The organism is Alteromonas gracilis, from assembly GCF_002993325.1.
GTDB lineage: Bacteria > Pseudomonadota > Gammaproteobacteria > Enterobacterales > Alteromonadaceae > Alteromonas > Alteromonas gracilis.
The window spans coordinates 115,344-173,014 of the sequence record NZ_PVNO01000027.1 but is presented as its reverse complement, the minus strand read 5'-3'; the positions used below and the strand labels follow the sequence as shown (position 1 = coordinate 173,014).

The following is a 57,671-nucleotide window of genomic DNA, read 5'->3' as shown; positions in this document are numbered from 1 at the left end:
AACGCTACGCGCTTCTACAACGTAAAGTGTGTAACGTTTAACGACAAAAACTATAAGAAGAGTAATAACATCAACCCAACGTGAATACTGCAAGGGTAATCGCATATCTTACGTCCAAAACAAGCGCTTTACCGTATACTCGTAGAATAAATAAAATCGTATGTAGCGCAGTGTTTTACCAAGAGAAAATCATGCGCATTGAAGAGGTAATTTTGACGACACCGCTACCAACCGTATCAACGAAGCAAGTCTTACAGTGGATTGGCTCTCATTTACTTCATTACAAACCGCGAGTTATTGGCGCAGTCATTGCGCTTTTTACTGCTGCTATTGCTTGGCTTTTACTCGGTCAGGGCATTAAGTACGCCATCGACAGTGGTTTTATTGAAAATGCTGCCGACACCTTAAACAAGGCGACGGTACTTGTATTAGGAATTACCCTTTTGGCCTGCTTGGCTACTTACGCTCGATTTTATTTAATGACGTGGCTTGGGGAGCGTGTAAGTGCAGACATTAGAAATCAGGTTTATGCGCATCTGCTGTCTCTCCCCCCTTCGTTTTTCGCAGAACTTAGAACAGGCGAAGTCATTTCTCGATTCACCAGCGATACCACAATTATTCAAACTGTAGTGGGTATGAGTCTGTCAATGACGCTGCGTTCCGTTGTAACGTTTGTTGGCGCATTAGTGTTGATGACCCTATCAAGCCCTTTATTAACCTTCTGCGTGATCGTTGCTGTGCCCGCCGTTTTAGTGCCTATAAAAGTGCTAGCGCCGCAAGTGCGTCGCTATGCGAAAGAAAGTCAAGATAGGGTGGCAGATTTGGGCGCACGTATAGATGAAAGCCTACACGAAATAATGACAGTGCAGGCCTACACTGCTGAGAATGCTGAGCGAATGCACTTTTCAAGAAAAGTCGAGCTTGCCATGGACGTAGCCAAAAAGCGTATTCATTATAGGTCGCTACTTATTGGCTGTATTATGTGCATTAGTATGACAGCGATAATCTTCATCGCTTGGGTCGGTGCTAGACAAGTACTTGACGGCACCATGACGGTTGGCGAACTGTCAGCGTTTCTATTTTATGCCGTGATGGCCGGCGGCAGTGTAGCTACTATTAGCGAAGTTATTGGTGAAGTGCAGCGTGGCGTAGGCGCGAGTGAGCGTTTGTACGAGTTATTAAACACTGAACCCGCTATAAAATCTGCGTTTGCAGGAGCGAAGCTTGGTTCTAGGCCATTTTCACCTTTTAATTCAAAATCAAAAGATACTAACTACAACACGCCAATTTCAAAAGCAGCACCTCAAATACAAATAGAAAATGTCAGCTTTGCTTATCCCAACAGCAAGCCTTTATTCAATAATTTAAATATTGACATAAAAGCCGGTGAGCGCCTTGCGCTAGTGGGAGCAAGTGGAGCCGGTAAAACCACGCTGTTTCAATTACTAATGCGTTTTTACGACCCAAGCGCAGGGCAAATTTTATTTAACGGCGCGCCAATCAACAAAATGCCTGTAGACGTTCTACGACAGCACATTGCTGTTGTCACACAAGAACCTGTGGTGTTCGCTGACACCGTTTTAGAAAACATTCGTTACGGCAGCCCCAATGCCAGTGATGAAGCGGTTATAAACGCCGCTAAAAAAGCGTTCGCCCACGAGTTTATAGATAATTTAGATGCGCGCTATCAGACTCAGTTAGGTGAAAGAGGCGTAAAACTTTCTGGCGGACAAAAACAACGCATTGCCATTGCCCGCGCCATTTTAGCAGACAGACCTATCTTACTTCTTGATGAAGCGACAAGTGCGCTTGACGCAATGAGTGAACGTATGGTTCAGCAAGCCATAGACAGGTTGATGGTAGGCAAAACTAGCATTGTCATTGCACATAGACTCGCTACCGTACAGCATGCAGACCGCATAATTGTGATGGACAAAGGAAACGTCGTGGGAAGTGGAGATCATGCTTCATTGATGAAAAGCGATACCTTGTATAGGGAATACGCTGAACTGCAATTGCTTAGCTGAACCGCCTATGGTGCTATACGGTACAAATATGAGGTTAACCAAAAGTCTAATAATTAGGCAATTTGGAAAGACAACAACAAAGAACTTGCAGTAAAAAAGATAACGAAGAACCGCAAGTTCGATAACGCTACGGGTTTAAAATGAAAAATTCAGTATATGGTGCACTAAAGACATGGACAGGTCTTTGTGCTCTTTTTCTTATTGCGATACCGGTTGCTAACGCTCAATTTATGGGCGACAGACAAGCGAAACTTGTCGTCACCAAGCCTATCGAATTTATGAACGAGACGCGAAAAGTAGAGGCCGTTGGTAGCGCTGAGGCCGTGCGCTCCATCATCCTGTACCCGGCCGTTTCTGACGAAGTCACAGAAATCAATTTTGTCCCCGGCCAATCGGTTGAGAAAGGTAAGGTACTTGTTCGTCTTGATGACAGACGCCAACAAACGGCGCTCAAACGCGCTAGGCTGAATCTAGAAGATGCACAGCGCACGGTAGAAAGACTGGCTTCTAGCTACAAGCAAGGCGCGGTACCTATCAGTGAATTAGACTTAGCTCGCACACAGCGGGACCTTGCCGAAGTTGCATTAGAAGAAGCCCAAGCAGATTTGGACGACAGGCATATTATTGCCCCATTTGACGGTGTTGTGGGGATAACTGATGTTGAGGTGGGCGATCGAATAAACGAGCAAACGGTTATCACTACGCTAGATAACCGAAGCAAGCTTTTCATTAACTTCAAAGCCCCTGAAGCCGCATTGTCAGTGCTACTCAATGCTCCTAATGTCACGTTAGAGCCATGGAGCGATAAAGAAACGCTCGTAAGAGCTGAAATAGCGCAGGTTGATTCGCGTATTAACGAAGCAGACCGTACCCTTCGAGCACGAGCACTGCTTGATAATTCATCAGATCAATTCCGTCCAGGTATGAGCTTTCGAGTTAATTTGAGTATTGAAGGCGACCGTTTTGCCGCTATTCCAGAAGCTGCACTGCTTTGGGGGGCTACTGGCGCTTACATATGGCTTGCTGAAGACGGAAAAGCCAAGCGGGTTGATGTGAGCGTTCATCAAAGACTTAGAGGTACCATTCTAGTATCTGGCGAGCTCAAAGAAGGCGACAAACTGATAGCAGAAGGTGTACAACGTTTGCGTACTGGTCAGGAAATTACAACTGAACTGGCCGGAGGGCCTCAAGGTGAGTGATCCTAATCTAGCTTCTTCTGTTAACGATTTACCCTCTTTATCAATACGACGTCCTGTTCTTATTGTTGTATTGAACTTACTTATCGCTATTGCTGGCCTTGCCGCACTAAGTGGCCTTGAAGTTCGTGAACTTCCTGACGTGGACACGCCCCGGGTTACTGTAACCGCCCAATTTCCTGGCGCGTCACCAGAAACAGTTGATGCCGAAGTAACAGGTCGCCTGGAAGGTGCGGTTGCCCGGGTAAGTGGCGTAAAAGATATTTATGCGCAAAGCGAAGAAAATTCAGCACGGGTTCGCGTAGAGTTTCGTCCTGGTGTTAATTTGGAAGATGCCGCGAACGAAGTACGTGAATCGGTAAGCCGTGTACAAAGACAGCTTCCTGATGACGTTGAACAAGTGGCGATTATTCGCGCAGACAGCGACGCACAAGCGGTAGTGAGCTTGGCTATATCAAGCGATACGCTGGATATGGAAACCCTCACCGAACGGGTTGATACCGATGTCGCACCATTATTTTTAAGCATTCCCGGCGTTGCCGACGTAACTTTGAATGGCGATAGAGAGCGCGTACTGCGTGTTTCAGTTGACCCACTACGTCTCACTAGCTTTGGTTTATCAATGAGTGACATTGCTGATGCGTTGTCACTGGCGCCCTTTGATGTGCCCGCAGGAAGCATACAGTCCGCAGAACAAGCATTAATCGTTCGCGCTGACGCCACCTCTGTCTCAGCTGAAGACGTGGGCAATATTGTGGTCACCGGTGATATACGAATTAACGACGTAGCCAGTGTCTTTTTCGGCCCTGCTGACACCACCAGCGTGGTCCGCCTAGACGGTACACCTGTTATTGGCGTAGGCGTTATCCGTCAAGCCAGCTCAAATACCATCGAAATTTCGGACGAAGTGCTAGCGATGGTAAAAGATCTCGACAAGCGCTTTACTGATATGAATATTGTAGTCACCGCTGACGATGCAGAATTTATTCGAGATTCTGTTAAAGAGGTAGTGATATCACTGAGCCTTACTGTGGCGCTTGTGGTAGTTACGCTTCTGGTGTTTATAGGCTCATGGCGCGCAACCATAGTACCAGCACTGTCTATACCTGTATCGCTGGCAGGAGCCCTTGCTATTATCTGGGGTATGGGCTTTTCCATTAATATCCTTACCCTTCTTGCGCTTGTACTGGCAACGGGCATGATAGTTGATGATGCGATCGTGGTTTCTGAGAATATTCAGCGACGTCGCAGCATGGGGCTTGGCGCTCGTGCTGCTGCCGTGGTTGGCACAAGAGAAGTGTTTTTTGCCGTGGTCGCCACAACAGCAGTACTTGCCTCCGTATTTATTCCTATTGCATTTTTACCCTCTACCGCAGGGCGATTATTTAGAGAATTCGGTGGCGTGCTCGCTGGCGCGGTAGTTATCTCATCTTTTGTCGCACTGTCTCTAGTCCCCGCATTAACTGCTCGGTTAAAAGTAAAACCAGCCAGTAAAGATGGTCTGTTTAGTAAAACCTTTGGCAAATTTGGGCATGCTTGTTTGCGTCTTTATCAAGCCTCGCTACTCAAAGCACTAAAGTATGGCTGGGTTGTGGGGATTTTGAGCTTAGCAGCAGGCGGTGGTGCATATATTTTAGCGCAAAATATCGATAATGAGCTTCTGCCTAGTGAAGACAGGGGCACTATTCGCATCTTTGCCCGAGGTCCGGACGGGGCTGGCCTAAACTTCATGGACAGGCAAGCAGAGAAAATGGAAGAGCTACTCATGCCTTATGTGGAAAACGGCACGATAGACTCTATTTACACTGTTGTGGGTTCTTGGGATCCAAACATTGTTTTCATCACTGCGCCACTTAAGCATTGGGATGAACGAGACAAATCCCTTCAGGATGTGGTGAACGAAATCCGTCCAAAACTTCAGCAAATCCCGGGAGCACCAGGCAATGCCTTTGGCGGAAATAGCTTAAACCTTCGTGGACAAGGCGGCGGGCTTGAAATAGCGCTTACCGGTGATACCTATGAAAACATCTTTAGTGCTGCACAACGCTTTTCCCGCCAGCTTGAAGAAACGCTACCTGAGCTTGGCAGGCCTCGTATAAGCTACGACCCCACGCAGCCACAAATGCGTGTAAATATCGACAGACGCCGCGCTGAAGAGCTAGGGGTGCCACTTACTGATATTGCAAGCACCCTTCGCGCTGCGGTTAATGGCGATGATATTGCTGATTTAAACGTGGGCGATCAAGCCATTCCAATTATGCTGCAAACCAATAACCGCAGTACGCTTGACCCTTCCGAACTTACCAGTCTGTATGTAAAAAGTAATGACGGTAACCTGGTTCCTCTTTCCAGTGTTGCATTTATAAGCGAAGAAGGTGTGGCTGCTGAGTTAGAGCGACAGGCGCAAAGACGAGCGATAAAAATTGAAATGGAACTTCCTGAGGATGTAGCGCTTAGCGACGTTGTTGAAAAAATTCGAGCGCTTGGTCTTGATACTCTTCCAGATGGTATAGGACTAGTATTTTTAGGCGAGGCGCAGACTTTTGAAGAAACCTCTAAACAAGTCGCGCTTACCTACATATTGGCATTTGTTATCGTTCTGTTGGTACTTGCCGCGCAGTTTGAGAGCGTAAATAGCGCAGTTGTGGTAATGCTTACCGTTCCTTTTGGAATAGCAGCGGCTGTGTATGCCCTATTTTTAACGGGCACAAGCGTTAATATATACTCGCAGATAGGCCTAGTGATGCTGATTGGTCTGCTAGCCAAAAACGCAATTCTTCTTATTGAGTTTGCCGACCAGCTTCGTGACAAAGGATACGATGTTTACGATGCGATTGTTGAGGCCGGTAAAGTGCGTTTACGTCCTATTATGATGACACTGGTGTCGACCATTCTCGGTGGTCTACCGCTTATACTCTCTACTGGTGCAGGTGCAGAAGCCCGCAACGCGATAGGATGGGTGGTATTCGGTGGTTTAGGAATCGCCGTAGTATTTACCCTGTATCTAACCCCTGTACTTTACTTAGCCTTAGCTCGTTTTACCAAACCTCGTGCAGATGAAAGTGCAAAATTAGAGAAAGAAATGGAAGATGCTCAGACACATAGCGCCTAGACTGTGAGTGTTTGAGTGTTTGAGTGTTTTAGAAAGAGAAAACCTAAACTATTATCCTGTATGTAAAAGACGCGCTCGCCAATTTGCATTCAGGTGATAGTTTAGGTTAGCTATGTAAGCAATTGCTCACTCGCTTTTACAGAACGCTGTGGCCTCACCTTTTCCGATAAATGCAATTACCTGGTCTATTACCTTTTCGAAATAAGGGTTATAGGTTAGCCTTGCGTAAACGTGAGGCTTTTCTTCTTCTGTTGGTTCATATCCCCAAGGCCCAAACCAAACCTCCTCCCCTGCTATACAGCGTGATTCTTTTTCGTCGCTCTGACCGTTGTCACAAATTCGGAAATCACTTTGCGTGCCGTATAGTGAATTGTTAGCAGAAAACAGCGTACTCATGTGCGATGCTGCGCTAATGCGCTGCTCTGGTAACGTCATAGTTTGAACAATACGCATATTTGAAGGTATGTCAGGCTCATTTTCTCCCTGCCACACTAAACACTTTTTCGGGTGGGTGAAGTTGTCCTTAAATTGCTGAGCAATGGTTAGCGTATCAACAACGCTGTCTTTTTCTGCAACTACCATGAAAACTGGCAAATTCAATTTACTTGGTTTGCTTTCTGATGCAGAAAACAAATCTTGAAGCGTATTAACGCTTTCTTGGTAGGCTGCAAAGCCCGGCATAGCGGTGGAATTATATCGACTTGGATTGTCTTCCTCTTCAACATTAGGCCACGGAAACAGTGAGTCAACGTAAGGCGCTAGACGAGAGACGAAAAAGCGAGATTTGTACGCGGGTGAGAAATGGACGAGCCCTTTTATGTCAAGTTGGTCGGCCATTGTAAAACTAGCAATAGTGGTTAAGTTTGCTCCTGTTGAAAAGCCACCAAGGTAAAGATTATCAACGTCTTGAGAAAACAGCATAATGTGATGATTTGTTTCCTTTTGCCATTGCTGATAGCTGACATTTAGCATGTCTCCAGGTTTAGAGCCATGACCCGGCAATAAGATAGTTCTAACATGGACCCCCTCCCGACACAAAGCACTGGCGATATCTCGAAAGAAAAATGGAGAATCACCCAATCCATGAACAAGTAGAAGCCCTGTCTCGGTGTACTGGGAGCCGCATTCAAACGGCATATTCGTGGTTACTTCTTTTGCTTTATCATCAGAAATAAACGTTCTATGTTGATAAAGGTAAGCTTCAACTTCTTCTAAGTATGCGCTAAAAGGCTGTATCCCAACAGGAAACTGTTTTTCGCTGGCACTAAATTGAGAACTGTGTGACGAATGACAGCCGCTTGACATAAAAAGCGGCAGAGAAGCGGCACATGTAAATGCCGCTTTGACTACAAGATTTGACATTATTTATAGGTCTATTTTCGATACGCTGAATTATTGTAGGGTATCTTTTCCTGAAACTAGCGCCTTAGCCAATAATTTATGGGTAAGAAGCGAGAGCAGTTCCGTTTCTTCTTCACTACGCTCCCCATCTACACCGGTTATCGCCATCGCAACTTCTAATGTTTTTTCAGCATCAAATGACAGATCATTCTTTAAACTACGTAAGAAGGTAACAGCATCGCCGGTGTCGATCGCCTTTCGCGTTTGATAGATAGTGTCGTTCAAGAAAGCTTCGCGGCAAATTGGGCTCTGCCAATCGAGCGATTCTACCATTGAGCTAAGATAATCCTGTTCAGACAGCGTTACCATACCGTCAACTTGATAAAGTAATACTGATAATTTGATTAGGGCCTGATTAAAGCTTTGTTGTTCTGATAATTGCATAACACTCTTCCTCTTCGTACTGTACGCGGCAGTACCACAACATGTACTGCATCCTGCAGTAGCGATAGTTTTGCGTTTACTTCACTGACATTTTGTATTCCGCACAAGGGCAGCGCGGCAACGAATCACTGCATGAATAACGTAGACCAATGAATTGACGGTAATGTTACGCAGCAATGAAGCTTTTAGTTCATCATGTTAAATAAGTGTAAACGCTAAATGTATTATAGGTGCTTTTCAACAGGTTCCAAGTATCGTGCGTGGCAAAAAAGTAAGAATTTTTTGACGGTAATAGCAATATAGAAACTTGGGGCTGAAAATATTAGTGAAGGTCCATCTAGGACCTGTTAATAGTAGAAACGCTTGAAAAAATGGACGCCCAGCAGACGTTAAAATATATTGCTAGGCGCTTTTTATATTGACGTTTTGCTGGCGCTATCTTAGCCCTAGTGTGATGTCATTGATATAAAAGTTTCCCGTATAAACCGCATCATTTTGACCATGAGGCTCTAACGCGAAAAATTGCTTGTCTTCATTGGTTAGCGATTGATAGCCACCAATTACCTGATAAATCCACACTTCAGGGTCGAAGTCTAAAGCATGCTCTTTATAGTAATGTAGCGCTGTCTTAGGCTGACCTGAGTCAATGACCTCACAGAAATATTCTTCCACTGCCTGTTGTAGCGGATCTTTTTCTAACGACAATGTCGATTGTTCCGTGACATCAATATCGACCGGTTTAGTTTCTTCGTGCTTGGACTGACGTTTGTGAATGTGAGTCAACGAACCGACTATATGCTGATAGTCTGCTTCATGCTCTACATTGTTAACGTCAGGAGCAGCATTTGAAATAATAGAGTCTGACTGATTGAACAACACCGGGACGTTAGTCAGATTAGCATAGTTGCCCGGTGCGAAGTCAGGCTGCTGCTCCATGTGCAGCAAAAAACCTTTGAGTAACCGAGTACGGCCTTGGAACTCTCTAAATCTGCCTAGCAAATCAAGCAAGCGAGCTTGTACTACCGATAATTCCTGCGCAGCTTTTGCAAAACGCTGCTGCAGCGACACCACCAACAGATGACGAAGCTCTCGATTAGAGCCCGCCAACTCACTTAATTCATCGAAACGAAAACACTCAAGTTGTGCCAATAAGTCTGTGACCTGCCCTTGTGCCAGTTCATTTTCACGAATTTTTGCCTCAACCGAAGACACATAGCCGAATTCATTGTTAATGCGGCCAAACATGACACGCACACTATTGCTCAATGATTCTGAAAGCTGATAAACATGCTCGGTCAAATCGCCCATATGGGCGGCGGCTTCGTTATATTTACCGTAATGAAGTGCCTCTTTGTAATGCTCGGTTAAGGTTTTAAGGCTTGCCAACGACGCACCAATATTGGCATTAATGGTACGGTTGCGTTCGTCTTGCAAACTGCCTTCTAAAAGGGTTCTTACCGCACTTTTTAAACGCAGTTCACTTTGGGCCTCCGGGCGCCATAACACACCTAACTGAACTAGCTGTTCTAATATCTTAGGGCTGTGGTCACGCTCTTTCACCGAACCATTAATATACGCCTGCATAATAAGGTCGCTGTGACGACCCAGTGCGTTTAATAGTTTAGTGCCTGCCTGAATTAACACCTGGCTCATATCAAGCTACCTTGCGAAATAGCGGCCTCCGCCTGCTCAGATAAACTCAATGCTTCCGTTTCATCAATAAAGCGAAGCATCTCGTACAAGTGTTCAATTTTACCCGTGCCTAAATAAATCTGTTTATCTGGGTTTGGCTTTATCAAATAGCCCATTTCGGTTAAGCGCTTAAATACCTGCTTGAGCTGGCCGTCTAAATTCACACTGGTAGAGCCGAACATACGGTAACGCGATATCTTCTCTAGCTGTTCAGCGTAGGCGGGTGTATCTTCGATAGTCGTTTGCAGTTCGTTTAAGCGAATGGCGCTGCCCATGGTAATTGGCATATCAGATTCGTTCGCTTGCTGAACCAACAGCAACCATTCCACCAAAGGTACTAAGTTCGACGCTGTATCTTGAAACTGCTGGGTAAGCACTTTACGCTCGTTCTCTCCAATGGTGAGAAAACTGGCGAAGAAAACGTCACCTTCGGCGGTGGTCGATAATGTACGGTTTAATAGCGCCAAATGCGGTTCTAACTGTGCTGCATTGTCTCTTGATTTAAGAAAACGCCACGCCTCTTCATCGGTCACCTGACAAATAAACGCGCCTTGTAAAAGTGCGCTTAGTACACGGCCTTGTTCTGTCATCATGCTGATGTCTCCTCACCTGCTACTTCACCGTTCTTTTCTGCTGCTTTTTTTAATTTTATGCGCGCCCCTATAGAGCTTGCTTTTGGCTGAACCACCTGCAGTTGGCGGGTCACCTTATCTATCAAGTAGCGGTTTTCAAACAGCGTCAGTACTTCCGATTCTGGGTTAGGGAACGCGCCGACAACACTAATGTTGTTGTTTTGACATGCTTCAAAGATTTTCTTCACGTTGTTTTGGTGAAGTGTACCTAATTCATCAATAGGCCAGTGCACTGTGGCATCGGCATCACCGCGCAGAAGACGGGTGAAAGCGAGTAAAAACTTACACAAGATAAGGTATGCCATACCGTGGCTTGATGATTCATTAAGCTGACGGTCGGTACGAATGACGAGGTCACTTTTACCTTCACGTAGGTGTAACTCAATATCAAGTAGCTTGCTAATGCCGCCCGTAAGCGCCGCACGACCAAGAATATCAAGAACACGGCGCATACTTTGACCGTATTCTTCCTCTGGTAACTCGTTAGCCCCCTCTTCCATCCAGTGCTCATAGAGCTTTCTGAATTGCTCAAGCTCAGGCCAGAATTCAAGCTCGCTGATACGTGAACGAATTTTAACAGCCGAGTCTGATACACCATCAAGAGAAAGATCGCCGTCAACCTCTTGGGTAATACGACGGCTTTGCGACACAATGCGTTTGTCGATATCGGCAAGTACAAAGTAGTATTGCGAAAGATCGGCACCGAAGATGCGCCCTTGCTCACGCAACCCCTGCAGCTTCTGAGGAACAATAACATTTAGAAGCTGGGCTAAGTGCGACACCATACGACGGTGATCAAAGCTCTTCACGCCGTGGGCGTTAATTGTGGCGCATTCCTCTCGAGCGCGCTCCCATGTGTCTGATAAACCTGTACCGGCTTGCGCGGCAATGAGCTGATCAAACCTTTCTACGTATGCACGAATATCGCTGAGCAAGTTCTCTCTTTCTTGAAGCTGGCTTTGTACTTCCGATATTCGCTGACCGATGCTGACGTCATCATGCTTGATCTCTGCGGTTTCGTCACCGGCGTGTAACGTAAGTTTAGCTAGGGATTTGCTTAAACTTTTAACCTGCTCAAGATGATCGCTGGCGGTTTTAAGCGTTGCTTCTAGTTGCGCATGCTGTTCTTGAAGCTGTTCTCTTGCCGTCTTGTAGGTTGCCTGCTTACTCGCCAAGCTTCGTTCCGATTCACCGAGTAACTTGCGCGCTTTAGATAAGCCTTCCTGCCATACAACCTTTTGTTTAGTGAATACATTGGAATACCAGCGCTCATAGTCGGCCACTTTATGACGATGGGTTTCAGTGCGCGTGATATCTTCTTTTAGCTTATTGATTTGCTTTTTAAGCTGACCTATTTCGTCAACGTCTACACCGCGATTGCTTAACTCACTTTCCAGCCAGTCTTGCATATCCTTACGGTCTTGCGCCGCGCTCTCTTTCGCTTTGCGCATATCGTTATCGGCTTGAGAAATCCTAGCTTCGCTATCAGCGATAAGCTGTTGCCAATGGAACTTATGCTCGGTTTCCGCTTCGCGCTGCTGATCTTTTATCTCATCTCGACTCAGCTCAAACTGTGCCTTTGCTTGCTTTTGCGCTTGCTGATTGGCTTCAAGCTTAGTTTTTGCTTTTTGCTTACGTGCAGATAAGGCCTGCTGATATTCACTAAGTACTGTGTCTCGGTCTTGCTGTGCACGTTTGCGCGTCGCTTCTGCGCTTTTTACTGTGTTATCTTTTTGCGTAACCACGAGTTCTGCGTTGCGCACGTCTTCGTTTGCTTTTGCAAGACGCTGCTCACATTCGTTTTGTGCTGCGTGTGCCGCAGCCTGACGCACTTCTGCTTCGTGTAACTGCTGCTTAAGCGCTTGCTCGGTAAAGGCATAATCAGGTGTATCAAGTTCAGTGAGCGCTAATTTAACGCCATTAAATGTGTCGCTAACGCCCACCGAATCTGTCGCCAAAGAAGGCGCCAAATCGGTACGTTCTAATAGTTCTGGTCGAATTATCTTTCCAAGCGACAATTCCCAGTCGTCAACATTAGCGCGCAGGAATTCAAGTAGCGACCCTTCGCCGGGATATAAAAGCGCATTAATTTTACCAACCGCTTTTTCTTCTTGCTGAAAGGCAGTACGCGCCTTATCTAACGCGTTTGAACATTCTTTGCGAAACTCTACCGACTTGCTATGGGCCTGCTGAGCTTGTCTCAATTCACCGCGGGCCGCATCTTCATTAATCGATGCTTCTTTTATGGCCGCATCAAGAATATCTAACTGGGATTGCTCAAATTCGTTGTAGCCTGCGTTGCTTAGTGAAGCCTTAAGCTCAGCTTCTGCGACTTTCAGCTCATTTAAACTAGTTTGGTAATCATTCTGTAGTGCACTGAGCTGACCATTATAATCGTCTTGAATACGGCTCAACGCTTCACGCTCGTTTTGCTGCTGCTGCGCTTTATTCTCAGCGGCCTCTTGGCGTGCGGCTGACATTTCTTCTAGGGTAATTGACAGCTTTTCACCTAGCTCAGCTAAGCGCTTGTTGTACGCAGACTCTATATCTTGGTGCTTTTCTGTAAGCAAAACATAGCGACTATCGGCCATGGCCTTTTCATTTTGCCACTGGGCTAAATTTGCCACATCTTCTTTGAGCTGTTCAATATTTTCGTCTTGCCACTTATCGAATTCACGCTCTACTGTATCTAATTCACTCGTGAACTTTTCAACATCGGCGCGGGCAGACGAAATAACCTGGTTTAAGTGATCGCGAGTATCGCCCCACTCGCTGTCCGTTTGTTTGCGCTGGAAGCTATTCTCATCCAGTTCATTCTTTGTTGTTTCAACACGTGCAGCCAAGTAAGTTTTATCAAGTTCAAAACTATGTTTTAAGTTAGCGAGTACTTGCTCTGTGCTCGTAAGCGCCATGTCAGCTTGCTCGAGTTTAGAAAACTCAGGGCGAATTTTGTCGAATTGTTTTATTAAGTGACACTCTTTAATCCAGTCATCAACGCGATGACGACTTAGGCCCGAAGTAGGTGGCGTAACGCCATCCTCTTCTAAGATAGCGGCAATCATGGCTTTGATGGTTTCCATCTTGCCTTCTTTCGAGTGAACCGCTTTAGCCAGCTTCTCGATATGGCGCATATGCTTGGAAGGTTCGCACAGACTAAAAATTTTCGCATAGCCTAGTAGTTCGCGGGCGTTGTTGCTTTGGTTTAACACACCGTGATCGTTTTGAATAATTGCGCGGAAGTCTTTGGTATTCAGCAAACTGGTGACCAAAATGTTGTTACGCTTCATGGCGCGGGCAAGCTCGGCACTGCTTACACTGGCGTGTTTTCCATTCTTTTGCTCTATCAAATAGTCGCTGATTTCAAATGGCTTACCAATTAAACGGTAGTTTACGCCTGTACCGTTTGAGCTTAACACTGCTTGGCACAGGTCACCTTCAGCACGTGTGTATTCGTAGATAATAAAGCTTGATAAACGAGGTAAATACCAACGCTCGAAACTGTCTCGCGTTGCCGGTACCACGCGACTTGGGTATTCACCGTAAAACACGGGAATAAGTCGCTGAAGCGTAGTTTTACCTGACGCATTGGTACCACAAATATTGGTGTGTCCATCAAGCTTTAGCTCGACCACGCCAGGTAAATGCGTGTCGATTAGAATAATACGTTTTAAGCCTGCCATAGTGTTCCTGTATCAAAAACTCTGCCGTGTGACTGTTCACACAACATAAAACTGTGCTTAACAAAGGTTTAAGAAAATTGCCTACCTTCACATCCAAGCACGCGCGCACGATGAAGCCCGTCAGTGTATTATGAATTAGCTAGCTTGCACAGACGCCCGACGATTTGTTGGTTATAAAGCGTGCTATTGCGGGTTGGTTTTTGCTTCTTTCTTCATGTTGATACTTGGACGCTCTCAATTTAGTAACGTTACATTTCAAACTTATGGGACGTTTACCGCTCTGCTGCGGAAAGAGATAAATTACGCCAGCAAGAAGAGCGGGTAAAGTTTGCGGATTTGTTATGAGAAAAAGTACGCTTTAGATTTGTACTAAGAGGGATCTAAAACCGACTTTACTGGCTTTAAGAAGGCTACTATACAACCTAAGAATGATAGTTATGTAGTAGTTACATAGCTAAATAAAAATGGCGGTACGCCATAGTAAAATGTTCGTACCACCATGATTAAGGTGACAAGTTGCGGTCAACTTACCAATGTAAGGGAGCCATTGAACCAGCTCCTTTACGATTTACTTTTTATTTCACCGGCAATCTTACTTCACTGAAAGCACGCTAACCGACTCGGGCGCTGGATACATCATGCTAAAAGTCGGTGCAATATCACCCGATGCTGAATTTAGAATATTATCAAAGCGAAGGATCATACCGTTTGACTTTTCAGCAACATAGACGTGACCGTTGCTTAACATTAAGTCCACTGGATTACCCAACATTGAATTCAGACCGGCTATATTCACCGATACGTCAGTTAAGCCATCCGCACGACCTGCGCCAGATATGACATAAAGCTTACCATCAGTGGCGTCGGCAGCACTACCCACATCAGAGATTACAAGGCTGTCGCTTTGACTATCATAGTCAATACCGTGAATGTTAGTCGGAGCAGCAAAAGCTGCACCGCCACTTGCAGGCACAATGAGTCTATCTTCGCCAGTTATTACGGTTTCACCGCTCTCCATTCTTCTAACAACTTCTTCAAATACTGCAACCGAACCGTTTGTTAGTGCGAGATACGCGCTGTCAGTAGCCGGGTCATAATCCACATCCCAAGGACGAGCCCCATTAGCGGCTTCAAGGGTTAATAGCGGCGCCACGTTGCCAGAAGCACACGGTGAAAAGACGCGCACAGCTGGTGTGGTTTCATTAACATCAGCGACAAATACTACACCTGCATCTGAGGCAATATCTAGCCCTTTAGGTGCAATCAGACCGGTTTCGCTGCCTGCGATCATATGGTCGAAGCTATCGCTATACTCCATCCCGTCTCGCATGGTTTTAAGACGGTTAACTATAAGCAGACCACCTGTTGATGTATCTACGTTATCAAAGGTAATAACACCATCGCCATTTGCCGTAAAGGAAGCACTTTCAATACTCATACCCGCATCAAAGGTACTTAACTCACTAGATAGCACTGCGCTGTATTGTGCGACCTGTCCTGTCGTTGCGCTCTCACTCGACGGATTGCTAGATACAGATAGTCCCATGATTGGCATGGTAGTTATGCCATCATCTGACGCGTCTTCCATCGTTTCTCGTTCTTTGAATTCGGCTATCGATTCTGGTTTTACAGACGGCGTAGATAACGTAGGTTCAATGTCGCCGCTCTCGCCATTGAAAATATTTGAGAAAACCAAAATGGCATCATTTGATTTTTCCGCCACACGAAGATCAGATCCCGTAAGAATAATATCCACCGGGTTACCAAGCTGAGTCGACGCTCCGCCAATTACTCTCGTTGGTACCACTGTCCCATCTGCAGAAGAAACATTGTCCAACACAAAAATTTGACCATCATCTGCAACTGCAGCATCACCTACATCAGACAACACCATGCGATTAGACATAGGCTCGTAAGCAATACCGTGCAGATTTATGGATATTTGATTGCCGTCTGCATCAGAAGGCACCACTGAGCGCATTACCGTAGGCGCAAAACCCGAGCCAGCGACATTGTCATATACTGCCAATGTACCATCAGTCAGTGCTACAAATAATCTGTCGTTTTGCTCATCATAGGCTAGGTCCCATGGTTTTGCGGATACCATTATCTCAGCAACAGGTGCCACGTCTCCCGCTGCCTGACCACCGAAAACACTGACCTTTTGGCCATTGAAATCAGCAACCATCACTAAGCCAGCATCTTCAGCAAAAGCGATTCCTTTGGGGTTAACTAAGCCTGTTGAAGTACCGGTTATTTCCTTGCCAGTACTCATCATATAATTCGTCTGAGTATCAAAATTACACAGCGTTCTCAATAAAGGTAAATCACTGTCACCAGCTTGAACCAGCGCGCCGCCTTCAGTAAACACAATACCTTCATTTGCACCTGTTGTTACGGTACTAAGTGAGTTGGCATTTTGATCGACGACTGTCACCGTGTTGCGATTGGCATCGCCATTGTTGGCAACCAAAAAGGTGCCAGCTGCGAAACCCGGAGCGCCATCTTGACCTGGTGCGCCGTCTTGACCGGGTGAGCCATCTGCGCCATTTAAACCGTCAGCGCCGTCATCACCATCACAGGCACTAAGTGCAAAAACCATAGCGGTAGCTAATAGCGATAATTTTAATTTTTGTTGTGATGTTTTATTAAGTTCCATCATCATCTCCATACTTGTTGTTTAGCGAAGAGACGTTGCTTATCGGCAGCGGGTGCAATAGATAGTGCTCACGTCCTGTTCAGTAAGCCAAACGAGCCAACAGAGAAACTGGATGCAAAAAAATAAAAAAACCTCAATGCATTGCTGCAGTTGAGGTTTTTAAACATCTTAAAATGAAGAGGGAGCCCTTTACCGTGGCGGGAAGCCACCGCCTCCGCCGAAGCCGCCACCGCCGAATCCACCAGGTCCTCCAGGACCACCAAAACCGCCACCGCCCGGAGGCATCATGCCTTTCATCTGGCGCATCATTTTCTTCATACCGCCGCCAGACATTTTTTTCATCATCTTTTGCATTTGAGTAAACTGCTTAAGTAAGCGGTTCACATCTTGAATTTGGGTGCCAGAGCCAGCGGCTATACGACGCTTACGAGAACCTTTGATAATTTCGGGACGTGCTCGCTCAGCAGGTGTCATTGAATTAATGATGGCTTCCATTTGATTGAACTGCTTGTCATTTGCCTGATCTTTTATCTTGTCAGACATACCGCCCATGCCGGGTAGCTTATCAAGCATCCCCATCATGCCGCCCATGTTTTTCATTTGCTCAAGCTGATCTTTAAAGTCTTGAAGGTCAAAACCTTTACCTTTTTGTACCTTCTTGGCCAGCTTTTCGGCTTTAGACTTATCGACTTTACGCTCAACCTCTTCGATAAGGCTAAGTACATCACCCATGCCCAAGATACGAGATGCGATGCGCTCAGGATGGAACGGTTCTAACGCATCGACCTTTTCACCCATACCGATAAACTTGATGGGTTTACCCGTAATATGACGAACTGATAATGCTGCACCACCGCGTGCGTCACCATCTGCTTTAGTAAGGATTACACCGGTAAGCGGAAGTGCATCATTAAAGGCTTTTGCCGTATTTGCAGCATCTTGACCTGTCATGGCGTCAACCACAAACAAGGTTTCAATTGGCTTAACCGCAGCGTGAAGCTCTTTAATCTCGTCCATCATATCGTTGTCAACATGCAGACGACCTGCGGTATCTACAAGCAATACATCAAAGAAGTTCTTCTTTGCTTCGCTTATCGCGTCGTTAACAATATCAATGGGCTTTTGCAAAATGGTCGAAGGGTGAAAAGCTACGTTCACTTCACTTGCAAGCGTTTCTAACTGCTTAATAGCGGCCGGACGATATATATCGGCGCTCACCACCATAACTTTCTTTTTCTCACGCTCAGTCAAATACTTGGCAAGTTTACCTACAGAGGTAGTCTTACCCGCCCCTTGCAAGCCGGCCATAAGCACAACGGCAGGAGGTTGCGTGGCAAGGTTAAGCTTTTCGTTAGCCTCCCCCATCACGGACTCTAGTTCAGACTGAACTATCTTGATAAACACTTGGCCGGGCTTTAAGCTTTTGGTAACTTCGGTACCAACAGCACGCTCTTTTACTTGAGCAACAAACGCTTTCACCACGGGGAGCGCGACGTCGGCCTCAAGCAGTGCCATACGCACTTCACGCAGCGTTTCTTTAATATTGTCTTCTGTTAGACGCCCCTTACCACTGACATTTCGTAATGTCTGGCCTAAGCGTTCTGATAAATTCTCAAACATAGTATGAAACTTCTTTTTATTTCAGACGTAATGCCCACATTGTATCGTAAAAGGGAATATGAACGTACCCACAATTGCGGTTAAATTTTCAAACATTTGTATCGACTATATACTCTTGGACAAAGTGGGAGTGAAATAAACAAAATCAAGGAGATGGTTGAATTTACTTGCAAGTTGCAGTATCAATACCGACTCAGTCGGTGAACTCGTCACCAACGCATTACAGGAAGCACCATGAACACCCTTTTCGCCATATCCGCTGCTCTACTTTATGCTCTCGCCGCTGCAGTGCTTATTGGCAAGTTTGTCCATCAAGATGGCCCTAACAAACGACTTGGATTGTCACTCGCGAGCGTAGGCGCAATCGCACATATTGCGTTTCTGATTAACGTTATCATTGTTGCTCCCGGACAAGACATGAGTGTCACTAATGTACTGTCGTTGGTTTCATGGATCATAACTGTATCTATGCTGGTTTTTGCTCGTGCTATTCCTAATTTGATTTTACTTCCCGTTGTTTTTGGTTTTGCGAGCCTTACTGTATTAGCGTCAAAGTTTATTCCAGTATCCTACATTATGCATATAGAGCTTCAGCCAGGTCTGGTCATCCACATCAGCTTATCTCTGTTCGCTTATTGCACCTTGGTCATCGCATTTCTATACGCTCTACAAATGTCCTACATAACCTATCGGTTAAAACAAAAAGGCGCCGCGCTGCTTCACTCTTCGCTTCCTCCATTGATGCTGGTTGAAAACATTCTATTTAAGCTTTTATTAGCGGGCACATCTCTTTTAACGGTTTCCCTTATTAGTGGTTTTGTTTTTTTAGATGACATGTTTAATAAAACCTATGCCCACAAAACCGTTTTATCTGGGGCGGCACTTGTGGTTTTTCTTATACTCTTAATAGGTCAAAAAGTACGGGGATGGCGTGGACGCCAGGTCATCGTTATGACTGTAGTTGGGGTTTCTCTTTTATCGCTCGCTTACTTTGGCAGTAAACTGGTCCGCGAGTTTCTTCTGTAAATTCATACGCTTTATATGCATTTCAACCAGTCCATCACTAATTAAATTTGTAAATTGCTAGCGCCGATGCCTTTTGTTTTCTGCACATTTAAGGAAATATCAACAATTTCCCCTTGAAACCAAGGCATCAAATCAATACATTTGAACCCTAAGATTAGACAGGAACCCATTAATTGGACGACATATCAACGAGTACGCTGTTTATCGCGCTCGGCGTACTCATATTATTATCTGCGTATTTTTCTAGTTCAGAAACTGGCATGATGTCGATAAATCGCTATCGGCTCAAGCACTTGCAAGGCGAAGGTAATCGCTCTGCGATACGAGTTGCGAAGCTTCTCGACCGACCAGACCGCTTAATAGGTCTTATCCTTATCGGCAATAACTTAGTTAACATTGCTGCATCTTCACTGGCAACAATCCTATGTATCCGACTATTTGGTGATTATTGGGGCTTATTTGCAGCCACTTTTGGCTTAACTTTGGTTCTGCTCATTTTTGCGGAAGTGACGCCTAAAACACTGGCGGCGCTTTACCCAGAGAAAGTCGCCTTCCCTAGTTCTATTATCCTGCTCCCTCTGCTGAAACTGCTATATCCCTTCGTCGCCGCAATCAATGGAATTACCAACGGTATTCTTGCGCTTCTCAGAATTAGCCCTGCAAGTGGTAGCGATGACTCGCTTAGCAGAGAAGAATTAAGAACCGTGGTTTTCGAAGCGGGTGCAATGATACCCAAGCGGCACCAAGATATGCTGGTTAGTATCCTTGACCTAGAGAGCGTTACCGCTGAAGACATTATGGTGCCGCGAGCAGAAATTTTTGCCATAGACATTAATGATGACTGGAAAAAAATCCAAAAAGCGTTAACCCATGCGCAGCACACTCGCGTTCTGTTATACCGCGATAGTGTTGACGATGCGGTGGGCTTTGTTCATGTGCGAGACGCACTGCGCCTGCTATCGAAAGATCAGTTTACCAAATCAAGTTTGCTTCGTGCGGTTCGTGAAATTTATTTCACACCTGAGTCAACGCCGCTTCACACGTTGATGTATAAGTTTCAGGCAGAAAAAGAGCGCATCGCTCTTGTCGTCGATGAGTACGGCGATATTATGGGGTTGGTTACGTTAGAAGATATTCTAGAAGAAATCATCGGTGACTTTACAACGAGTATGGTTCCCGACCACAGTAAAGAAGCTCATGTGCAGCAAGATGGCTCCGTTTTAGTAGATGGAAGTGCTAACGTTCGTGAGTTGAACCGAGAGATGAACTGGAATTTACCCACTGAAGGTCCTAAAACATTGAATGGACTATTACTTGAATATCTTGAGGATATTCCTGAAAACAAGGTGAGTGTAAGATTAGCTGGCTATCCGTTGGAAATTGTAGACATATCAGAGAGCATGATAAAAACGGTTAGGGTTATGCCTGAATATTACATTGCGCCTAAAGAATCTGGTAATGACCACTAGCGCACTTCACTAAGGTCACTACCCTTTTGCTTCCTCAGCTAGGCGCTGCGCTCGATTTGCTAGTGCCCTAGCTTTCGCTGCAGCAACTTTATCTGATAGCACAGATAATTTGGCAATAATATCCTGCGTCTCCTCATCTTCACGTAAATCCGCCTCCGCCATATGCGACTGCAATGAACGCTTAAGGAGCTCAGGAATAGATTTGCTGTCCATTTCCCAACCCTTCAATAGAATAAACTTTGACACTCTCAAAGATACTATCGACCGGATGAAAAGAACCTTAACTATTATTTGAGCAATTCCTCTCATTTAACATGGAGGCTCGCAAATATAGATTATACCAATCCGCATAGATAAGTATTATAAGCCCTGATAATGGGTGACCAAGGTGCCTTTATGTTCACGCAGCGAATATTTTATTACGGCAATTGAAGCTGTTGAGAATAGGCTGGTCGTGTAAGAATCGCAAAGCTCGTCAACTAAATAGCTCACTAAAGGCATATGACTTACCACCAACAGCTTTTTAATGGGCTTTTTCGAGTTAACTGCAGCGTGCAGAAGTGCGTCAATATAATCACTGACGAGTCGAGGAGAACCGTCTGGAACAATGTCCTCATTGCTCTCTACTTTGTCTGCAATGATATCTAGCGATACCATATCGTGTGTTTGTTTAGCCCTGCGATAGGGACTAACAAGCGCAAGGTCTACAACACCTTTCTCACAATATTGATCTCTTAGCCATAAAGCTGCTGATTTCGCCTGCTCTCTCCCTAAAGGAGTAAGCTGCCTACTTTTATCATCGAGTCTGGGTGCTTCCGCTTCACCGTGACGCATAATGAAAAGATAAATGTCGTCGTTGCTACTTTGACCTGACATAACATTGCGCATAGTATTAATGAAAGTATGCGTAAGATATCAGAGACCTGATAGGACGCCTAGCGCTAAACGGCGAATAGTGAGAATATTCGTACATTATTTAACGTTTTTTAAAGTTCTACTTAACAGATGCTCCAGCAGTGAGGTGCTCTTGACTAATAACGAGACAATGTGAATAACATCATAAACTTAGAGAACGCACATCACTTTACCTTGCCCAATGGATTGGGTGTTATGTTATGCCATACGCCAGAAGCGAATGAATCGTTTATATCTATGGCTGTCAGAGCTGGTCATTTTTACGACCCCGACGACTGTCAGGGCTTAGCTCATCTTCTTGAACATATGCTGTTTATGGGTAGTCGTCACCTACCCAAGCCAAACGCCATCAATGGCTTTGTTGAGCAACACGGAGGGACAATAAATGCGTGGACAGGCACGGAATACGCTAATTACCACTACAGCTGCAGCGGCGACGCAATAGCGCAAACACTGCCCGCCTTTGCAGACATGCTTAGACAGCCGTTGTTTGAAGAAGACGCGCTTACCAATGAAATTAAGAATATTCATGCTGAGTTTGAGTTTAAAAAGAAAGATGATTTACGTCGGCTCTACCAGATACATAAAGAAACCTGCAACCCTGAACACCCTTTTGCTAAGTTTTCAGTAGGAAACAGCGATACGTTTTCTAAGCATGACTGCGCCGAATTAAAACGACGCTTAAAAGCGCTTCATCAAACATTATACTGCGCTCGAAATATGCGACTTTGTGTGGCAAGCCCAATGCCCATTCCTCAGCTTGAAGCACTCATATCACAATGCTTTGGTTCGTTAATCCAAGGTGAGTTAGCTAACGATCGCTGGCCACCACTTTACACAGAAAACGAATTGGGCATTCAAATAAACATCAACCCGTTACAATCAGCCAGAAGGATGATTGTTACGTTTGCACTCCCTGCTCTGCAAAACGACTACGTCACTAAACCCCTTAATTATATAAGCCACCTCATTGGTGATGAAGGCGAAGGCAGCTTACTGGCCTATTTAAAAGAGCAAGATTGGGCGTTAAACCTTATCGCTGGCTCTGGGATTGAAGGTGATAGCTTCAAAGATTTCAATGTTAGCTTTCAACTCACCCAAGAAGGCCTTGAAAACAAGGCATTGGTGTTAGAAGCACTGTTTAGTTACATAGAGTTAATAAAAAAAGCGGCATCGGAAGAGTGGCGTTTTCATGAGAAATCGCAGTTAAACGCCCTCGCTCTGGAATATGAGGAAAACGTAAAACCACTTGGACTGGTTATTGAATATGCTCAGCATCAATTTATTTTTGACCAGCATGAACTCAATCTGCTTCGCTCTACCATTGGAAGCTATGACGAGGGTATTTTAGAAAACGCGTTATCTTATTTTACGCCCGACAATATTCGCCTTAAGATAATTGCTAAAGGTGTCAAAACTACCAAAACCTGTGCATTTTACGAGGCCGAATATGGGATAGAGCAAATTGACCAGAATTTGCTGCGCTCCCTCGCCTCTCCAAAGCCGAATCCAGCGCTCGCTCTACCTCCGCCGAACCCTTACTTAGCTAGCGAATATAAACTGATATTACCCGAGTTTGGCTTTAACATTCCAAATAAACTATTAGACGAAGGTGACTTCCGCTTCTGGTTTGCGCAAGACCAGCAATTCCATAGTCCTAAAGGCGATATCTATGTCTCGTTTGACACAAGCTACTTTTCAGATTCGTTGCTATCAGTGGCGGCAAAACGCATTTGGCTAGGCGCCTTGAACGACCATCTTCAAGCAAAATACTATCGTGCGGAAATTGCAGGGCTACACTATCGAATTTATGGGCATCAAGCTGGCTTTACACTGCACACTCGTGGCTTTACTAATCAACAAACGCTGCTGGCAAGTCAACTGCTCGACGCGGTTGTGAATTTTATTCCCGATGAAAAAGCGTTTGAACATCATAAAGCTCTGCAAATCCAAAGCTTACATAATTCTTTGCTCAATAAACCAACCAACCGTTTATTTTCTCGCTTAAGTGTACTGATTCAGAGAAATACGCAGGCGCCCGTTGAGTTATTAGACGTCATTGATGATATTTCATACGAGCAGATGCTTAGTTGTCGAGCCCAGGCTTTCAAGCAATATTTTATCGAAGCGTTCATGCACGGGAACTGGACTAGTGACGAAGCAAAACACTTTTCTTCGAGTCTGCAGGAACAGTGTAGTGACAGAGGCGGTGCTCCACTCTCCCGTGCAGTATCTAAACTGCCGGTGGGCGGCGCCCTCTATCATGAGGTAGTCTGTAATCACGATGACTCTGCCGTAGTGCTCTACTTACAAGCACCATCTCCCAGCTTGACCGACACGGCACTGTGTATGGTGCTAGAGCAGATGTTGGCAGCGCCTTTCTTTAACGCCTTAAGAACTGAGAAGCAGTTAGGGTATATCGTTGGTACCGGTTATGTTCCACATAATCAGCACCCAGGAATGGCGTTTTATATTCAAAGCCCACAGTGTGAACCCAAAGTTCTGTTAGAGGCTATGACCACCTTTCTGTTCCAGCAGTTAAATGAAATTGAATTCTATCGCTTTTACTGGCCCACAATTCAGCAGAACCTCATTAAACAATTGGAAGAACGAGATCTTACTCTGTCAATGAAGTCGCAACGTTTGTGGGTGAGTTTAGGAACGCAGGACTTAGGCTTCAATCGCAACACCAAACTTGCCGAACGGGTAAAAGCACTCAGTTTTGAAGAAATTCAAGAATTTGCTCAGCAACTGGCCAAAAGAGAACGGTGTGGTGAGCTTGTACTATTCTCACGAGGAAAGTTCGACGCGTTACCTACAAATGAAAAACGAACAATCAACGGTATTTCTCAATTTAAACAAGAAATCCCTTATTATTGAATAGTCAATTTTTTGCAGCTATCTGTCGAGAACTGCACGGAAATTAAGACTTAATCGATTCATTTCTTTAAGTTGCTCAATAAGTAATCCACCGCCATGGTTATTTCCAAAAAGTCCTTGTAGCGACCACGTTAATTCGGCATATTTATTATTCTGGTTGTTAGGGATGCTGCCAGGAAAAAATAATAAATAATAAATGGCGTATGCCAAAGGTGTGTAGGTGCGCTCAACCCTAATATATTCAATAGTGCTTTTGATGTTGGCTTTGCCCGGAATATTCATTCCCTGTGCGAAGGCGATAGAAGTTTCTGATCTTCATTTTACAGAATTAAATAAAAAACATGGCTTGTCTGACACCGCTGTTTTAGACATTGTAGAAGATGATATGGGCTTTATTTGGCTAGCCACGTCAAATGGCCTCAATCGCTATTCAGGTTACGATGTAAAGCAGTATCACCCTTCTGATGTCGACCCTAACTCCCTGCCTTCAGGCTATATTCAAACGCTATTTGTCGATTCAAAGGGCAAATTGTGGGTTGGAACTCACTCAGGTTTAGCGCTTTATCAGCCAGAGACAGACAACTTTAAAGTCTTTAATAAAGATAACTCGGTTATAAAAACAGATTTTATCACTGCCATTTCAGAATCAAAAAATGGCGATTTATTATTTGCAGATAAAAAGTTTCTTTATCGCTATTCGAAACAGACCTCACGGATAAGCGTTCTCACTCAAGTTTTTAAAGAAGAAAGCTTTATAAAAGTGATCTTTGAAGAGGCCAATCGTATTTGGGTTGGGTCAAACCAATTCGGTGCCTCCCTAATAGATACTGAAACGCTAGAAGTTCACAGCGCAAGCAAAGTTAACCCCTGGGGGGTTTCTTTAGATATACGCGCGCTTCACGATATCGCTGTTATTAGCGGTAATTATTGGTTAGCAACAAATGAAGGCCTTATCGTTCTAGCCTCTAACGGTCGCATTTTAAAGCGAATTCAAAGCAATGATTTAGGTGTTAAAGAAGAAATTAACGCGCTTTCAATCTCTGTAGTGGATAAAGATATATGGGTGGGTACATATATTGGGTTGTTTTTACTGTCTGATGCGACTGAGAGAACTATATCTAGTGATTTCCACCCCGATTTTCTGCATTTAAACGCAGATACTTACAGCGCAACGGGCATTCCTTCTGCGATCGTAATGAGAGTTATTAAAGATCGTACAGGGGTGGTATGGGCCGCAACCTTTCATCGCGGCGCTTTCAAGTATCACCCAGAGTATGCCAGTGTCCATTTTCAACCAGTCTATAATTCAGAACGACATAGCGACGATAATTTTTCTACCCTGTGGGGATTTGCAGAGAGCAGCGACAAGACTCTTTACTTAGTTTCTCAACAAAAAGGGCTAGGAAAAATATCTCGGGAAACGGGCAACGTTACATTTTTTGAATTTTTTAAAGAAATGGACCCTGCCGTACAATACTGGGACATTGAAATCGATGATCAGGATAATATTTGGATCGCCTCATCTGCCGGTTTACTCGTGCTCAAAGACAATAGAGAAGGCTTAGTGCTAATGCATGAGCATTTCAAAGGTTCATTCATAGACTATATCTTCAAAAGTGAATCAGCTATCTGGCTGCAGGTACCAGATGGCCATGTTTTTTCTGTAAACACTAATTCTAGTTCAGGCCAGATTCAAAACAACGAAGTAATAGAAACGTTAGTTACTGAACAAACCAAAAATGTTTTGGCGATTTATCAAGATGATAATAATAACATTTGGTTTAGAGCTGGTGAAAAGTTGGTTATTTACTCAGTTAAAGATGGGAAAGTCATCAAAGTTCTGGACTCGTCCAACGGCATAAACTCTTTGGTTTATGGCGTACACGAAACTCCATCTGGTTTATGGTTAACTACGCGCTCCGATGGCGTTATCCAATTAGATAAAAAAAGCTTTGCCGTGCTCAACAAACAAAAAAGAGATAATCAAAGTGGTTTTATAACTTCAACGGTAGCTGTAGGAAACAGCATTTGGTACTCTGATGCAAAAGGCGTTCACAAGGTTCACTTACCTACACTAAGAGAGGCGGATAGCATTCCCAACGCACAGTTGGAGTTTAATTCTCTTGGCGAAGGCGCCGTAATTGCAACTTCTGACAAAGCGATTTATTTTGGTGGCAATAAAGGCTTTGTGAAAATTTCGAAGCAAGCAATGATTGCGAGTGACCAAATTAAGCAAACGCTCACTCCGCAACTCTATCAAGTGAGCGTGTTTGGCTCATTGGCAAAGGCGAGGCACCAGCAAGTTGAAAACGAAGATATTTCAAGTTATCTGTCACTAAAAGAAAAAATCACTCACGAAGAACAGATAGCGCTTAAGCATGATGAATCGCGCTTTAGCATATCGTTTGGTTTAGTTAATCCAGTTTATCCGGACCAAGTGAGTTATCGCTACAAGCTGACTGGTTTTGAGAATGATTGGATTTATGTAGACAAAGAGCGGAACGCTCAGTTCAACAATATTTCCTTCGGCGATTATACGTTCTCAGTACAGGCCAAAGAACCAGGAAAATCTTGGTCTGAAAGTAGAGACTTACAGATAACTATTGAGCGCCCCCCTTGGCTTCACTCGGTGGCGCTTGTTTTCTACTGCTTAATAGCCTTCGCTACTTTTGCTTTTATTATTCGTCAATACCAAATTAGAAAAGCCAATCAACTTGCCATCAAAGAGTCCGAAGAACGCTTAAAGCTGACACTGTGGAGCTCAGGCGATGAACTATGGGACTGGGACGTATATCGAGGACAAGTATACCGTGCTAATACATGGGGCACCTTAGATTTTCCTCAAGATGATATACGCACCACCGGCGCCTATGATGCTAACATTCACCCTAACGACATTAACCGGGTTAAAAGCGCGTTGAGGGCGCATCTTGAAGGCAATAGCGATTTTTATGAACTCGCATATCGCGCAAAAACTTTCAAAAATCAATGGATTTGGATATTAGACCGCGGAAAAGTGGTAGAGCGTGATCACAACGAGCAGCCTGTGCGGATGACCGGAACACTCAAAAATATCCATCACCTTAAAGAAGCGGAAGAACAACTTAACTTGTTCAAACGCTCTATTGAAAATATCTCTGAAGGTGTATTTATTACCAATACACAATTTAAGTTTATTAGCGTAAATAATGCTTACTGTAGCTATACGGGTGAAACCCGTGAGCAAGCCCTCGCCAGCTACATGCATTTTCACTTATACCCCGATGCGTTTACCGAAGAGATCAAAAAAACACTCAAAGCTAAAGGCAACTGGTCAGGTGAGGTAGAAAGCGTTCGGGTAACCGGCGAGCGCTATGAAATGGAGCTTAATATTGACGCCGTTCATGACGAAGACGGCAAAATAAGCCATTTTGTGGGTGTATTTAGCGATATCACATCGCGTAAAAATACTGAAAAAGAGCTATTGAAGCTTGCCAATATCGACCCGCTTACAGAGCTGCCTAACCGCTCTTTCTTCCAGGCGAGCCATCAAAACCTAGTGCGAAAATCCGCTCAACATAGCTTGCTGTGTTTAGACATGGATAATTTTAAAAAGATCAATGATTCCCTTGGCCATCAAACGGGCGATATTTTAATAAAACAAATTGCGAAACGATTGCAACGAATTACAGGAAAGAACGCAACTTGCTATCGCTTAGGTGGTGATGAATTCAGTATTTTAATGGAAGATAATGCCGATATTCATACCGTTACTCACTTTGCGCAAAGCTTGCTTGATACTTTGTCCCGCCCTTTCATAATCAACAAACAAGAGTTTGTACTAGGCGCGAGTATTGGTATTGCCTTTTATCCTGATGACGGTGAATCGCCACAAGAAATGCTTAAAAATGCAGATACAGCCATGTATTTTGCCAAAAATAATGGCGGCAACAGCTATCAGTTTTTCAGTGGTGAAATGAATCAAAATGCCGTTAGGCAACTGCAAATTGAAAACCTTATTCGCCAAGGGATTAAAGACGACCTGTTCACTGTGTATTACCAACCCAAAGTGGATATTGCATCTGGCAAATTAGTTAGTATGGAAGCGTTGGTGCGGTTTGAACATCCGCAAAAGGGTATTGTTAGTCCGGGGCAATTTATCCCGTTGGCCGAGCAAACAGGTCAGATTATTGAAATTGGTGAGCAGGTGCTGCGTAAAGCCTGCGCCGATACTAAACGCTGGGTTAATCAGGGTTTATTCAGTGGCCGTGTAGCCGTCAATATATCGGCTAAACAGTTCGAGTTGCCAGACTTAGACGACAGAATAAACAAAATTTTAAGCGATGTGGGCTTATCACCTCTGCACCTAGAGTGCGAGATTACCGAAGGCACGCTGATGGAAAGCCCTGAAAATGGCCTTCAAATGATGACTCGCCTGCGAGAAAGAGGCATTCATTTAGCGCTTGATGATTTTGGTACCGGTTACTCATCATTAGCGTATTTAAAGCGGTTCCCGCTCAATACCTTAAAAATTGATAAAGCATTTATTGATGATATCGCAAAAAGCAATGTAGACCGTCACATGGCCGCTGCCATCATCAATATTGCACATAATTTAGGCTTAAAAGTCGTTGCGGAAGGTGTTGAGGAAGAAGCGCAACTCGATATTTTGCGTCGATATGATTGTGAAATGCTGCAAGGTTTCTTATATAGCCGTCCGCTAAACGCTGAGCGCTTTGAAAAACTGCTAACAGAAAATCAAAAGCTCCACACGCTTTTAAACAATACCCAGTACTAACGACAGCCGTTGGTTTATAGGCCCTCTGTTCAAGGGGGCGTCAAATTTCCTTTTTCAACTACGTTTTTTGCAGCAAGAGGCAAAAAACCTCCTCTAAACCCTTCGTATATTAGACTTTAGTGCCATATTTATGGCGCTGGCGACTCTAACAACTCACCCCCATTGAATCAAAAAAATAAAATACTGATTTATAAGGATTATTTTTCAAATTGAAAAAGTGGCACGCAATTAGCAAATACTAATATGTCGATAAAAATATAAAACAATCGGCTTTGTTTGTTCGTTCAAAAAAATCAGAGGAAATTAACATGTTAAAAGAGTACGCAGTTGCACTAGTACTTTCTACCGCCACCCCAGTTGCTGCCGACAAACAAGAAGGCGCTAAACAGGCTCCTGAGTCACAAAAGGAAACCATTACTCAGCCAGAGTACATCAGACCTAAGACAGGTGCCGGCCATGGCGTAGGCTTCTAATTTGAAGTTAAAACGATTTTCAAAAAAAGAGAGTATTTACTCTCTTTTTTTATACCTGTTTCTTGATAAAAAGCTTTTTTTAACGAAATTATCTACTGGGTCTATGCAGCGATATAAAGGTTATTAAACCCAACCGCGTTGCGCCAATGTACATGACGAGAAATAGAGAACATAGGCAACAACACAGGGCCTAGTAGAAAACCTGCAATAGCCCATTTTTTCGCGTTCATTCCCCACTTAAATGCCTCGACGTAAAAGTATAGTGAAAAGATTACGCTTACTACCACCAGTGAAATCACATCGCCCCCATAATTCGACAAAACACAATGACAAAGACTCAATTAGTCAAATATTTGCAATAAGCTGCTGATAAATAGCGACAAGAAATTGACACGTGCATTTTTTAAACGGGCAGAGTTTACCCAATTTCGAACAATAAACCAGCAGAAATAAGCATTAGATATAAAAAAACCGGGCAAAGCCCGGTTTTTTAACATTTTATAAACTTAATCGTAAAACTTCTGATCGTTTTCAGCCATTTTCACTAACACATCAGCAGGTGTGAATTTGTCACCAACAGCGGTAGCGTAATGATTAAGACGAGCAACCACATGTTTAATACCAAGGGTATCCATATAGCGGAATGGGCCGCCCAGAAATGGAGGGAAGCCAATACCGAAAATAGCGCCTATGTCGCCGTCACGAGCATTGCGGATAACACCTTCATCCAAACAACGCGCCGCTTCGTTAAGCATCATTAAAACGCAGCGCTCTGCCACTTCTTTTTCGCTTAACTTAGTAGAGGGTGACAGCCCCAGTAGTTCGTAGATTGATTCATCCACTTCTTTTCCAGGCTTTTTACCTTCATAAGAATAAAACCCTTTCTGGTTTTTCTTACCCTTTCTGCCATCAGCAAGTACTTTATCGAAAGCACTTGGCGCAGTGAAACGCTCTCCGAACGCCTCTACAAGGAATGGGATAATCTTAGTACCAACATCAATACCCACTTCGTCAAGAAGCTTCACCGGACCTACTGGGAAGCCAAACTTGACCAAAGATTTATCGATATGCTCAATTGGCTCACCGTCAAGAATGAGGTTTGCTGCTTCATTCATGTAAGGCGCTAAGATGCGGTTAACGTAAAAGCCTGCGCCGTCTTTAACAACCACCGGCGTTTTGCCTTGCTTCTTGGCAAACTCAACCGTAGACGAAATAACTTGATCAGAGGTTTTTTCGTGAGCAATAACTTCCGCTAACGGCATTTTGTCTACTGGCGAGAAGTAATGCAGGCCGATCACGTTCTCAGGGCGAGCTGCTTTCGCGGCAATTTGTGTAATTGGAATAGACGATGTATTCGACGCAAAGATTGTGCTTTCTTTACAGTTCTCTTCAATATCCGCCACCATCTTTTGCTTGAGCTCTAAATCTTCGAATACCGCTTCAACTACGATGTCGGTATCTTGATAGCCGCTATAGTCAAGCGTACCGGTGAGAAGCGCTAACTGCTTCTGCATTTCGCTATTACGCATGAAACGCTTCTTCACCTTTTTGTTCAAGATGTCATAGCTGTACTTCATTGCGTTAGCGATGCCCTCAGCACGCACGTCTTTAATACGCACGGGAACACCAGCTTTCGTCGACGTTACATAGGCGATACCACCGCCCATCAAGCCGCCACCTAGCACACCAACTTTCTTCATTTTTTCAGGTTTAACGCCCTCAACGCCATTTTCTTTCTTCATTTCAGTAGTCGCGAAGAAAATTTGACGAAGCTGGAACGATTCAGGCGTCATGACAAGCTTTCCAAAGGCTTCAGCTTCCGCTTTAAGCCCCGCTTTCATGCCTTCATTCATGCCTGTTTCAATAACATCGATAATATAGCCTGGTGCGGGATAGTTGCCCTTGGTCTTTGCAAACGTTGCTTCACGGGCTTTTTTGAACATCATGTTGCGGCCAGCGCCGGTTTTTTCCAACATTTTGTCCATTACGCTCTTTTGAGGCGCGTCGCGCTCAGGTTTGCGTTTAAGCGCAAACTGTTCTGCTACTTTTAGCAATACAGTCTGTGGTACAACTTCATCAACAATACCGTATTTTTTTGCTTGCTTCGCTCGCGCCGGAGAGCCTGTCAGCATCATTTTCATTGCTTGCTGAATACCGATTAAGCGAGGAAGGCGCTGTGTGCCGCCACTACCCGGTAGTAATCCAAGCTGAACTTCAGGTAAACCTACCTGAGTATTCGGAGAATCGGTACATACGCGATAGTGACATGCAAGCGCGAGCTCTAAACCACCACCTAACGCAGGGCCGTGAATAGCCGCTACGAATGTCGCCTTCATATTCTCAATTCTATCGAAAATGGCTTGACCGCCAGAGGCAATAGTTGTGGCATCTTCAGCGGTTTTACAGGCGGCTAGCATGGTAATGTCAGCGCCAGCTACAAATGAACTTGGCTTACCGCTCGTTAGCACAACACCTTTAATGCTGCTGTCTCGCTCAATGTCGTCAAGCATGGCTGAAATTTCATCGCCAAACTCTGCTTTAAGCGTATTCATGGATTCACCAGGTACATCCATGCTTAGAATTGCGACGCCATTATCCTGCTTGGTAAGCGTAAATGCGCCTGAGGTTGGCTGAACTTCATTTGTCATTTCTTGTTCCTGACTCATCTTATTCTGTCTCCACAATCATAGCCGCACCAAGACCACCCGCAGCACATGCAGTTAATAAACCTGTACCACCGCCACGGCGGTTTAACTCGTTAAGCATTTGCGTGATCATACGTGTACCAGTTGCAGCGAACGGGTGACCGTAGGCAATTGAACTACCCATTACGTTGAATTTGTCCATGTCAATTTCGCCAGTCGCTTTGTCGCGACCTAGTTTCTCTTTGGCGAACTTGTCACTTGCAAACATCTTAACGTTCGCTAACGTTTGTGCTGCAAATGCCTCGTGCATCTCGATAAGCGTTAGATCATTTAGGGTCATGCCTGCACGATCTAGAGCGATTGGTGTAGCATAAGAAGGCCCCATTAGCATGTCTTCCCACACATCGATTGCTGAAAACGCGTAGCTCTTAATGTAGCCCAACGGCGTATAACCGAGTTCTTTTGCGCGGCTCTCTGTCATCATCAATACCGCTGAAGCACCATCGGTAAGTGGTGTGGCGTTTGCCGCTGTAACAGAGCCATACTTTTTATCAAACACTGGACGAAGTTTCGCGTAACCTTCAAGTTTTGAATCGAAACGCACGTTGTTGTCGCGCTCAAGGGCACCTTTATATGGTTCAGCATAAGCAGTCATGACTTCGCTAGACAGTTTACCTGCTTCCCAACTTTCAGCTGCAAGACTGTGTGAGCGATGTGCGAGTTTGTCTTGTTCTTCTCGAGAAATTTGATGCGTTTTCGCCATCTGCTCTGCCGTTTGTCCCATCGACAACCCCGTAGAGTACTCGGCTACTGCTGGTGGAACCGGCGCTAAATCTTTCAGGCTCAAACGTTTGAAAATATTCAGCTTTTGACCAAGAGTTTTGGTTTTTTGTAAGTCAACTAACGCACGCGCAAGGTTTTTTGATACACCTATAGGTGAGACTGACGTTGAGTCTGCGCCACCGGCTATACCCACTTGAACCGTGCCAGCCATCATACTTTCAGCAATATTTACCGTTGATTGGAAACTGGTCGCACAAGCCCGTGATACGCTGTAAGCATCAGTGTGAACATTCATACCGGTACCAAGTACAATTTCACGTGCGATATTTGGGGCTTCAGGCATTTGAACAACTTGACCATAAACAACCTGGTCAACCCATTCCTTCTGAACACCGTGACGCACGAGCAGTTCGTTCACAACCATTTTGCCTAAATCTACAGCCGGCACGCCGTGAAAATATGTCGCCATTTTAGCAAACGGAGTACGCAACCCCGCGACAATGGCGATGCGATCACCCTCTCGGGTAGTAACTGATTGTTTTGTAGCCATAATGCACCTAAATTGATGACCTACTCTAAAATTAGCGTTTTGCCTTTCAAGTGGTCTGACCTGTAATAGTTACGATTTTTACAAACTATGAACAAAATAGCAAATAATGCGGATAGAAGAACAAAATAAATGCCCCAAAGTTATTACCACGACTGATGCCATGGTTAAAGACAGCCCGTTGCTTACAAGCATAACCAAATATCGTGTTATTAATACCGTTAAACGACTTGAAGAAAGATACAATGAACCTTATATGGAAATGAAAGTCTGTTTTGTGTCATTGTGACGTAAACCTAAGGTTTAAATAATCTAGTCATGACATAAGCGATCACTTTAAAGTCATCTGTTTACGTCGCCGTCGCATTGACACATCCCAATAACGAGAACTCAAACGGAAATTTTTGCATTATGGCAGCAGCGCAATTTCAACAGTTACACGCTTACTTAGACCAACAAATCATTGGTCAACACGCGTTAACAAAAAGCCTTCTTATCGCTCTTTTGGCCGACGGTCACTTGCTTGTTGAGGGACCTCCAGGACTTGCGAAAACTCGCGCAATCAATGCACTTGCTAACGGTATTGACGGTGATTTTCACCGTGTGCAGTTCACCCCTGATCTACTACCAGCAGATTTAACCGGTACGGACATCTATCGACCTGAGACGGGTGAATTTGTATTCCAGAAAGGCCCGCTCTTTCACAATTTAGTGTTGGCCGATGAAATAAACCGTGCCCCAGCAAAAGTGCAGTCGGCGCTATTAGAGGCCATGGCCGAACGCCAAATTACGGTAGGGAGCAAAACCTATCCTTTGCCACCACTATTTTTAGTTATGGCAACGCAAAATCCACTAGAGCAAGAAGGGACTTATCCTCTGCCAGAGGCCCAATTAGATCGTTTTTTAATGCATGTTGATATTGATTATCCAGGCGCGGAAACAGAAATAGAAATTCTGCGTTTAACACGCGGTGAAGCCCTGTCAGAGCCACCGGTAACACCACCTACACTTACACAAGACGATATTTTTACGGCCCGTAAAGAAGCCTTATCGCTTTATATGGCTCCTGAATTAGAACAGTATTTAGTTCAGCTTATTATGGCGACCCGCCAACCAGCAAACTTCGATGCTGATTTAGGCCAGTGGATTGCCATGGGAACAAGCCCCCGCGCCACCATTAGTCTAGACCGATGCGCGCGCGCTCACGCATGGCTGAGCGGCAGAGATTTTGTTGGGCCAGATGACATTCAGGCTGTTGTACATAATGTTCTTCGCCACCGCATTATTTTGTCTTATCAAGCTGAAGCCGAAGGTGTAACAATCAACGATGTGCTAGATAAGATTGTCGCTACCGTCGCAGTTCCATAAGTCATGGAAAATGTGAAGTCGCAGCTAATTAAGCTGCAAAGCAACGGCGTCACCCTGTCAACAGCAGAGCTTCTTCGCTATCAGCAGTTGTCTAAACTCTTTAGTTTAGCGCCCAAACGCATGCCTCAAGCCAAGCTTGCGGGAAGCTACCTTACTAAACACAAGGGGCGCGGAATGGAATTTGACGAGGCGCGACATTACCAACCTGGCGATGATATTCGCGCCATTGATTGGCGCGTGACCGCGCGGACGGGGAAGACACACACTAAGGTGTATCGCGAAGAGCGAGAACGCCCTGTGTTTTTGTTTTGCGATTACCTACCCTCAATGGCCTTCGGAACGCAATTGTTAACGAAAGCAGTCCAAGCCGCTCATGTGTCTTCTTTAATTAGTTGGTCTGCTGCCGCTCGCGGAGATAAAGTTGGTGCGTTAGTTTTTAATCAGCAGCAGCATAAAGAAATCAAACCTCTCACGCGTAAAAAGGCCGTACTGCACGTATGCCATGAACTCATGTCCCTTCATGAGCAAAGCACGCAATATATGCCAGATAAAGCTCGTGATGAAAAAGCTTTTGCCGATGCTTGCGCTCGCGCTAGACGCTTAGCCAGACCAGGAAGCCTAGTTTACTTAGTGTCTGACTTTCAGCATCTTGGCACTCAAGCTATTCAGCACTTAAGCCATATAACAAGGCATTGTGAAGTTAGAGCCATAGTGGTTAACGACCCCATAGAGCACGCTTTACCAAAAACATCGTCGCTTCAAACGGTAAGCGTTTCAGACGGGAAAAATCAGCAGCGCTGGGTATTAGGCGACAGTAAAGAGCAAGATCAATACAAACAATGGCGCGACGAACACAACCGTACAATTTATGAAATGCTAAGGAAAAATAATATCGCTCGTTTCAGTGTCTCAGCCGGGCTTCCCTTAGATGATCAGCTTCAAAGTATGCAACAAGAAAAACGATTGGAGCTGAATTGATGCAAAACAGCAATATTCCGTTAAACGTTACACAAACTATGCAGTTACCTAATCAGCAACCTTTACAAATGCAGCAGCAGGACCCACTCGCTCAGCTTCGAGATATCCACGTTCCTAACGACGTCAGTGCTTGGCCGCTAGATTGGGGGTGGTGGTTACTTATTGTTTTAGTTGTCATTACAATTTTCGGCCTTTACAAAACGCTTTCAGCTTACCTGCGCCATAACAAGCCGCGAAAGCAAGCTTTAGCACTGCTTGAGTCCGTTTCAGCACAACAGAATAATTGGCCCGTAGCGCTTAATTCCATATTGAAGCGCGCAGCGATGAGCTACTACCCTACTCAACAAGTAGCTGGTTTATATGGTAAACAGTGGCAAGCGTTTCTAACCTCAGCGCTGAAGAAACGTGATAAAAACCTTGAGAGCGATTTAGCATTATTGGTTAGCAATATTTATCACGCCAACCCAAATTCCAATGATTTTGATACATGTAAAAACGCGGTAAAAGGCTGGCTGTCTAAAGCTCGCTTTCCCAAGAACAAATTAACGTTTGACGTGCCTGGCAATGAAGAATTCGAAGGCAGTAATACGCAAGCCACCTTAAAAAGCGCATCAGCAAACAACAATCAAGCAAAGGAGCCTCATCATGCTTAATTTTGCTTGGTGGTGGGTATTTTTTGCGCTCCCCTTGCCTATTATTGTGCGCCTGCTTTCTAAAAAAGCGCAAGACATGCCGATGGCTGCGCTGCGGGTTCCCAGTTTGCGGCCTGGCGAAGTGTCAGAGCAAACTCAATTAAGGCAAACCAAAATACCGCTTGTAGTAAGTAGTTTAATATGGCTACTGCTTGTGACTGCCGCAGCCCGCCCTCAATGGTTGGGCGAGCCCGTGAGCATTCCTAACGAAGGAAGGGAAATGATGCTAGCCGTCGACTTGTCAGGCAGTATGAAAATTGATGATATGCAGCTTCAAGGCAGGCAAGTAAATCGACTAACCATGACAAAATCTGTGGTTTACGATTTCATTCAGCGTCGCGTGGGCGATAGGCTTGGTCTTATTTTATTTGCTGATACCGCATACGTTCAAGCGCCACTAACTTACGACAGAGACACGGTATCTACACTTCTTAGTGAAGCTGTTATTGGTTTAGTTGGAGAGCAAACCGCAATAGGTGACGCCATAGGTTTAGCGGTGAAACGTTTTGATGAGCGTGAAGAGTCAAACAACGTACTGATCCTTCTTACCGACGGACAGAATACAGCAGGTAACATAACGCCAGAGCAAGCCAAAGAGCTCGCTATTAGCAAAGGGGTTAAGGTATACACCATAGGTGTAGGCGCCGACAAAATGCTAATTCAGAGTTTCTTCGGCAGTCGCCAAATAAACCCTTCGCAAGAGCTTGACGAGGGAATGTTGACCGACATCGCAACTTCAACAGGAGGGCAATATTTCAGGGCAAGAAATGCGCAAGAGCTACAGTCCATATACCAACAGCTTGACGCACTTGAGCCAATTGAAGGTGAAACCCGCAAAATGCGACCATTAAGCGCACTTTTTTACTATCCTCTTGCGGCAGCATTACTCCTATCTGCACTATGGGCATTTTTGACCCTGGCTATTTCGTCATATCGCTGGATAAAACAAAAGCAAAACCAGTTTTCCGCGCATGGTCCAGAGTCCACTAAGGAGACGAAATAATGGAACTCGACTTCTTAAATCAATTTCATTTTTTACGCCCCGAGTGGTTTATCGCATTGATTCCCCTAATGTTGCTGGTGATATTAATAAGAAAAACCACGGCTAAGCAATCGGGATGGCAATCGGTGATCCCCTCTCACTTGTATCAACACATGGTGATTGGAAAAAACGAATTAGGTGCAAAACCGCCTATGTGGATGCTGGCCTTTGTATGGCTCATGAGTGTAACTGCGCTAGCTGGACCAACGTGGGAACGCTTACCTCAACCGGTTTATCAGCTAAAAATGGGACATGTCATTGTTATTGATATGTCGCTATCTATGCGCGCTACCGACATGACGCCTGATCGATTGACCCGAGCTAAATACAAGGCGATAGACTTGGTCAACGCTATTGGTGAAGGCGAAATGGGTCTCGTCGCTTATGCGGGAGATGCATTTGTTATAAGCCCATTAACCGAAGACGCTGGCAATATCACAACGCTACTTCCCAGTCTTTCACCCGAAATCATGCCAGTGCCAGGCAGCGATCCGCTGTTAGGTATAGAGAGTGCAGCCGAGCTTCTAACCAATGCGGGATATAACTCAGGCATGATCTATTGGATTACTGACGGTATAGAGTTAGAGCAACAGCAAGAACTTCAAGAGTATGTGGCATCTATTCCTTTCACTGTAAATGCGCTTACAGTTGGCACGTCTGAAGGCGCCCCCATTCGCCAACAAAGTGGCGAGCTTTTGAAGGATTTTACAGGCAGCATCGTTATACCTAAGCTAAATGAAGGCGCAGTGAAAGGTGTGGTAAAAACAAGCGGCGGACGTTTCGAATCCTTTACATCAAACGACGCGGATATTGAGGCCCTTGCCGCTGTATCGCTGCTCGACAAAACCGACAGTGAAGAGGGCGAAGAAGAGAGTAACTTACAAGGTGATCAGTGGAAAGAGGTTGGCCCTTACCTGTTACTTTTACTTCTTCCGTTCGCAGCCTTTGCATTTAAACGAGGCTTGGTATTCATTGTGTTGATTGGCGTACTTAGCCCGTCTTTCGTTCAAAACGCTCATGCCTTGCAAAGTTCTCAAGACTCACAAAACATCGCTGCACAGACACCGTCTGCACCAGCGCCGGCAAGCGGACCTAATCCGCTTTCATGGTGGCAAAAGCCGTTTATGAATGACAATCAGGAAGCATTGAACAGTTACCAAAGAGGTAAGTATAAAGACGCTGTTAACCAATTTAATGACGAAACATGGAAGGCCTCATCACTCTATAAATCTGGTGATTATGAAGGTGCGTTAAATGCCTACCAAAACATCCCTGGACCCAACAGCGCTTATAACCAAGGTAATGCATTGGCAAAGCTCGGTAAGCTAGAAGAGGCTATTAAGAAATATGACCAAGCTTTGCGCGAAGCTCCGGATTTTGAAGATGCGAGAACGAACAAGAAAATTATTGAAGATTTGTTGAAACAGCAGCAACAGCAGCAACAGCAGAATCAAAACGAGCAGCAGCAAAACCAAGATCAGAACGAGTCAGGTGATAATAGCGAGCAAAATGACTCTCAAAATAGTGACCAAAACAATCAGGATGGTTCAAATGATCAGAGCGGTCAGCAAAACCCTGGAGAGGTCCAACAGTCAGATGAAAATCAAGATCAGAGCGATAACAATGAACAGCAAAATAGCGGTGATGACTCGCAGCAACCTGATGATTCGAAGATAAATGACGAGACCGAATCATCAGATTCACAACAACAAAATGCAGAGCAGGATCAGTCTGAGCAAAATGAAAGTGCCCAGCAAAATAGTGGGCAACCGAAAGAGAGCGAGCAACAGTCAGAGCGCGAAGCACAAGCCGCGCAAGGTCAAGCTGAAGAGCTCACTGATGCTGAAAAAGAAGAACTACAGCGAATGGAAAGTTTAATGCGTCGCGTACCTGACGACCCTGCATTTTTGCTTAAACGAAAAATGCAATTAGAAGCCCAAAAACGTCAGCGTCAACGTATGCCCTCAAATCGGAGTGATTGGTAGATGAAAGCTTTATTACAATCTACATGTTTTATTTTTATGCTATCCACAATGTTAAGTACTAACGCATTCGCGGATGTGAATGCAGTAGAAGCCACCATTGATAGAAATCCTGTCATGATAGACGAGGCGATACGCTTAACTATCACTGCAGATGGAAGTGCAGACAGAGATGCATTTGATAGCTCTCCTCTGTTAAAGGACTTTGTGGTTGGCAGAACGTCTGTTAGCAGCCAAACGTCTATCGTTAATTTTGACACCAAACGCACCACCGTCTGGACCACCACACTTTTTCCTCGAAAGGAAGGCACGTTTACCATTCCTTCACTTACCATCGAGGGTAAGTCTACTAAGCCCATTCAGGTGAAAGTTATTCCGGTTCAAGAACAAAGCAATGTGGCCCGTGATTATTTCGTCACCACAGACATCGATATAAAAGAAGCCTACTTAAATCAACAGTTGCTTTACACCGTGAAACTTTTTCTCTCAAGTAATATTGAACGGGGCAGCCTTCAAGCGCCCGAAATGCAAAATGCCGAAATTAAACAACTAGGTGACGATAAGCAGTACACCGACATTGTTAATGGACGACGTTATCAGATCATTGAACGTCAATTCGCTGTCGTCCCTCAGGCATCTGGTGAATTCACCCTAAGAGGCCCTGTCTTTACTGGAGAAGTGATGGCGGCTAACACTAATCAGCGGTTTGGCTTTTTTAACAGAACGCAACAAATTAATCGGGTTGGGCCTGATATCACGGTGAACATTAAACCTATCCCTCAGGGAATTGATTATCCATGGCTGCCCTCTGAAATGGTAAGAGTGGATGAAGAGTGGCCACAGGGAGATACTTTTGTTGCAGGAGAGCCCGTAACCCGAATCATTACGCTAACTGCCCTAGGTGTGGTAGAAGAACAGCTTCCGGATATTCCTGAGTTTTATCCACCAAACTTTAAATTATACCCAGACCAGTCGAATACGACGACAGTGGAAAAGGACCAAAGCCTTATCTCCCAGCGCCAAACGTCGTTAGCCATCATCCCTACACAAGCGGGTAACTTTGTATTACCCGAAATTACTGTTCCTTGGTTCAATACCCTTACTCAACAAACCGAGTATGCCACCATTCCTGCTCGCTCAATTACGGTAGCGCCAGCAAGTGGCGTAAATAAGGGTAATGCGGCGAACGCGAACACCCCAGTATCTAGCAGTACAACGGTAGAGAATGTTCCAAACGATGTACCTTCAACTGCAGCGCAATCTTTTACCGACGCTGACAATAAGACTAACGCATCAAATAATGCTTCAGGTGACGCCAATACTAATAAGATTGCGCCCTTATATTGGGTTGTGACCGGCGTATTCATCGCGCTGTTTATTATTGCGCTTGCGGGATGGCTATACACTTACAGAAAGCTTAAGCAATCACGAACGTTTGGGCAAAACAGCAGTGTTAAACATGTTGTACCGTGCTCGAATGCTTTAACTAGTTTCGATGAAAAAGCTCAATATCAAAATCTTATGTCAGTGATAAAGGCAAAGGATATACGTTCATTATCCCCCTCCCTTAAGCATTGGATAAATGCGTTAACTGCAGGTAATGTCAAACATTCACAGTTTGAAAGTATTAATCGTATAGTTAATGAGTTGTACGCACTGCGTTTTTCAGCAAATAAATCTGATGCTAGCGTACAAACCACACAAATAACGAAGGTTTTGGAAGAACTTTCGAATGAAGTTAAGCGCACTCGTAACGAATGGAAGCGAAAAGACGCGAGTGACAGTCACACGCTATCTAACCTATATCCTGCTTCATAAAACGCATTTCATTTGCTAATGGATTAGAATTTGCGTAATCAAAACCCTTGCACTTTGCCATATCGCACTGGCAAGGGTTTTGTTGATACGATGTCTGTATTCGATAAACAGCTAGGGCCTTATTGCCCTCAAAAAGGTTTATTAACCGTAAAAGTCCTAGCCGATAAAAATAATCAATTAAACGCGACGGGGAATGAATAATGAAAAAAACACTTTTAAAGCTAACGCCAATAGCGCTGGCTATCACAACGCTTGCGGCATGCTCACCAGCAACGGAAACAGCCAATAACGCACCAGAGCCAATTAAAACAGAAAAGCCAGCTGGACAGTCTGAGTCAGAGCGTCTTAATGCGTTCTTTGAGCGCACCTTTGAAGAAGACCTAAAACGCTCCCCCCTATTCCAAAGCTACCTCGGTAAAAAGTGGGACTACGACAAATGGGATGACATCAGCGATGAAGAGGCCGATACCCGCGTTGCTATTGCCAAGAACCGACTTGAGAAACTAAATAGCTTCGATACAAGCAAATTGAGTGAGCAAGAAAAATTGAGCTTGCGTCTATACAAACTTGGTATAGAGCGTGATTTAGCTAACGACGAATTCAGACATCACCGCTATATTGTGCACCAATTCCGCGCTGCACATACTCAAGTACCAAGCTTCCTTATCAATATTCACAGCGTAAAGAGTAAAGAAGACGCCCAAGCGTATATTGGTCGTCTGGATAATGTCCGCACGTACTTCGATCAAGTTATCGAACAAATGAAAGTACGCGAAAAAGCTGGCGTATTTCCTCCAGCGTGGGCCTACGACCAAATGATCGATGCGTCCAAGAATGTAATTACGGGTGCACCTTTTGATTCTAGTGAAACGCCTTCCACATTATGGGAGGACTTTCAAAATAAAGTTAGCAAACTAGATATAACTGACGCTGAAAGAACCACTTTACTTGGTGAAGCTAAAGCCGCTTTGGTAACATCAGTCATGCCGTCGTACGAGAAGTTTATCGAAGAACTGGTACATCAGCGTGAAGTAACACCAGAAGGCGATGGTGTGTGGCGTTTGCCTAACGGTGATGCATGGTATCAGAACCGCCTCAACTGGTTTACCACCACTGACCTGACTGCAGATCAAGTACATCAGATAGGCCTAGATAATGTAGAGCGCATACACAATGCGATGCGCGACATCATGAAACAAGTAAAGTTTGAAGGTACTCTTCAAGAGTTTTTTGTTTTCATGCGTGAAGACGATCAATTCTATTTACCTTCTACAGCTGAAGGCAGACAGCAATACCTTGATATGGCGAAAACCGCTATAGATGACATGCGGGACGCTATTCCTGAGTACTTCGGTATTCTTCCAGAAGCGCCAATGATCGTTAAACGCGTTGAAGCCTTTCGGGAACAGTCTGCGGGCAAAGCGTTTTATCAAAGCCCAGCCCAAGATGGCAGCCGCCCCGGTATTTATTACGCCAACCTTTATGATATGAAAGCTATGCCAACATATCAGCTAGAGGCGCTAGCGTATCATGAAGGTATTCCTGGCCATCACATGCAGCGTGCAATTGCACAAGAGTTAGACGGTGTTCCTCAATTTCAGAAGTTTTTAAGTTTTACGGCCTACACGGAAGGTTGGGGTTTATATACTGAAGAGTTGGCAAAAGACATGGGATTTTATCAAGACCCCTACTCCGACTTTGGTCGTTTAGCCATGGAGCTCTGGCGCGCCTGCCGCTTGGTTGTAGATACGGGCATTCATGCGAAAAAGTGGTCCCGTGAAAAAGCGGTAGATTATCTTATTGAAAACACACCAAACCCTGAATATGACGCGCAAAAAGCTATAGAACGCTATATCGCCATGCCGGGTCAAGCCACTGCTTACATGATTGGTAAACTTAAAATCATGGAGCTTCGAGAAATGGCGCAGAACGAACTTGGCGACAAGTTTGATTGGAAAGGTTTCCATGATGAAGTGTTAAAATATGGCCCTGTACCGCTTTCTATTTTAGAAGAAAATATAAATGCTTGGATTGCTTCTCAAAAAGGTGCCTAGCAAAAACGACTGAGTGATCTGCTCACTAACGTTATGATAAAAACGCGTCTTTCGGCTAACGAAATGGCGCGTTTTTTATGCCATAGTGAAAAAGTTTAAGATTTTGGATTTTTTTATGTTTGGTCGAAATAAATTCGATAGTGGTCAGGTCTTATCGAGTATGAAAGCAAAACACCAAAGATATGAAGCACTGGTAAAGGCATTTCACGCCGACATATACCGCTATGCATTCTGGCTTATTAAAGACCAGAGCATTGCCGAAGATGTTGTACAGGAAACCTTTCTGCGTGCTTGGCGCTCACTAGATGCCCTTAATGATGAAAAGGCGGCGAAGTCATGGCTGATTACCATTCTTCGCCGCGAGAACGCCCGTCGGTTTGAGCGAAAGCAATTCGATACGGTGGATATTGATGACTGCCATATACAAGATGACACGCAGCACGCAGACGGCGATTTGAGAGACAGAGAACTTCAGCGACTGATGGGTGGATTGAGCATTGAGTATCGCGAGCCCTTAATTCTTCAACTCATCTTTGGGTTTAGTGGTGAAGAGATTGCTAATCAATTAGGACTTAATAAAAACACGGTAATGACCCGTTTGTTTAGGGCGAGAAATCAGCTGAAAGAGGCATTAGAGAAACAAAATGAACAGAGAGGTCGTGTAAATGGATGAATTAGAATTTAGGCGTCGAATCTACGCCGATCCAGAAACGACTGACAGTGATGTTGTAGAGGCGGCAAAGGAAGATGAAAGCAAACGGAATTTCTGGAATGAACAGAAGCAGCTAGATAAGCAATTAAAGCAAGCGCTTAAAGTCGACGTACCAGAGGATCTTGCAAGCAAGCTTATTTGGCAACAATCGACTGACGAATTTAACCGCTACAAGCGCAGAAGCAGGTGGTATTTGGCTATGGCTGCGTCGGTTGCTTTTACCGTGGGTATTGCCCTTACCATGTGGTACCACCAACCGCTTAGTATAGGCGGCCAAGCACTTGCTCATATGCAGTACGCTGAAATGGAGCATGCTCATTCATTGCTTCCGGTTGATTTAAATATGGTTAATGCAAAGCTAGCAAGCTTTGGTGGTAGTTTTAGCGAAATGTTAGACGGTGTAGAAGTTGCAAACTACTGTCACTTGAGCACGGTTAGAAGTCTTCACCTCATTGTTGATACGCCACAAGGTAAAATGTCTATATTTGTGGTGCCCGAACGAGGCGACGTCAGTGTACCGAGTAGGTTTGGGGATAGCCAATATCACGGCGAGAGCATTAAGATGCAGCGCGCAAACGTTATGATTGTTGGTGACAAAAATGCAGATCTTAGCGAAATGAAAAAAGCCGTTTCGGAAAGGATACAGTTTTCTGCATAACGCTTTTATAAGGCGTTCCTAAAAAACTGTTTTCCTTATTCCTTCTCTTCTTCATTCCTTTCCTTCTTCGGCCTAATGTGGCCGATTTTTTTTTGCCCAAATTTAAGATGAAACTCACGCTTATAAAACTTATAATTACTACCTTATTAAAACACTCGTTTTAAATTACAACAGTATTCCGCTTATCCGCAGTATAGAGGTAGCAATTATAATGAGCGTTTGGTATCGCTTTACAAGGCTAACGGTTTGGCTATTGTTGCCTTTGATAACTTGTTTTTCTTTAAGCGCACAGAACTCAGATATCAAAAACGCTTTAAGATTAGAGAAACTTGACGGCTATAGTCACATTGCAGCCACAACCATCTTCCATTGGAACACACCAAGCAATGTGAGCAATACTGATATCACTGTAATGATTGAGGAATCAGGATTACAGAATGATAAACAAAGTGAAGGAGTGATATTTAGACATTTATTAGCCACTTCTACAGCAAATGATGTTGATTCCCCAAGAGTTCCGATTTTCGTTAAAGAGCCGTTATTAGATAAGCACTGGCAAGAACTAAAAGCGCTCACTCCTGAACTCTTCGCTGCTGCTAAGGCGTATTACATATATGCAAGGGCTGTTAACGACTTTGACGGTTCTTCTCTGCGTATCAACGAAACTGTGCCCGCACTGAGACGTTTGAAACTTGAAGCTCTGGATACGGGTAGTAAAAAAGCTACCGCAATAGCAAGTATATGGTTGGCTATGGAGCTTAATTTAGCCAATCCTATTGAGGCCATCAATGAACTTGAATATGCATTGGCGCACCTTCCTCATTATTCGCCAGACAAAAACTTACAAAATGCGTTATCAAAAACTATCGCTCATGACTGGCTCAGGGATGCCTATCTCGAGCTCTTCGTTCCTAGTAGAGCTTTCTACCACTCCCAACAAATTATTGATAGTAAAAAACAGGCTGGAAGCACAGTAGTCACAACTTGGGCTTTCTTTTCGGCGATAGACGCATTACTTGTTCAAGACAGTTTTAACGATGCTTTAGCTTTGGTAGAGGACGCAATAGGTTATGTATCTAAGGTAAATTCAGCCCATGAGAAGCTTTTGATATATGTTCAAAAGCTTCGTGCTATTGTTTTTCAGAAAGGTGAAGGCTATGAGAGCTCAGCACAAAAAGTCATGGAGCAAATTAGACAACTCGATACATCAAAAATGAAGGAAAGAACCCAAGAGCTTTCTGTCTACGCAGATGCACTTTACGCGGCGGTACTGAATGATGAAGCAAAATTCAATGATTCACTTCAGCAATATAAAAAGATCGTTCTCGCAAAAACTTCCGATTCAGGTTTTAAAGAGAAGATTAAGCTCAAAATGGAGCTCGAACTCTCAAGACTTTACGACGCTGCGGGCAATTACGAAAAAGCGTACGAGCACTCTCAGTCCTACAATAAATTACTCGTTGCAAAAAATACGGAGCAATTTAAATTTTCTTCGTCTAACTTCACAGATAACTTGGCAGAAGATATCGAATTAGCACATTATCGTCAGAAGGAACTAGCTAGTTTACGGGAGCAGAAAGAGGGGCTTTCTACCGACAAAGAAGCCATGAAAACAACCATATTCGTGTTGTTGCTAACCATATTACTCATCCTTGTCCTTTGGCTCTGGGTCGCCAAAAAACAGAGCGATTTACTCGCTGAACGGGACTCGCTCACCGGCGCCCTCACCCGCCGGGCTATGTTAAACAGCTTAAAAAAGTCACTTAAAGGTAACAAGACCTCAAGTATTGCGCTATTGGACGTAGACAACTTTAAGAAGATTAACGACAGATACGGTCACGCTGTCGGTGATGAAGTGCTTACGACAATAACCCAAATTATTAAAAATAGAATTCGCAAATCTGACAAACTTTGCCGGTACGGAGGCGAAGAGTTTTTAATCTATTTCTCCGACACGGATGAAAAGTCAGCTAAACGGATACTCGATGAACTAAATGTGGCTCTCTCCCGCCAAAAACATTGGAACGGCACTGATGAAAAGTTTTGTGTTAGCTTCTCGTCAGGGCTGTTAGATGTGAAAGGAGAGACAAACTTAGACAGAATTATCAAAGCCTGTGACGACTTGCTTTACAAGGCTAAACGCGGCGGCCGAGCTCGCGTAGCCTCTTTATCATTTTAAAATTCTCTCAAACTTTATTTACCTTTAGCCGTATAGAAAACATGCAAGGGCGCTGAATGACGTAGAGACTCTCAGTCATAGGTGTTAGCATGAAAGAAAAAACATAGGGAATTTATATGGCTACAGGCACGATAATCTCGTTGGGTTTATATTTTGTAGTAATGTTAGGGATAGGCCTTTTCGCCTATCGGCAAACAGATACCAACGTAGAAGGCTATATGCTCGGCGGCCGCCAGTTAGGCCCCGCTGTTACTGCTCTCTCAGCAGGCGCATCTGACATGAGCGGATGGATGCTCATGGGTTTACCCGGTGCAATGTATGTATCCGGTTTGTCCGCCGGTTGGATTGCGGTTGGTCTCACATTAGGCGCACTAGCGAATTATATGCTGGTGGCGCCACGCCTCCGTGTATACACAGAGGTCGCCAATAATTCTATTACGCTTCCCGATTACTTTGAAAACCGATTTGCAGACAATTCTCGTCTACTTCGCGTTATCGCCTCTGTCGTCATCGTCGTTTTTTTCACCCTTTATACATCTTCGGGTGTTGTAGCTGGCGGAAAATTGTTTGAAACATCATTCGGATTAACCTATGAAACGGGGCTGTATGTCACCGCAGGCGTTGTTGTAGCCTACACATTAGTGGGTGGTTTTATGGCGGTAAGCATGACTGACTTCGTTCAAGGCTGTATCATGTTTGTCTCGCTAATCATGGTCCCCGCTGTGGTTATCAGTGAGCTAGGCGGCGTCGGTGCTTCAATCGACGCATTAGACACCATTAACCCGGCACTATTTGATGCCTTTATGGATGCGTCTTCCAACGAAGCATTAACCTTCATTGGTATTGTTTCTCTTATGTCATGGGGTCTCGGCTACTTTGGCCAGCCGCACATCATCGTTCGCTTCATGGCTATTCGTTCAGTCAAAGATATTCCAACTGCAAGAAATATTGGTATGAGTTGGATGATAGTTTCAATTATCGGCGCCTTAATGACAGGCCTGTTTGGTTTGGCTTATGTGACAGGGAACGGCAATGAAATTGATCCTGAGACCGTTTTTATTTACCTGTCTCAAATTCTGTTCCACCCGCTCATTGGTGGCTTTCTGCTTGCTGCTATTCTAGCCGCGATTATGAGTACTATTTCATCACAGCTACTAGTAACGTCGAGTTCATTGACCAGTGACTTTTATCAGGCATTTCTGCGTCGTGATGCGTCAGATGGTGAACTTGTTATCGCAGGCCGCGTCAGCGTGGTCGTTGTAGCGCTTGTTGCTATTTATCTAGCCTACGACCGAGACAGCATTATTTTGACCCTTGTAAGTAATGCGTGGGCAGGTTTTGGCGCTGCCTTTGGTCCACTGGTTTTGTTTAGCTTGTTTAAGCGTGAAATGACCCGTCGTGCGGCGTTAGGCGGCATGATAGTTGGGGCGGTAACCGTGTTACTGTGGATTTATCTTCCTATCGAAGTGGGTGGTCAGAAACTTGGTGACTGGATATATGAAATTGTGCCTGGGTTTATTTTATCTAGCTTAACCATAATGATTTTAAGTAAATCAGGTACTCCACGAGAAGGTGTAGTTGATACTTTCGATGCGTTTCAAACGAAATTAAACGAAAAGTAAGCGAAAGATTAGCGAAAAATAGTTTAGCAAATATCGCGAATACAAAGCCCTGTTTAGTTTTCTAAGCAGGGCTTTTTTCCTTTCAAAGCCCTTAAAAAAAGTGGCTTATGCTTCAATTGCATGACAGTTTTATTTAATGGAATAAGATAGCTATTTTAAATAGCAAAATCGCATACTACTTTTAAAATTAAATATGTTATCGTTCTATGCAGAAAAATAACCCATATATAACTTTTTTGTATATAACATAAAATTCGGACTTCAAAATGACTGCTAGTATCCCGTCTGTAACGCATTTGAAACAACTCGAAGCCGAGAGTATCCAGATTTTCCGTGAGGTTGCTGCTGAGTTTGAAAACCCAGTTATGCTTTACTCTGTAGGAAAAGACTCTTCTGTACTGCTTCACCTTGCACGCAAGGCGTTCGCGCCAGGCAAAATTCCTTTCCCACTATTGCACGTAGATACCACGTGGAAGTTTGGTGAAATGATTAAGTTCCGTGATGAACAAGCGAAGAAACACGGTTTCGATTTGCTTGTTCATATCAATGAAGAAGGTGTTGAAGCTGGCGTTGGCCCATTTAGCCACGGTTCAGCAAAACACACTGACATCATGAAAACCCAAGCACTTAAGCAAGCGCTAAACAAATATAAATTTGATGCTGCATTTGGTGGCGCTCGACGCGACGAAGAAAAATCACGTGCCAAAGAACGTGTTTACTCATTCCGCGACAGCAACCACCGCTGGGACCCAAAAAACCAGCGTCCAGAGCTTTGGAATATTTATAACTCTCAGGTGAACAAAGGCGAAAGCATTCGTGTATTCCCAATGTCTAACTGGACTGAGCTAGATATCTGGCAATACATCTACCTAGAAAACATCGATATTCCACAACTTTACCTTTCTAAGCCTCGCCCTGTCGTTGAGCGCGACGGCATTCTTATTATGGTTGATGACGACCGTATGCCGCTGGAAGAAGGTGAAGTACCAGAGATGCGCTCTGTGCGTTTCCGTACTCTAGGCTGTTACCCACTTACCGGTGCGGTAGAGTCTGAAGCGGCAACCCTACCTGAAGTTATTCAAGAAATGCTGCTTACCAAGACGTCTGAACGTCAGGGCCGAGTTATCGACCATGACAGCGCAGGCTCTATGGAGAAGAAGAAAATGGAAGGGTATTTCTAATGGCCACCGACAACGTTGTTTGGCATAAACACGAAGTAAACAAGACCACCCGCTCTGAAAAGCTTGGTCAAACACCTCGTGTATTTTGGCTAACGGGTTTAAGCGGCTCTGGTAAATCGACTTTAGCAAACTTGCTTGAGAAGAAGCTTCACCAGCAAAACAAACACACTTATCTGCTTGACGGCGACAACGTGCGCCACGGTCTGTGTGGCGATTTAGGTTTCAGCGATAAAGATCGCGTTGAAAACATTCGCCGCATTAGCGAAGTGGCTAAACTGTTTGTTGATGCCGGTACCATTGTTCTTACCGCTTTTATCTCACCTTTCAAAGCCGACCGCGATTACTGCCGCAGCTTAATGGAAGACGGAGAGTTTGTAGAAGTGTTTGTCGATACACCTCTTGAAGTGTGTGAAAAACGCGACCCGAAAGGGCTGTACAAAAAAGCGCGTAGCGGTGAAATTAAGGACTTCACTGGTATTGACTCAGCCTATGAAGCACCTGAAGCGCCAGAAGTACACTTAACCTATCAGGATGAACCAGCAGAGCAAACCGCTGAACGTTTGTATGCTTTGCTTCAAGAAAAGGGATTGGTGTAATGACACAACCTTTAAATAGTCTTGCACAAAAAGTGCTAGCTATCGCCAAAGAAGCCGGCGATAAGATAATGGCGATTTATGAGAAAGACTTCGCCATTTATGAAAAGCAGGATACCAGCCCGCTAACAGAAGCTGACCTTGCCGCACATAACGTAATCGTTAACGCCCTTGAAGCTGAATCTGACCTACCGATTCTTTCTGAAGAGTCAGCAGATATTTCATGGGAAGAGCGTAAATCGTGGTCGTCATACTGGCTGGTAGACCCGCTAGACGGCACTAAAGAGTTTATTAAGAAAAACGGTGAGTTTACGGTAAATATTGCACTTATCGAAAACGGTAAACCGACTATGGGTGTGGTTTACGCGCCAGCACTTAACAAAAGCTATGTAGGTATTGTTGGTGAAGGTGCATGGACCGAAATGAATGGCGAATTTACGGCTATTTCTGCGCGCAAGCACGATGGTGTAGAAGTGTGGAAAGTGGTAGGTAGTCGTTCTCACCAAAGCCCTGAAATTCAGAATTTATTGGCGCAGCTTGAAGGTGAAACCGAGCTTGTGGCGATGGGCAGCTCACTGAAGCTTTGCTTGGTGGCTGAGGGCGAAGCACATCTTTACCCTCGTTTAGGCCCAACATCTGAATGGGATACAGGTGCAGCGCACGCCGTCGCATTAGCGGCAGGTGCAAACGTAACCGTACTTGACCCTGAAAATCCATTAGATGACAACGCTGACGCTCTTACGTACAACCAAAAAGAGTCTGTGTTAAACCCCTTTTTCCTTGTGAGCGCATAACATGAACAATGAAAACGAATTATTAAGACAGGATATTCTGTCTTACCTAGAACAACACGAAAAGAAAGACATGCTACGTTTCCTTACTTGCGGTAGCGTAGACGATGGCAAAAGTACCCTTATCGGTCGCTTACTTCACGATTCAAAAATGATTTATGAAGACCAACTTGCCGCTATCACTAAAGACAGCAAAAAAGTGGGCACTACGGGCGAGAAAGTTGACCTTGCCCTTCTTGTAGACGGTCTTCAGTCTGAGCGTGAGCAAGGGATTACTATCGACGTAGCATACCGCTACTTCTCTACTGACAAGCGTAAGTTTATTATCGCTGATACTCCGGGGCACGAGCAGTACACTCGTAACATGGTAACCGGTGCGTCAACGTGCGACCTTGCTATTATTCTTGTTGATGCTCGCGGCGGCGTTAAGGTTCAAACGAAACGTCACTCGTTCCTGGTTTCTCTTCTAGGTATCAAACACGTTATTGTTGCTATCAACAAAATGGACTTGATGGACTATTCAGAAGAAGTGTACAAACAAATACAGGAAGACTACCTGAAGTTTGCTGAACAGCTTGATATTCCTGATATTCAGTTCGTTCCTATTTCTGCCCTTGAAGGCGACAACGTAGTGGGTAAAAGCGAACATACTCCATGGTTTGACGGCACCCCATTAATGGAAATGTTGGAAAACATCGAAATTGGTGAAGACGACAACCACGATGATTTCCGCTTCCCTGTCCAGTACGTTAACCGCCCTAACTTAGACTTCCGTGGCTTTGCAGGTACCGTTGTGTCTGGCCAAGTTGCACCCGGTGATGAAGTGACGGCACTACCTTCTGGCAAGAAATCAAAGGTGAAGCAGATTGTGACCTTTGAAGGCGACCAAGAACGCGCTTACGTACCTCAAGCGGTTACGCTAACGCTAGAAGATGAAATTGACATCTCTCGTGGCGATATGATTGTAAAATCAGATAACTTGCCATTGCTAAACACGCAATTTAAATCACACCTTGTGTGGATGTCTGAAGAGCCACTAATGCCAAACAAGCAATACTTGTTTAAGTTTGCGACCAAATCTACACCAGGCGTTGTAGCTCATATCGATAATCAAATTGATGTGAACACGTTGGAAGAAACGGATGCTATGCACCTTAATCTCAATGAGATTGGCGTGGTGGATTTGAAATTTACCCAGCCGGTAGCTTGTGACCCGTATAAGCGCAACCGCCCTACCGGCTCATTCATCGTTATTGATCGTCTGACCAATGGTACAGTGGGTGCAGGTATGATCATCGACGAAATAGCCGGTGATGCACAGCATACCTCGCCTAACTTCTCTGAGTTTGAGCTTGAATTCAATGCCTTAGTACGTAAGCACTTCCCGCATTGGAACTCTGTGGATATCAGTAAACTATAAGCAGGACTGGAACAATATGGATGTGACCCAGTTCATCGTACTGGCAATTTTTGCCAGTACGATATGTGCGCTGATTTTTACCAGTCAGCGCCCTTCTACTGTATTTTCAGGTGCAGTATTAGCTTTACTGGTTACCCAGCAGTTATCTCTTGATGACATCTTGCTAAACTTAACAAACAAGGGCCTAATCACCCTTGTTTTGTTGCTTTTAGTAAGTAGCGCCATAGATAAAACCGCGCTGATAAAACGCCTTGGTAGAAAACTAGTAAGTGCTAATTTTACGCAATCCTACTGGCGGCTATTTTCACTAACCTTTATATCCTCTGCACTGCTTAATAATACGGCAATTGTGGCTAGCCTTATTGGCCCTGTGAAACAGAACCAGTATCACCCTGCTTCCCGATTACTCATACCGCTATCATATGCGGCTATTTTAGGCGGTACGGTTACTTTAATCGGTACCTCTACCAACCTAATCGTCGATAGCTTTTTACAAGAACACGGGCATCCGGGCTTTAACTTTTTTGACTTTACACTTTATGGCACCGTAGCGGGCCTGAGCTGTGGTCTACTTATGTTTTTGTTGCTTCCATTGCTGCCTCATATTGGCAATAAAAGTAATAATTATCACGAGTACATGGTTGAAGCCGAAGTTGAGCCTGGTTCAGAGCTAATTGGCAAAACCGTCGAGCGGAACCACTTGCGTAACCTGCCAGAGCTTTTTTTGGTAGAAGTGGTTCGCAATGGCAATCTGATATCTCCGGTTGGCCCTGACTTAGTTATTCTTGAAAACGACAAGCTGATTTTTTCTGGCAATGTTCAAAAGCTTGAAAACCTTAGCCATATTAAAGGTTTGAGCATGTTTGCAGAGACCGATGGTGTGCTGCGCGAGAGCTTAACCGAAGTAGTAGTGGCCAATCGCGCTCAGGTAATTGGTCAAACGATCAAAAAACTTGGTTTTAGAGCGCTATTTGATGCCGCCGTTGTAGCCATACGACGTGATGGTGAGCAGCTTTCAGGCAAACTTGGAGAAATAAAACTTCAAGCGGGTGACTTCTTACTTTTAGCTACGGGCCCAGACTTTGCCACTCGTCAAAATTTGAATAAAAACTTTTTTATTTTGTCAGAGCAAAAAATTGCCCGCCCATTAACGAACAAGCAAGAATGGATTACCCTTGGCGGCTTCCTGACCACAGTTTTACTTGCTGCTGCAGACATCATTTCGCTGGCTATTGGCCTGTTGTTTTTAGCAGCTACGCTGATTGGTGTAAAAGTAACGTCAAACGGTGAAATGAAGCGAAACTTACCTTTAAATTTGATCGTTGTAATTGTTGGTGCTTTGAGCCTAGCCAGCGCGCTTGAAAATTCAGGTGTCATCAACACGACCACGGAAGCACTAATGCCGGTGTTGTCGGGTACCGACTGGTTCGTAGCATTGATAGTCATTTATTTACTTACCTTGGTTTTAACTGAGTTTGTTACTAACAATGCGGCTGCGGCGTTAATGTTCCCGTTCGCCTACGGTTTAGTTCAGATTATCGGTGCGCCATTAATGCCATTTGCGCTGGCGGTAGCTTTTGCGGCAAGCGCCAGTTTCATCTCGCCGTTTGGCTATCAAACCAACTTGCTTGTTTATAATGCCGCGAATTATAAGTTTTCACACTTTATAAAAATTGGGCTGCCTATTTCACTTCTGTATAGCGCTATTGTGCTTACACTTTTGAATGCGACTTATTTATAACATTAAGTAATATATTTAATATAAAGGGAAGCATTGTGAAGTGCCCCCAGTAATTGGATTGTCCAACTATTGGTAGGTCACTTCATTGCTTCTCTTTTTGCTATCTGTTGAATTCACAATTTCACACTTTGGTGAATGAGCTACATTCATTTTCTCTTACAAATAAATACCGTTTATCAAAACCTTGTGCTGTACAACACACCTAGCCGTTAGTAATCTGTAATACCAGTCCGCATAGATAATGAAGGACTCAGCGAGAGTTAAAATGTTCGTAATCGCGGCGTGTTAACAAGCAATCAAGCAGAACTAACCGTTGCTTTAAACAGCACCCGAATCAAAAATTAAAACGAAGAAAAAGGAGCAAGGGATGCACAACGTATCGAACCCTTTCCAAGCGTGTAATGATATATTCTTCAAGCCAAATGGCGTGTTCAAGGCCATAGGTGAAAACAATAACTGGAGTTGGATGCCTTTTATATTGGTCACCGCTATCACGCTGGTATCTCAATATTTATATGTAAACTTTGTAGATATTGATTGGTTCGCACAGATGAATATTGCTGCTCAAGGCGATATGAGCCCTGCAGAAGAAGAGCAAATGAAAGCCTTTTTCACTAGAGACGCCTTACTTTGGTCATCGATAATCGGCGCCTTTTTTGTTCCAATCATTGTAAATGCGGTATACGCGGTTTACGTAAATTTGATGACTCGCTCGGATGATAGCCATGTTTTCGGCTTTACGGACTGGTACGGTTTTGCGTGGTGGCTTTCTATGCCTTATGTACTCACTGGCTTGGTTGGCGTAGCACTGCTGCTATTCACTGGCGATCACCAAGTTGCACCAACGATATTATCACCTACATCTCTTGGCTTTTTAGCGAGTATTCCCATGGATTCCCCGTGGTATGCTTTCGGCCAAGCACTAAGGCTAGAGCTTTTTTGGGGAATTTATTTAGCGACTGTCGGCATCACTCAGTGGACGTCTTTTTCTGTTAAGAAAGCGGCATTAATTGCAAGCGCACCGTATGTGGTTATTTACGGCATTTGGTTGATTGCTTTAGCGCTATTCTAAGAAAACACACTTTATAGCCCGCTTCCATTTGGCTATTAGTTGGCGCTGTTTCCGATAAAAACTCGGGCAGCGCTAAGCTCTCGAAAGCAAAGTCTCAAAAACTAAGTCTTAAAAGCCGAGTGTAAAAAAACGCGCAATTCAAAATTGCCAAAGTGTCAGTGCGCAACACGCTTAAGACCACAAGGGTAGCTGAATAGTCGGCTTACTTCCCTCACGTAGCGGTCTAAAATAGTCTTTATTCTGATAAAATATTTTATCTTGTTGACTGTGCCACAAAGGTACGCCAAGCAAAGGTAAAGGCTTCAAAAGAGGTGCAGATTGAAAATAATTTAGCGCTTCAATACGCAGTATCAATGCATTGTCTAATACCAAGCGCTGTTGCCATTTACCCAGTTTGCTAAAACCGCAAGGAACCGAAACCGCTAGCCATTTCCCCGTAAGCCCTATAAATGGGTTTAGCATCATTTCCAAATTCGCGTGTCCGAAAATAAATGGCGTGACTTCACTATGCCATCGCTCTCGATGGGTCAAAAAACTTTGTTCCCATTCATGGGCAGAAAGGCTCTGCAAAAAGGCCTCTAACGATTCAACATAATGTTGTCGGCTATCATGCTCCCTTTCAAGACCAACATTGTTTAGTGTAGCTTGCTTTGGTTCTTCTATCGCAAGCACTACACCACATTCATCGAAGTGAGTAATGCGATTGCGGCGAGCCGTTCTTGGGCTCACACCGTGTTCGTTAATATCGCGAATATGCAGCTCATTTAACAGAGACTTGGTTTTAGGGAACTGTAACCAAATAAGTGCATTAAATAAATCGTGCCAGCTTCCCTCCCGAGTTGGTACTACCTTGTCTTCACTAATGATCGTTTCATAGTAACGCTTGTCGTCACATGAGAACTGACTTTGACCTTTAAAAGCAGGTCCTTGCCAGTGCTTATAATGTTGAGCTGTTAACTGGTTCAATAGTTCGGGCGTGGGGAAGTAATTGTTACCTAATAAACCAACTTCTTCTAGAAGTGCTGTAACCGGTTTGCTTGCGTGGCTTATTAGGTAGTCTTTACAGAAGGGTATTGAGTCTGATTGCATATCAACTATTGGTTCGCTCTGGGGTTTTCTCTATACTGAGATCGTATTGTAGAGCAAACAGAGACTAACAATGAAAAAAATGTTTTTGCCATTACTTGTACCTACTCTTTTAGGCGTAAGTGCATGTACACCATCAAGCGACAGCACACCACAAAATCAAACCACCAAAAAGGAAATGCCTGCGGCCTCGAATTTTGACAGTGTTTACAACAATATTTCAGATGCCGATATTCGCGAGCCCCTGAAAGTACTTTCTTCAGACGAATTCGAAGGCCGTTTACCTACAACTGAAGGCGAAAAGAAAACCATCGACTATCTTGTCAGTGAGTTTACTAAAGCAGGCCTCAAACCCGGCAACGGTGATAGCTTTTTACAAAAAGTAGCGTTAATGGAAATTACCGCCGATCCAGACATGACCATGACGATCGGAGACAATAATTTTGTTTATAAAGAGCAAATGGTTGCGTCATCTAAGCGCGAGCAAAGCTCGGTGTCACTTGAAGATTCTGAACTTGTTTTCGTTGGTTATGGCGTTAACGCACCTGAGTACGACTGGAACGACTACGAAGGGCTAGATGTTGAAGGCAAGACAGTGGTAATGCTTATTAATGACCCTGGTTTCGAAAATCCTGAAAGCGGTAAGTTCCAAGGCACCACGATGACCTACTATGGTCGCTGGAGCTACAAATATGAAGAGGCTAGCCGTCAGGGCGCAGCTGGCGCTATTATTATTCACGAAACAGCCCCAGCCTCTTATGGCT

General features: G+C 44.4%; 41 protein-coding genes (1 of these 41 only partly in view). 27 read left to right on the top strand and 14 right to left on the bottom strand.

All coding sequences use genetic code 11. The features are described from left to right. Positions 1-212: 212 nt before the first annotated feature. The 3 genes from C6Y39_RS14060 to C6Y39_RS14050 all read left to right on the top strand — a co-directional run bounded on the left by C6Y39_RS14060 (position 213) and on the right by C6Y39_RS14050 (position 6,335). Positions 213-2,027: an ABC transporter transmembrane domain-containing protein gene (locus C6Y39_RS14060; RefSeq protein ID WP_105932047.1), complete on the top strand. Its 1,815-nt coding sequence runs from the start codon at positions 213-215 to the stop codon at positions 2,025-2,027. A 140-nt stretch (positions 2,028-2,167) separates the two neighbouring features. Then, positions 2,168-3,226 carry an efflux RND transporter periplasmic adaptor subunit gene (locus tag C6Y39_RS14055; protein ID WP_105931877.1) on the top strand — a complete coding sequence of 353 codons (1,059 nt, stop codon included), beginning with the start codon at positions 2,168-2,170 and terminating at the stop codon, positions 3,224-3,226. Beyond that, the gene (locus C6Y39_RS14050) at positions 3,219-6,335 is read left to right on the top strand and encodes an efflux RND transporter permease subunit (protein ID WP_105931876.1); all 3,117 of its coding nucleotides are present in this window, start codon (positions 3,219-3,221) and stop codon (positions 6,333-6,335) included. The genes C6Y39_RS14055 and C6Y39_RS14050 overlap by 8 nt, the downstream gene beginning before the upstream one ends. Before the next feature lie 126 nt (positions 6,336-6,461). Here C6Y39_RS14050 and C6Y39_RS14045 read toward each other — a convergent pair whose 3' ends face one another. From C6Y39_RS14045 to ffh, 7 genes are all read right to left on the bottom strand, one after another. Beyond that, entirely contained in the window at positions 6,462-7,697 is a 1,236-nt protein-coding gene (locus C6Y39_RS14045; RefSeq protein ID WP_105931875.1) for an alpha/beta hydrolase, read from the bottom strand. A 30-nt stretch (positions 7,698-7,727) separates the two neighbouring features. Beyond that, positions 7,728-8,120 (bottom strand): TerB family tellurite resistance protein, encoded by a 393-nt coding sequence (locus C6Y39_RS14040; protein WP_105931874.1) that lies wholly within the window; start codon positions 8,118-8,120, stop codon positions 7,728-7,730. A 435-nt stretch (positions 8,121-8,555) separates the two neighbouring features. Then, complete coding sequence (locus C6Y39_RS14035; protein ID WP_105931873.1) at positions 8,556-9,773, bottom strand: phosphoenolpyruvate carboxylase; 1,218 nt, start codon at positions 9,771-9,773, stop codon at positions 8,556-8,558. Beyond that, the gene (locus tag C6Y39_RS14030) at positions 9,770-10,405 is read right to left on the bottom strand and encodes a condensin complex protein MksE (RefSeq protein WP_014978725.1); all 636 of its coding nucleotides are present in this window, start codon (positions 10,403-10,405) and stop codon (positions 9,770-9,772) included. Before C6Y39_RS14030 ends, C6Y39_RS14035 begins: the two co-directional genes overlap by 4 nt. Next, positions 10,402-14,124, bottom strand: a complete 3,723-nt coding sequence (locus C6Y39_RS14025; protein WP_105931872.1) for an ATP-binding protein — start codon at positions 14,122-14,124, stop codon at positions 10,402-10,404. Before C6Y39_RS14025 ends, C6Y39_RS14030 begins: the two co-directional genes overlap by 4 nt. A 592-nt stretch (positions 14,125-14,716) precedes the next feature. Beyond that, positions 14,717-16,783, bottom strand: a complete 2,067-nt coding sequence (locus tag C6Y39_RS14020) for a hypothetical protein (protein WP_105932046.1) — start codon at positions 16,781-16,783, stop codon at positions 14,717-14,719. A gap of 189 nt (positions 16,784-16,972) precedes the next feature. Further along, entirely contained in the window at positions 16,973-18,403 is a 1,431-nt protein-coding gene (gene ffh, locus C6Y39_RS14015; protein WP_105931871.1) for a signal recognition particle protein, read from the bottom strand. A 234-nt stretch (positions 18,404-18,637) separates the two neighbouring features. Here ffh and C6Y39_RS14010 point away from each other — a divergent pair, with 234 nt between their 5' ends. Together C6Y39_RS14010 and C6Y39_RS14005 are read left to right on the top strand one after the other, a co-directional pair. Beyond that, entirely contained in the window at positions 18,638-19,429 is a 792-nt protein-coding gene (locus C6Y39_RS14010; RefSeq protein WP_105931870.1) for a cytochrome C assembly family protein, read from the top strand. A gap of 173 nt (positions 19,430-19,602) precedes the next feature. Further along, positions 19,603-20,898, top strand: coding sequence for an HlyC/CorC family transporter (locus C6Y39_RS14005; RefSeq protein WP_105931869.1), 1,296 nt, complete (start codon positions 19,603-19,605; stop codon positions 20,896-20,898). An 18-nt stretch (positions 20,899-20,916) separates the two neighbouring features. Here C6Y39_RS14005 and C6Y39_RS14000 read toward each other — a convergent pair whose 3' ends face one another. Then, complete coding sequence (locus tag C6Y39_RS14000) at positions 20,917-21,111, bottom strand: hypothetical protein (protein ID WP_105932045.1); 195 nt, start codon at positions 21,109-21,111, stop codon at positions 20,917-20,919. A gap of 147 nt (positions 21,112-21,258) precedes the next feature. Further along, positions 21,259-21,774 carry a phosphohistidine phosphatase SixA gene (gene sixA / locus C6Y39_RS13995; RefSeq protein WP_236547078.1) on the bottom strand — a complete coding sequence of 172 codons (516 nt, stop codon included), beginning with the start codon at positions 21,772-21,774 and terminating at the stop codon, positions 21,259-21,261. A gap of 171 nt (positions 21,775-21,945) precedes the next feature. Here sixA and C6Y39_RS13990 point away from each other — a divergent pair, with 171 nt between their 5' ends. Further along, entirely contained in the window at positions 21,946-24,693 is a 2,748-nt protein-coding gene (locus C6Y39_RS13990) for an insulinase family protein (RefSeq protein WP_105931867.1), read from the top strand. Positions 24,694-24,711: 18 nt separating this feature from the next. Here C6Y39_RS13990 and C6Y39_RS18790 read toward each other — a convergent pair whose 3' ends face one another. Continuing rightward, complete coding sequence (locus C6Y39_RS18790; protein WP_167390659.1) at positions 24,712-24,975, bottom strand: hypothetical protein; 264 nt, start codon at positions 24,973-24,975, stop codon at positions 24,712-24,714. Between C6Y39_RS18790 and C6Y39_RS13985 the strand changes: the two genes are divergently transcribed. Together C6Y39_RS13985 and C6Y39_RS18785 are read left to right on the top strand one after the other, a co-directional pair. Further along, the gene (locus C6Y39_RS13985) at positions 24,914-29,470 is read left to right on the top strand and encodes an EAL domain-containing protein (RefSeq protein ID WP_105931866.1); all 4,557 of its coding nucleotides are present in this window, start codon (positions 24,914-24,916) and stop codon (positions 29,468-29,470) included. The two genes, C6Y39_RS18790 and C6Y39_RS13985, sit on opposite strands and share 62 nt — an antisense overlap. Positions 29,471-29,778: 308 nt before the next feature. After that, on the top strand, positions 29,779-29,943 hold the full coding sequence (locus C6Y39_RS18785; protein WP_167390664.1) for a hypothetical protein: 165 nt from the start codon (positions 29,779-29,781) through the stop codon (positions 29,941-29,943). Positions 29,944-30,044: 101 nt separating this feature from the next. On the opposite strand, the gene C6Y39_RS13975 is transcribed toward C6Y39_RS18785, so the two are convergent. The 3 genes from C6Y39_RS13975 to fadI form a co-directional block, all read right to left on the bottom strand. Further along, the gene (locus C6Y39_RS13975; protein ID WP_105931864.1) at positions 30,045-30,242 is read right to left on the bottom strand and encodes a hypothetical protein; all 198 of its coding nucleotides are present in this window, start codon (positions 30,240-30,242) and stop codon (positions 30,045-30,047) included. Positions 30,243-30,449: 207 nt separating this feature from the next. After that, positions 30,450-32,591: a fatty acid oxidation complex subunit alpha FadJ gene (gene fadJ / locus C6Y39_RS13970; RefSeq protein WP_105932044.1), complete on the bottom strand. Its 2,142-nt coding sequence runs from the start codon at positions 32,589-32,591 to the stop codon at positions 30,450-30,452. A 19-nt stretch (positions 32,592-32,610) separates the two neighbouring features. Next, a complete protein-coding gene (fadI, locus tag C6Y39_RS13965; RefSeq protein WP_105931863.1) occupies positions 32,611-33,921 on the bottom strand; it encodes an acetyl-CoA C-acyltransferase FadI in 1,311 nt (436 codons plus the stop codon). Between the two features lie 408 nt (positions 33,922-34,329). Here fadI and C6Y39_RS13955 point away from each other — a divergent pair, with 408 nt between their 5' ends. The 18 genes from C6Y39_RS13955 (at position 34,330) to C6Y39_RS13875 (ending at position 55,821) form a co-directional block, all read left to right on the top strand. After that, the gene (locus tag C6Y39_RS13955) at positions 34,330-35,286 is read left to right on the top strand and encodes an AAA family ATPase (protein ID WP_105931861.1); all 957 of its coding nucleotides are present in this window, start codon (positions 34,330-34,332) and stop codon (positions 35,284-35,286) included. Between the two features lie 3 nt (positions 35,287-35,289). After that, a complete protein-coding gene (locus tag C6Y39_RS13950) occupies positions 35,290-36,264 on the top strand; it encodes a DUF58 domain-containing protein (RefSeq protein ID WP_105931860.1) in 975 nt (324 codons plus the stop codon). After that, complete coding sequence (locus C6Y39_RS13945) at positions 36,264-36,917, top strand: DUF4381 domain-containing protein (RefSeq protein WP_105931859.1); 654 nt, start codon at positions 36,264-36,266, stop codon at positions 36,915-36,917. Before C6Y39_RS13950 ends, C6Y39_RS13945 begins: the two co-directional genes overlap by 1 nt. Continuing rightward, positions 36,910-37,959 (top strand): vWA domain-containing protein, encoded by a 1,050-nt coding sequence (locus C6Y39_RS13940; protein WP_105931858.1) that lies wholly within the window; start codon positions 36,910-36,912, stop codon positions 37,957-37,959. Before C6Y39_RS13945 ends, C6Y39_RS13940 begins: the two co-directional genes overlap by 8 nt. Further along, on the top strand, positions 37,959-39,983 hold the full coding sequence (locus tag C6Y39_RS13935; protein WP_105931857.1) for a vWA domain-containing protein: 2,025 nt from the start codon (positions 37,959-37,961) through the stop codon (positions 39,981-39,983). The genes C6Y39_RS13940 and C6Y39_RS13935 overlap by 1 nt, the downstream gene beginning before the upstream one ends. Continuing rightward, positions 39,984-41,798 (top strand): BatD family protein, encoded by a 1,815-nt coding sequence (locus C6Y39_RS13930; RefSeq protein ID WP_105931856.1) that lies wholly within the window; start codon positions 39,984-39,986, stop codon positions 41,796-41,798. Between the two features lie 30 nt (positions 41,799-41,828). Next, entirely contained in the window at positions 41,829-41,999 is a 171-nt protein-coding gene (locus C6Y39_RS18780; protein ID WP_167390663.1) for a hypothetical protein, read from the top strand. Continuing rightward, on the top strand, positions 41,999-43,852 hold the full coding sequence (locus tag C6Y39_RS13925; protein WP_105931855.1) for a DUF885 domain-containing protein: 1,854 nt from the start codon (positions 41,999-42,001) through the stop codon (positions 43,850-43,852). The genes C6Y39_RS18780 and C6Y39_RS13925 overlap by 1 nt, the downstream gene beginning before the upstream one ends. Positions 43,853-43,967: 115 nt before the next feature. Next, positions 43,968-44,525 carry a sigma-70 family RNA polymerase sigma factor gene (locus tag C6Y39_RS13920; RefSeq protein ID WP_105932043.1) on the top strand — a complete coding sequence of 186 codons (558 nt, stop codon included), beginning with the start codon at positions 43,968-43,970 and terminating at the stop codon, positions 44,523-44,525. Next, a complete protein-coding gene (locus C6Y39_RS13915; RefSeq protein WP_105931854.1) occupies positions 44,518-45,222 on the top strand; it encodes a DUF3379 family protein in 705 nt (234 codons plus the stop codon). Before C6Y39_RS13920 ends, C6Y39_RS13915 begins: the two co-directional genes overlap by 8 nt. Positions 45,223-45,433: 211 nt before the next feature. Then, positions 45,434-47,401, top strand: coding sequence for a diguanylate cyclase (locus C6Y39_RS13910; RefSeq protein ID WP_105931853.1), 1,968 nt, complete (start codon positions 45,434-45,436; stop codon positions 47,399-47,401). Between the two features lie 116 nt (positions 47,402-47,517). Further along, positions 47,518-49,023: a sodium/proline symporter PutP gene (gene putP / locus C6Y39_RS13905; RefSeq protein ID WP_105931852.1), complete on the top strand. Its 1,506-nt coding sequence runs from the start codon at positions 47,518-47,520 to the stop codon at positions 49,021-49,023. Positions 49,024-49,289: 266 nt separating this feature from the next. After that, positions 49,290-50,204: a sulfate adenylyltransferase subunit CysD gene (cysD, locus tag C6Y39_RS13900; protein ID WP_014976001.1), complete on the top strand. Its 915-nt coding sequence runs from the start codon at positions 49,290-49,292 to the stop codon at positions 50,202-50,204. Continuing rightward, positions 50,204-50,800, top strand: a complete 597-nt coding sequence (cysC, locus tag C6Y39_RS13895) for an adenylyl-sulfate kinase (RefSeq protein ID WP_105931851.1) — start codon at positions 50,204-50,206, stop codon at positions 50,798-50,800. The genes cysD and cysC overlap by 1 nt, the downstream gene beginning before the upstream one ends. Beyond that, the gene (gene cysQ, locus C6Y39_RS13890; RefSeq protein ID WP_105931850.1) at positions 50,800-51,591 is read left to right on the top strand and encodes a 3'(2'),5'-bisphosphate nucleotidase CysQ; all 792 of its coding nucleotides are present in this window, start codon (positions 50,800-50,802) and stop codon (positions 51,589-51,591) included. Before cysC ends, cysQ begins: the two co-directional genes overlap by 1 nt. Before the next feature lies 1 nt (position 51,592). Further along, positions 51,593-53,008: a sulfate adenylyltransferase subunit CysN gene (gene cysN / locus C6Y39_RS13885; RefSeq protein WP_105931849.1), complete on the top strand. Its 1,416-nt coding sequence runs from the start codon at positions 51,593-51,595 to the stop codon at positions 53,006-53,008. A 16-nt stretch (positions 53,009-53,024) separates the two neighbouring features. Next, the gene (locus C6Y39_RS13880) at positions 53,025-54,749 is read left to right on the top strand and encodes an SLC13 family permease (protein WP_105931848.1); all 1,725 of its coding nucleotides are present in this window, start codon (positions 53,025-53,027) and stop codon (positions 54,747-54,749) included. Positions 54,750-55,116: 367 nt separating this feature from the next. Further along, positions 55,117-55,821 (top strand): YIP1 family protein, encoded by a 705-nt coding sequence (locus C6Y39_RS13875; RefSeq protein WP_105931847.1) that lies wholly within the window; start codon positions 55,117-55,119, stop codon positions 55,819-55,821. Between the two features lie 171 nt (positions 55,822-55,992). Here C6Y39_RS13875 and C6Y39_RS13870 read toward each other — a convergent pair whose 3' ends face one another. Further along, positions 55,993-56,910, bottom strand: a complete 918-nt coding sequence (locus tag C6Y39_RS13870) for a DUF3025 domain-containing protein (RefSeq protein WP_105931846.1) — start codon at positions 56,908-56,910, stop codon at positions 55,993-55,995. A 70-nt stretch (positions 56,911-56,980) separates the two neighbouring features. Here C6Y39_RS13870 and C6Y39_RS13865 point away from each other — a divergent pair, with 70 nt between their 5' ends. After that, positions 56,981-57,671, top strand: the beginning of a protein-coding gene (locus tag C6Y39_RS13865; protein ID WP_105931845.1) for a M28 family metallopeptidase. It continues 977 nt past the right edge of the window; only the first 691 of its 1,668 coding nucleotides appear in the window; its start codon is at positions 56,981-56,983; its stop codon lies off the right edge, out of view.

Excerpts from the sequence above, each read along its gene's own strand:
- C6Y39_RS14055 (WP_105931877.1), top strand. The coding sequence starts at position 2,168 with ATGAAAAATTCAGTATATGGTGCACTAAAGACATGGACAGGTCTTTGT.
- C6Y39_RS14045 (WP_105931875.1), bottom strand. The coding sequence starts at position 7,697 with ATGTCAAATCTTGTAGTCAAAGCGGCATTTACATGTGCCGCTTCTCTG.
- C6Y39_RS14040 (WP_105931874.1), bottom strand. The coding sequence starts at position 8,120 with ATGCAATTATCAGAACAACAAAGCTTTAATCAGGCCCTAATCAAATTA.
- C6Y39_RS14035 (WP_105931873.1), bottom strand. The coding sequence starts at position 9,773 with ATGAGCCAGGTGTTAATTCAGGCAGGCACTAAACTATTAAACGCACTG.
- C6Y39_RS14030 (WP_014978725.1), bottom strand. The coding sequence starts at position 10,405 with ATGATGACAGAACAAGGCCGTGTACTAAGCGCACTTTTACAAGGCGCG.
- C6Y39_RS14025 (WP_105931872.1), bottom strand. The coding sequence starts at position 14,124 with ATGGCAGGCTTAAAACGTATTATTCTAATCGACACGCATTTACCTGGC.
- C6Y39_RS14020 (WP_105932046.1), bottom strand. The coding sequence starts at position 16,783 with ATGGAACTTAATAAAACATCACAACAAAAATTAAAATTATCGCTATTA.
- ffh (WP_105931871.1), bottom strand. The coding sequence starts at position 18,403 with ATGTTTGAGAATTTATCAGAACGCTTAGGCCAGACATTACGAAATGTC.
- C6Y39_RS14010 (WP_105931870.1), top strand. The coding sequence starts at position 18,638 with ATGAACACCCTTTTCGCCATATCCGCTGCTCTACTTTATGCTCTCGCC.
- C6Y39_RS14000 (WP_105932045.1), bottom strand. The coding sequence starts at position 21,111 with ATGGACAGCAAATCTATTCCTGAGCTCCTTAAGCGTTCATTGCAGTCG.
- sixA (WP_236547078.1), bottom strand. The coding sequence starts at position 21,774 with ATGTCAGGTCAAAGTAGCAACGACGACATTTATCTTTTCATTATGCGT.
- C6Y39_RS18790 (WP_167390659.1), bottom strand. The coding sequence starts at position 24,975 with ATGAATATTCCGGGCAAAGCCAACATCAAAAGCACTATTGAATATATT.
- C6Y39_RS18785 (WP_167390664.1), top strand. The coding sequence starts at position 29,779 with ATGTTAAAAGAGTACGCAGTTGCACTAGTACTTTCTACCGCCACCCCA.
- fadJ (WP_105932044.1), bottom strand. The coding sequence starts at position 32,591 with ATGACAAATGAAGTTCAGCCAACCTCAGGCGCATTTACGCTTACCAAG.
- fadI (WP_105931863.1), bottom strand. The coding sequence starts at position 33,921 with ATGGCTACAAAACAATCAGTTACTACCCGAGAGGGTGATCGCATCGCC.
- C6Y39_RS13955 (WP_105931861.1), top strand. The coding sequence starts at position 34,330 with ATGGCAGCAGCGCAATTTCAACAGTTACACGCTTACTTAGACCAACAA.
- C6Y39_RS13950 (WP_105931860.1), top strand. The coding sequence starts at position 35,290 with ATGGAAAATGTGAAGTCGCAGCTAATTAAGCTGCAAAGCAACGGCGTC.
- C6Y39_RS13945 (WP_105931859.1), top strand. The coding sequence starts at position 36,264 with ATGCAAAACAGCAATATTCCGTTAAACGTTACACAAACTATGCAGTTA.
- C6Y39_RS13940 (WP_105931858.1), top strand. The coding sequence starts at position 36,910 with ATGCTTAATTTTGCTTGGTGGTGGGTATTTTTTGCGCTCCCCTTGCCT.
- C6Y39_RS13935 (WP_105931857.1), top strand. The coding sequence starts at position 37,959 with ATGGAACTCGACTTCTTAAATCAATTTCATTTTTTACGCCCCGAGTGG.
- C6Y39_RS13930 (WP_105931856.1), top strand. The coding sequence starts at position 39,984 with ATGAAAGCTTTATTACAATCTACATGTTTTATTTTTATGCTATCCACA.
- C6Y39_RS13925 (WP_105931855.1), top strand. The coding sequence starts at position 41,999 with ATGAAAAAAACACTTTTAAAGCTAACGCCAATAGCGCTGGCTATCACA.
- C6Y39_RS13920 (WP_105932043.1), top strand. The coding sequence starts at position 43,968 with ATGTTTGGTCGAAATAAATTCGATAGTGGTCAGGTCTTATCGAGTATG.
- C6Y39_RS13915 (WP_105931854.1), top strand. The coding sequence starts at position 44,518 with ATGGATGAATTAGAATTTAGGCGTCGAATCTACGCCGATCCAGAAACG.
- C6Y39_RS13910 (WP_105931853.1), top strand. The coding sequence starts at position 45,434 with ATGAGCGTTTGGTATCGCTTTACAAGGCTAACGGTTTGGCTATTGTTG.
- putP (WP_105931852.1), top strand. The coding sequence starts at position 47,518 with ATGGCTACAGGCACGATAATCTCGTTGGGTTTATATTTTGTAGTAATG.
- cysD (WP_014976001.1), top strand. The coding sequence starts at position 49,290 with ATGACTGCTAGTATCCCGTCTGTAACGCATTTGAAACAACTCGAAGCC.
- cysC (WP_105931851.1), top strand. The coding sequence starts at position 50,204 with ATGGCCACCGACAACGTTGTTTGGCATAAACACGAAGTAAACAAGACC.
- cysQ (WP_105931850.1), top strand. The coding sequence starts at position 50,800 with ATGACACAACCTTTAAATAGTCTTGCACAAAAAGTGCTAGCTATCGCC.
- cysN (WP_105931849.1), top strand. The coding sequence starts at position 51,593 with ATGAACAATGAAAACGAATTATTAAGACAGGATATTCTGTCTTACCTA.
- C6Y39_RS13880 (WP_105931848.1), top strand. The coding sequence starts at position 53,025 with ATGGATGTGACCCAGTTCATCGTACTGGCAATTTTTGCCAGTACGATA.
- C6Y39_RS13875 (WP_105931847.1), top strand. The coding sequence starts at position 55,117 with ATGCACAACGTATCGAACCCTTTCCAAGCGTGTAATGATATATTCTTC.
- C6Y39_RS13870 (WP_105931846.1), bottom strand. The coding sequence starts at position 56,910 with ATGCAATCAGACTCAATACCCTTCTGTAAAGACTACCTAATAAGCCAC.